This window comes from Psychrobacter sp. UBA2514, assembly GCF_002341255.1.
Lineage (GTDB): Bacteria > Pseudomonadota > Gammaproteobacteria > Pseudomonadales > Moraxellaceae > Psychrobacter > Psychrobacter pacificensis.
In genome coordinates this window covers 98,499-139,020 of record NZ_DDNS01000012.1, presented here as the reverse complement: position 1 = coordinate 139,020, position 40,522 = coordinate 98,499, and the positions used below count along the sequence as shown (strand labels likewise).

The following is a 40,522-nucleotide window of genomic DNA, read 5'->3' as shown; positions in this document are numbered from 1 at the left end:
GGTCGAATGTTCAACACGCCCTACTCACTTCATAAAAAAGAACTTTGACAAGGACATCACCATGACGACGGACAGTACTACGCAAGACAACCGCATTACTTATGATACAGACGGCACTATTTGCCTGATTGGGCTAAATCGCGCCAATAAACGCAATGCTTTTGACAGTCATATGATTACCCAGCTATCTGACGCATTGACTCGATATGAAGACGATGAGCATCTACGCTGTGCGCTTATCTTTGCGTATGGCGATCACTTCACCGCTGGGCTCGATCTGGTCGAGCTACAAGATAAGCTAAACGATGGTGTGTTTGAGTTTGATGATAATCAAATTGACCCGTGGGGCATTAGTGGACGCTTACGCACCAAACCTGTGGTGGTGGCGGTCAAAGGCACGTGCTTTACCGTGGCTATCGAGTTGATGCTCAATTGTGATGTGGTCATCGCAAGCGACAACTGTAACTTTGCTCAAATGGAAGTCCAGCGCGGCATCATGCCATTTGGCGGAGCGACGGTACGCTTTGTCGCGGCGGCAGGCTGGCAAAAAGCCATGCCATATCTACTCACGGGCAAAACGTTCGATGCGCAAACGGCTGATCGACTGAACTTGGTCAGTGAAGTGGTGGCAAATGGGACTGAGTACGAGCGCGCATTAACACTGGCGCAAGAGATCAGCAAAGCTGCGCCGCTGGGCGTTAGAGGCGCGCTATCCTCCGCGCAAGATGCGAGCCGCAATGGTGCCGCGACGGCACTGGCTAATATCCACAGCTATTTGCCGCCGCTCTTTCATTCAGAGGATGCCAAAGAGGGCGTGATGGCGATGGTTGAGAGAAGGGAAGCTGAGTTTAAGGGGCGATAGGGAATTTTTAAATGGACATTGAACAAAGAATGTAATCAATTACTTGATGCCAAAAAAGAACATTCTCTTATTTGCTGAGCCGATATCTTCAAAATCTATATTTAGATTATCGGTAATCAGCTTCTTTCTGACATTTTTGGATGCTATTATTAAATCTCGCTCAAATTTGGCACCATTAATAGCTAAGTCTTCACTATAAAAGTTCGTATATCCTGAGATAAGTATTCTAAGATATAAACTAAAATCAACATAATTACCGCATTCTCGTTTAACCTTAGTCATCGATTGAAAACTATTTATTCGTCCTATAGCCTTATGAAAAACTGGTTCAGGAATGTATCGTTGATAAGATTGTAGTCTGGAGTTATAAACTATATCAAAGCCTAGGTATGTGAAATTGTCTTTAGCACCACATATTTTGGTTTTCGGATCTCCAACTTCCTTTTCAATATCTAAACCAATATTTTTAAGGTTTTCTTGAACGTGGTCTTTTAGTTCTTTAGCTCTATCATAAGAGTTACTAAAGATTAGAAAGTCGTCTGCGTAACGTATATACGGTGTGCTGTTCTTAATCATTAAATTGTCAAACTCGTATAAATACATTGAAGAGCACAATGATGCTATAGGCATACCTTGACGAACACCTTTACCACTAAGTTTTTTTAGGTATGCTTCTATCAGTTTTTTGTGCTTTAGATCGCCATAATCTAATTTAGCATCGCAGTATACGAAACTTTTAAGAATAGCAGTTAACTCTTTATCGTCATTTAATCCAATAAACTCTTTTTCAAACTTTTTTACAGCGATTTCTCTATTTATATTGTCAAAAAATTTGACAATATCTGCTTTAATAACGTATCTATACTTGCTCCGATACTCTATAACGTCATCTAAAGCTTTGCGAATACCATGTATGGTTTTCTTGTTTGGTGTTCCTTTATCATCAATATATTCTACTTCTTTGTCGTTATAACCTTTATTCAAGGCATGATCATATTCACAAAATACTTTGTATATTTCTTCATAATGGTCTTTTAAGTATTTAATAAATAGCTTTTGAACGATTCTATCTTGTACTGAGGGAACACAGACCAAACGAGTATTGTCTAATGTCATTACATCGCGTTTAAGACAGTTAGTTTTAGGCAAAATAACAGGGGTGAGATGGTCACAGTTATACTTGAAATCTGATATTTTTTTACAAATACTATCTAAAGCTTTGTCACTAAAATCATTTAAATAATCATTAACGGTGATGTATTGAGTATGGTAGGAGTTGTCGGCTTTCGACTTGTTTTTAGCGAGTTGATTAAGAGTGGATTTAAAATTTTCTTTCACATAAGATGAGAAGTTAACCTTATCTGTCATGATTATCTCCCTTGCTTCTACTTAACAAACCTTTTGCAAAAATTCATATATCAAGTTCTATTAACAAAATAAAGAATTTATGCAAAAGGTCTATTCACTAGATAATCATGACGAAGGTCGAGTGCTCCACGCAAATTATGAGCAAGCTTTCTTAAGCGTTGAACAATGTCGCCACTTAAATATAGCGCACGTTTGGAACGGTACGTCATATAGCTGTCATATGGAATGATAAGCTCATCTACAACAACCTTACAATCAGTTAAATTGTTAACGTCATTTGGAGCCATACCCATCAGTTTTGCGATTTTCTTACGGATTATTTCACTGTTATATATTAACACATACGAGTGTGCAATCGTTATCAATACTGCCACAAATATGTATGCCTTTGTCGCAAATGGTGCTGTTGGCGATAGTGCGCCGTTTATCAGTACCGCTCTTTCAAGCCATAATAGCGGCTCAATAAGTTTATTTAACAGGAAAGCTATTTTCGATATGTTCACCATGTCATCACCATTTGATATTGTTTCATCCTCTTGAGTAGTAGGTAGCAAGGGCAAGAGTGCTCCACGCAAATTATGAGCAAGCTTTCTTAAGCGTTGAACAATGTCGCCACTTAAATATAGCGCACGTTTGAAACTGTACGTCATATAGCTGTCATATGGTGTGACAAGCTCATCAATAACCAGCTTACAATTTGTTAAATTGTTTACGTTATTTAGAGCTAAATAGATAATAGCATTAATATTTACAAATTAGCAAACACTTGTTAATGAAATCGTTATTATTCAAATCTTACCCTCAAACCTCACCTAAATCTTCCAAATCCACATACTCCTTTTTACCATGAATCTTATACATCTTACGGTCGATCTCTGGATACAGGGTAATATCGATCGGTGGTCGGCTGCCACCCATCAGGTAAGTGGCATCGGCATCGCTCTCATTGCGCATCGAATGCGCCGCGCCATGTGCAGGGAAACCGACAAAATCTCCAGCACTCAGCTCATAATGCTCATCACCATAGCGCAGCGACAGCTCACCTGACAGTACATAAATGAACTCATCCGACTCCTCGTGATAGTGATGGGTCGTCGTCTCATCTCCCGCTTCCACCCGTACGAGGTGCAAGCCAAACTTGGTCAGACCAACGATATCACTGAGCGATACCGTATGGCGGATAGCGTGCTCATTGAACTGGTGAATATGCTTAGTCTCAGGCGTGTTATCGATATCGGATTTGGTCAAGACGTATGCTTGCGTGTCCTTAGGCGGCTTTTGTTCTGGTGTCGTCATCATCGGTCTCCTTGATTGATGCTTTGAGTGCATACCACTATTAGCCAATAGTAACAGGTTTTAAAAGGGACGAGATAGGCGTGATGTTGATAATCAGATAGCGGCTTTATATATCCTGCATAAAGCGATTGTTGATGACGCCATTCCTGTTGTACCCTGAACCATTATTTTAAATGAAGGGGAATGCGGGTGTTGTATAACTTTGATGAAGTCATCGATAGACGTGGTACGGGATCGCTTAAATGGCACTATAGCGATGATACGATTCCGCTGTGGGTGGCGGATATGGATTTTAAGGCCGCACCGCCTATCTTAAACGCGATTGAGCAAGCCGTACAGCATGGCATATTGGGCTATACCAAACCTACTGAGGCGCTATATGACGCCATTATCGAGTGGCATGGCAGTCGCTATGAGTTACCACTTGCTAAAGAAAATATTTTGTTTTCCCCGGGTGTCGTGCCAAGCTTAGCGCTGATGATGAACGTCTTTACCGAGGTAGGGGATGCGGTGCTGGTCAATGATCCTGTGTACACGCCCTTTATGAGTAAGGTTGAGCAAAATGGTCGCACGCTCATCACCTCATCGTTACAAGAGAGCGAGGGTAAATATCACTTAAATTTAGCTGATATCGAAGCCAAGATTATCGATCATGATGTGAAGCTATATTTAGTCTGCAATCCGCACAATCCGGGCGGGCGCGTATGGATGAGAGAGGAGCTTGAGGCGCTACTGACGATTTGCAAAAAGCATGATGTAGCGATTGTCAGTGATGAGATTCATCAGGATTTGACCTTGCGCGAGCATACCTTTACACCGTTTTTAACGCTGGCACAAGGCTATGAGCATAAGGTGGTCAGTCTGACCTCAATGACCAAGACCTTTAATATTGCGGGGATTAAAGGCTCGCTGATTTTTTCTAAGGATGCCGCACTGATAGAAAAAATTGACGCCCAGCAGCATCTAAACGATGAGTATGAGCTCAACATGTTCGCCTATGCCGCGATGCACAGCGCCTATCGTGACGGCGGTGAATGGTTGGCACAGCTGCTTGCCTATATTGAGGACAATATTGAGTTTACCTTGCAGTTTTTCGCTGAACATCTACCCAATATCAAGGTAATGCGACCAGAAGTGTCCTATCTGATTTGGCTGGATTGCTCAGCATATAGTCAAGACGACGAGCAGCTTTATGATATTTTACGTGCGGCGAAAGTGGAGCTGAGCGCAGGCTATAAGTATGGCAGTGAGGGGCATTCAAAAATGCGTATCAATGTTGCCTGTCCGCGTATGCTGTTAGAAGCGGGCTTGGCGCGGATGGTGGTGGCGTTTGAGGGGTTGGGGAATTAAGACATTATTGAGAAAATGGGCAATGCCTTATTGCTGACCTAGTGAAACAAGCAAACTATTGATTCTATTAATCGAGATCAAACATGGATGAAAAAGTTAAAGCATCATGGGAGCGTGTACTTCACCCCACGACGCTTAAAAAAAATATCATTACAGCCTCTATATTTTCGATGGGCTTCGAGATGCTCAAGAATAGTATTGTTGAAAAGATAAAAGGCTTTTTTACTAATGGGTTCGATGAAAATGGAATGATTGTTAGCGCTGAGTATAAAGAAAAGGTGCTTGTCTTGAATAGAAGCCGACTCTATGCATCTTTAACGTGGCTACGAGATATGGGTGCCATTGATGATGAAGATTTAGAGAAATTTGAGTATATCGAAAGGTGCCGCAACACCTTAGCTCATGAAATGTTAACATTTGCTTCGTCTGGGATTGACTTTGATGTCACAGAAACTTTTGAAGAAATGGTCGGTTTATTGAGAAAGATAGAGATTTGGTGGTTTGTAAACCTAGATATGGCAATAGACCCAGATGCTTATCCTGAAGATCTAGATTTAGAGCAGGTTACTCCAGGTCCAGTATGGGGTCTTCAAATGCTTATTGACGTTGCGTTAGGTTCAGAGGATGAGGCGCAAAAATACTATAATTACTTTGTCGCAAACTCGGACAAAGTTTAAGATGTGCATTTCCTCGGAATTTTTCAACTCTCCTACAACTAGCTGCGAATGTATGTTGAATTGTACAAAATAGTATGGTCTAAATTTTCAACCACTTCCCAAAGCTCAATCGGTCATAACCATTGAGCCTTAATATCTATACAGTTACTCTATCGGAGATAGCTTACCATGCGGGCTTGAGCGCAGGTACTGTTTGGGCGCTTTCACTTTTGCGGCAAGCTCACCTGCCACGCATCAACAAAACCACCTCTAAACAAACGGTGCATCAGGACAATGCGACGCTTCCAGTTCTTTTTCTGTAGGTGCGCGCAGCAACGTAATCGGCGCTGTCTGCGCCGCTTGCCACTCAATCAAGCCGAGCTCAGCAAACTCACCCAGCCAGCCTGCCATTGCCCAATGTTGCCACTGATCATAAAAGCGATTGGCATTGATAACGATACTGTCCAAGTGATTTAGCGGCGGACGGCAGACGCTGTGCTGCTGATGGTAGACGATTTCGGCAGTCAGATAAAACGGCATGCCGCACGCGCGTGCGCGAAACGCAAAGTCAGTGTCCTCCGCGCCGTAGCCGACATAAGCGGTGTCAAAGCCCCCAAGCGCATCAAACTGCTGGCGCGTGATGGCAAAGCACAAGCTCCAAAACGCCCCGAAGTCCTCGGTCTGCGTCATCGCGGCGGGCGCGAGTGAGTCTGTGGGCGCAAAGTTGGGACGATAAGGGTTGTATACGGAGAGCGCATCTAGCGCGGCATTATTTAGCATCCCAGCTGACAGCGCTGCTGACTCGGCGGCTGACAGCGGGCGCGTCAGATATTTGGGCTGCCCCATCAGCAGCGCGTTAGGATGCGCCGTGAGCTTGCTATACAGTCCAGCGATGCTGTCCGCCGCAACCAGACAATCGACATCTAAGAATATCAGCGCATCGAAGCTCGCGTGCGTGGCGCCGATATTGCGATTGTGCCCGATATCAAAGCGCGCTTGCTTATCGTTGCCATCTTTCGTGGTCGGAATCTGTACGATGTTCAGCGCGTATTCGTTTAGGCGCTTGGGGTCGGCGTCGTCATTGACGATGATGACTTCGGCAGGTGGCGTACTGCTGTTGGCAAGGGCGGCAAGCAGATTGTATAAGTGCGTGTTACGCCCATAGCAGGTAGTGATGACGCTCACAGGCGCGGTCGGTCGCTTCGGGGAGGCTTTGTCGTGATGCATCATAGGCTTAGTTTTTCTTATTATTAAAAGATGATTATTCGGGACGCAGCGCAAGTTTGGGCAACAGCCACTCATTAAACCATGCCTTGGTATCGCTATAGTCGCCAAAGCTATGCATCAATGCGGCAGCTGAGGTGTCCGAGTCAGGCGCTGTCTGCGTAATGGCTGTCGGCGTAGGCAGCTGCCCGTTATTGTTTTGCACCGTTTTACAAAAGTCATTCCAGCTGAGCGCCCGACCTTGCGCAATCAAAGCATTGGCGGTGGCAACTTGCTCGTCATGCGGGCGCGCGTCAGGTTGTACGATAAGCGGCGTCTGCTCGTAATAGACCTGCGCGATGCTGTTCAGCCCGCACGCCATAAACAAGGCATCGCTATGAATGATAAACGGGCGCACGTCTTTGACCTGTGTGGCAATATCGACCAAGTGACGCATGTTGTCACTAATAGGACCGAGCGAGATGATAAAGGCATCGGGCAATAGCTCACGCAATGTGGGCAGGCGCGCATCAATCGCTTGGTGTCCGCCATAGCCTTTTATCACCGTGATGATGGGCGCGCCCTCACGATGCGGCGTAGCATCGTCTGCTAAATCATTGAGTAATGTCAAAAACTCGGAACGGGTTAAATCCGTACTGAGCGCTGTACCGATAAAGTCCAAATGCAGGCTTTTCTTTGGCATCCATGCAGGCGTGTCTATCGCTTCAAGCGCGCGCGGATACGGGGCAAGCATTGCCAGCGCACCTTTAAAAGCCTCTATGTGCGGCGTATCGTCCCGCACGCCAGTCAAACGCACGTACAGATAGGGCATGCTGATCGTGCGGCATAGCATGGCAATTTCCACACTGACATCAATAATCATTAGAGCAATCTGCCGCGCGTGTAGCGCCTGTATCAGCTGATGGCTACGCGTTTGAATGTCGCGATTGCCGACAGGGGAATAGTGTAAGCTCTCAGGCTGCCAGTATTGTCCCGCACGCCCTTTGAGCACATCGTCTGCGCGCTCATCTTCAGGCGCGAGGCGGACGACTTGCGCTTCACTGATATTGCTAAAGCTATAGTCCGCCGCAGACACGCTGGTAAAAACCGTGAACTGCGCGCGCACAGGCTCAGGCAGTAGCGCCGCCAGCTTGTCCGCCTGCCGACAATGCCCCGAGCCGTGATGATGGGCGTAATAGCCGATGCGCATCCCTTAACCCTCAGCGTGCTGGGGCAAGGTGTCGAGACTTGGCGTCGCTTGTGGTGGTGGCATCGAAGGTAAGCGCTTGGTCATGGCAGCACTGGGCTTTTGCGCTGTGGATAGCGATTGTTGTTCTGGTGTCAGCGTTTGATAATACAAATCCAAATAGCCATCGACCATCGTGGTATCGGCACAAAATAACTTGGCACGCGCACGGCACGCCGCCCGTGAGATGTTTTTGATGCTATCAAACGCTTTAATAAAGGCGGCTTTGTCTTCTTTAGCGACCACAATGCCCGTTTCAGACGTGACAATCTCCGCGCACGCACCCACATCAAAGCCAATCACAGGCGTGCCGCAGGCGAGACTCTCTGCCAATATCAGACCATACGGCTCATCCCACGTACTGGTAAACAGCATCGCCGTCGCTTGACTCAAGTAGCGGTTAATCTCTGCTTTGGTTTTGTGACCGACATAGTCGAGCAAATCGCTGCCCTGCTGCTTGTCTTGGAGTAATAACGGCGCGACAGATTGCTCAAAATACTGTGCATTGCTTTTGGGGCCTGCGATAATCAGGCGCTTGCCCGCCGCCAAGCAATATTGCATTGCCAAATGCGTGCCTTTTTCAGGGCAAATACGTCCGTACCACAGATACACTTCGTCATCGATAGGTGTCAGCTGCGCGTCAAAAGAGTCCACATCAATACCGTTATACACCACTTTAGATGGCACAAATTCGGCAAACAGTTTTTGCTGATAGGTACTAATCGAGGTGAATTGCGTATCGGTGCCCAGTTGTAGGGTCAATAATGCCAAGCGCAGCTGCGGAAAAATCGGCGTATGAAAAGTGGTAAAAAAGCGCTTGCCAAAGACCTGACCCATCATCATCGGAATATGATGCAAGCTGTGATTGTGTACCACATCAATCTCGCCGCGTTCGTCACGCTCGATGATATCGCGAAGCGCATGTTGATAGGTGATGTATTGGTACATCTCCTCGCGCCCCATCGCCACCGACTCATGCTCGTTTGGATAGACCATCGCCTCAAATTCTTGACGCGACAATAGCGGTACAAGGGTCGCCTCCGTCTGACTGTCAGCATGCGCGTAAAGCAGCACCTCGTGCCCCGCCGCAACCAGCTTATCACATAGCAAATGCGTAATCATCTCAAGCCCGCCTGCGTAAGGCTCAGCAATCGGGTATAAAGAATGCGCAATGATAGCAATGCGTAAGGGTCGCTTCTGCGGCGTGACAGAAGCAGTGGGTAAAGATAAAAGGGTCATAATATTTCCTATGGCGGCGCTTATTCATCATCGTTATGGCCGCCGCTGTTATGGTTGTTGTTATTGAAAATAAAGGTAAAAGTCAGGATAAAAATGTGCGCAAAATAAAAAGTAAAATAAAGGTTAAAAGTTGATGGTCTGCTTATCTTGTACGCGATCAGTCGTCTTGATAAAGGGCATTTTTTGAATGTTTAGTGGCTTTACATATTCTGTATTTAATAAGGGAAAAGGTGCTGATGGTTCTGATAAAGAACGCAGGTACTCGGCCTCGCTGGCAGTGCTGTAATTGGCTAAGGCAAGTCTTGCGGCAATGAGTTTTAAACCAAAGACGGTGAGCGCACAGACAAATAGTATCGGGGAATAAGCCGCAGACAGCGGTGATACCAACAGGGCAGTGAGTGCATTTAATATCAATAGTAATTTGGGTAAGGCACGGCGATTGGCGTGCTTTAGCGCTGATTGCGTGGCATCAGGAGCGATTTTTGGGGTACACACAAAGGGCTTTTGCCGTCCCCACAATACAGGCAACCAGCACAGCGCACCCACTTCCCAAAAGTTTAAATGCATCAGCCATGTACGTAAGCGTTTAGGAATAGAATGTCGATAGCCGCGCTGCATTTGCTGGGTGAGTGGCGCTTGGTCGTGCAAATACGCCCATAAACGGCGCAGTAAAAATACGCCGTAACCTGCATAGATGACAGCCAAAATCGGTAACGCCCATGTGCTGTCGTGCCCCACTATCAAGGTGAGCGCCATCAGCATCACGGTGATAAGCTGAAGCAAGATTAAAATCCCTGTGCCGTTGACCCATGCACTGAGCTGCGACAAGTGCGCGCGCTGATAGCGGCGCTGCTCAGCTTTGCTGTGTTTGGTTGTCGCCATACTCGCGGCATACGTCGGATGCAGACGACGTAACAATGGCGCGGCAAGATAGCGACAAAAAATCTGCATATTGCCATATACCCAGCGCTGACGCTGTGCCAATAAATCACACAAGGTTGCGGGCAGCAGTCCCGTTGCAATCACTGTAGGAATAAAGGCGCTACGCATATCATGCTGATGCATGAGCACCCCCATCTGCGCGTCTTCGGTGATTGATGCGCCCGACCAGCCGCCCAGCTGCTGCAAATCACGACGGCGAATGACCGCATAGGTGCCTGTCGATAAGGCGCGTATACGATTGCGCGGCTGATATAGGTGATGGTTAAAGTAATGATTCAGCTCGCTGTGAATGTCCTCAAGATGGGCGCTGCGATAAAACTGCGGAAACTGTAATAGTGTGTGCTCAGGATAGTCGTTAATGGCTTGTACCATCGCCTCACGGGCATGCGGCAATGCTTCATAATCGCTATCCACCACCACGATATGACTACAGCGTCTGTCCATCCACGCCAGCGCCAAGTTAAGTGCACCCGCTTTGTAGCCTGCAATCTCATCAATATGATAAAAGCGCACGTTGAGCGCGGCATCTAGCGATTCACAAAAGGCGGCCAGTGGTTGATAAAGAGATTTATCCGTATGGTTATTATCAATAATTAAGATTTCATCCACTGCCTGTTTGACAGCCAATAACGACTTAATGGTTGCAATCACAATCTCAGGTGGCTCCGCTCGTGTCATTAGCTGGAAGCTAAAGGCAATCGTGGCAGTAGTCGACTGAGATGATACGGGCGCAAAAACTGTATCTTGCACACCGTGCATCATACGAGACGCAGACGTTAAAGGAGTCATAATCTTTTATTCTTATCGTTATCGAGCTGTGGACGTTGGAAACAGGGGCAGCAAATAGCGCTTTGGTTTTAATGAAATATTTAATTGGCGCTTGAGAGAACAAATTCATAGTAATACAAAGCTTGGTAACATATTGATTATTAAGTGTTAGTTTCTGCACTATCTCGTAATGTTACGTAAGTTTTTCAGTCATTAACTTAAGAAATTTAGTGAAGCATCGAAAATATAGAGATACACACCTATAAAATAAGGTTTTATAAAAGGTTTATAGCGATAGGCGTCAAAAATCTGTCTTAGTCATGTCCTTATGTTGAGTGCGTCAACGCTTGAAAAAAATAGTTAAGAATAAACCGCATATCAACCGCCATTCATGGCGCTAAACTTGTTAAAATAGGGCACCAATTTTTTATTGATGGATACTCACCTTATGACGACCGCATCATCGACGCCAACTATCAAGCAAGACCGCATTTTAATCCTCGATTTTGGCTCGCAATACAGTCAGTTAATCGCCCGCCGTGTGCGCGATTCTGGGGTATTTTGTGAGATGTTCCCTTATGACATCGACACTCAGCGTATCATCGATTTTGGCGCAAAAGGCGTCATCTTATCGGGTGGCCCTGAGAGTGTGCATGCGGACAATAGCCCGCGTATCAATGACGCGGTGTTTGAGCTCGGTGTACCAGTACTTGGCATTTGCTATGGTATGCAGGCGATGGCAGATCGCTTCGGCGGGCAAGTTCATGCCAGTGATATTCATGAGTTTGGTGCGGCGACCATCGAAGTAAATGGTCACTCGCAGCTGACTGACGGTATCGAAGACAGCAAGACTGACGGCGCGGCTGCCAAGCTAAACGTTTGGATGAGTCATGGTGATAAAGTCATCAAAGCGCCTGAAGGCTTTGACATCGTTGCTAGTACGCCAAGCTGCCCGATTGCGATTATGGCTAATGATGACAAGAAATACTACGGTCTACAGTTCCACCCAGAAGTGACGCACACCCTACAAGGTCAAGCGCTGCTAGGTCGTTTTGTCCATCAGATTTGCGATTGTGCTGGTGAGTGGACGCCAGACAATATCGCTGATATGCGTATTGCACAGCTCAAAGAGCAAATCGGTGACAAGCAAGTATTGCTCGGACTATCGGGCGGCGTGGACAGCTCAGTCGTTGCAGCACTACTGCACAAAGCCATTGGCGATCAGCTGACTTGTGTGTTTGTGGATAATGGTCTCTTGCGTCTGCATGAAGGCGATCAGGTCATGCAAGTTTTTGCAGAAAACATGGGCGTCAAAGTCGTCCGCGTCGATGCCGAAGAGCGCTTCTTAACCGCGCTGGCTGGCGAGAGCGACCCAGAGAAAAAGCGTAAAATCATTGGTAAAACCTTCATCGACGTATTCGCTGATAGTGCGCGTCAAGTGAGCGAGCAGAGCGATGGTAAAGTTGTTGAGTTCTTAGCACAGGGTACGATTTACCCAGACGTGATCGAATCTGCTAAGTCACATCAAGGTAAAGCACACGTCATTAAGAGCCATCATAACGTTGGCGGTTTGCCAGATGACTTGGCGTTTGAATTGGTTGAGCCGTTACGCGATCTATTTAAAGATGAAGTGCGTAAACTTGGTATCACCCTTGGTCTACCAGAGAAGATGATTTACCGTCATCCATTCCCAGGGCCAGGTCTAGGCGTACGAATCCTTGGCGAAGTGAAAAAAGAATACGCTGATGTCTTGCGTTTGGCAGATGCTATCTTTATGCAGGAGCTGGAGCGCTCTGGCTGGTATGACAAAACCGCGCAAGCCTTTGCGGTATTCCAACCAATCAAATCAGTTGGCGTGGTCGGTGATGGCCGCCGCTATGCGTGGGTGATTGCGCTACGTGCCGTTGAGACGGTGGACTTTATGACCGCGCGCTTTGCCCATCTACCGTATGATTTGATTGAGACAGTATCGAATCGCATCATGAATGAAATCGCTGAGGTCTCACGCGTGACGTATGATGTATCGAGCAAGCCGCCGGCGACGATTGAGTGGGAATAATCTCTACTCAGTATTTAGCTGAAATAAAAAACACTCAACTTGGTTGGGTGTTTTTTGTCTAAATTCCTGTATCAGGTGGTATAGGGTTATTTTCTTCGTACGAAAGATAGTCAAAATCGATACGTTGATATTGGCGTAAAGTACCTACAGAAATTTTAAATTCAGTGCCTACTTTAGGAACAGAGACGTCCATTCCTGCATCTTTTAATATATCGGCATATTCATTAAGTGCATCAGTAGCAGAAGCAATAGACTGATCATTAGAAGCTATACCTAACAAATTAACTGAATAAGTTTCTTCATCCTTAATATCTCGATTTGGATAAATATCAACATATATACCAGTTAGATATTCATTAGCTCGCTTAGCAATCTTTTTTCTTTTACCTTTTTTATCAGAAGACGCGATTAGCTGATCGAATTTAGTAGGTAATGCTGGTCTTTTATAACGACCAGCTAGCCAATCAATATACTGATTTAGGTTCCCTTCTAAAAAGTTAATTGAAGAATCAGGTTTAAATTCTTCAAGAAGTGACTTTTTTATTTGAATTTTTTCGTGAGCTTTTAGCTCTAAAATAACCTTCTCATCAGAGCTGTTTGAGTTGGCTTCTATATGCAATATTCTAGGATGACGATTATGGCTATACTGTTTATTAAACGCTTCAGCTGATAAAGGCCGGACAATAGAGAGCTCGATGTATTCTTCTTGCGAGGAGGCAACGTCGCATGATTGCGAGGCAACAACCAACAAGTTGTTAGCAGATATAGTGAACGTACTATCTATATCACCTATTAGCTTTGCAACTGTTTCAGGTTTGACAAAGCTGCCTTGTCGCCATCCTAATGCTTCGAGTATACGCTGCATTTAAACCTCTAAATTAAACCTAATTCAGGCGTCAGTGATTGATGAGCAAGACGTCGACCTGCAAAAATTATTTTTTCTCTATCAAGCTTTTCGTCTGTTAACATTTGCATCACGCTAGTAGAACCTAGGATAGGGGTAAACAGCTTTTCTTTATCAGTAGGAAGCTTGTTATAACTCCAGTCTTCTGCGATAACGCTTAACTCAAACACTCTTTGTCTATCTTTTTCTTTACTAATCCCTTGCTTCTCCCAGTTGTACAGTGTTTTTCTTGAGACACCAACAAGCTTAGCAAGCTCTTCATCACTCAAATCAAAATACTCTTTTATTGTCGAAAGCTGAGACTGGCGAGTATTGTACTTAACATTAATACTTGATCCGCTTGCTTGGCTCATTTTGTCAATTATATAACGACTGTTATCGTAACTGGTTGATTTCTTAAAAGCATAGGCTGGAGTAGTGGCAAGAATAGAAGCGCCTATAAAAGCGGTAGTAATGTTCTTATTTATCCAGCTATTTGCTCCATAACTGTTTTGTCTCATTTCCATGCCTCCTTGGCTTGTTCTGTTGTTACATTCCAAAATGCTTTTCGACTGATTTTATGCATGTGTGATAGCTTACTAAGTATTAATCCTTTATTAAAATCTAGTGGACCGGACTCTTCTTCCTGAGCATTCCATACATGGTCGATATCCAATAGTAGTCTTTTGACAGGCTTATCAGAAGATTTTTCTATTGCAATGGGTAAATTCTCTGCATCAGGCCAAACTAAAACTTTATCCTCACCGTATATCGAACGAATAAAAATAGCCCCTTCTGTGGTTCTCCATAAAGTTTCATTAGTCTGTCTTAGTAAGCTCCCTGACAGTTTTAAATCATCGTTGTTGTATAGTCTAGGCTGAACAAAATCTTCTATTGAGCCTTTGCCTTCAATGTTAAAAATGGTATCGCTATAACGTAAGCCAAGACCTAAACAGAGGCTTGGGTTAATAACATCTATAATAGTTTGTAATAAGAAATCACAGTTCTCTTCAAATCCATTAAAGCGTTCATATTCACTAGTCATAAACAATAAACGATTCTGGTTAACCGAAGCTGCGGTATGACTATTTTTAGAGATAAACTCCCAGTTGGCTTGAGCCTCTAAGCTTATACCGTTAGGCGACACCGTAATTTCTTGGGTCTCAGTGTTCCTTAGAATTGGTAGCTTATTTCTCAAAGCATCTTGAATCTTAGGTATGTATTCCTTTATACCTAGTATAGGAGAAAATCTAAATTCTGCTAATACAAAGACCAAAGGTTGATTTGATAACTTTTTATAGTCACACATGTTGAACTCTCAGTAAGCTGATAAGTCTATTTAAAGTTATTATATAATACACACTATGTGTAATTAGTTGTGTAATTTTTGGAAAACAATTGAGAATTCCAAAAAAAAGCAGCACCCCGAAAGAGCACTGCCATCATCTAAAAACTCATTTCTCTAAACCAATAACCTAACCCCGCACATTCACCACATAACGCCCAACCACCTTACTCGAAATAAAGCGATCTAAGTATTCAGGCGTTTGCTCAAGGGTAATTTCTTCAGCATAACCCTCAAGGTCAGGCAATTTCATATCGGTTGAAACGCGCTGCCAAATCGCTTTTTTGTCCTCAAGGGGGATAAGTACCGAGTCGACACCCAATAATGACACTGCTCTGGTGATAAATGGCATGACCGTCATCGAAAACTCCGCACCGCCCGCTAGGCCGCAACTGGTCACTGCGCCGCCCGCTTTGGTTTGCTTGAGCAAATTAGCTAGATAATCGCCACCGAGTGTATCAATGGCATTGGCCCACAGCTCACGGCCGATAGGTTTGCTACCGATTTCATTGATCGTATCGCGATGACGGACTTCGCTTGCGCCAAGATTTTTTAGATAATCGCTTTGTTCAGGCTTACCTGAGAAGGCGATAACCTCGTAGCCCAATTGACTTAATATAGCGATACTGATACTACCGACGCCGCCCGTTGCGCCCGTGACGGCGACTGGTCCGTCTTCAGGTTTTGCGCCCATTTTCTCAAGCTTTTGCACGCTTAAGGCTGCGGTTAGGCCGCCAGTACCATAAATCATTGCTTCTTTTAATGTTAATGATTTTGGACATTCTATCGCCCAATCAGCGGGTATCGAGATTATCTGGCCAAGCCCGCCTGCGGTGTCCATGCCGAGATCATAGCCGAATACCAACACTTCTTGCCCTGCGCTAAACGTGCCTGATTTGTCACTGACGACGACACCTGCCGCGTCAATACCAGGGGTATGCGGATAGTTTCTGGTGATTCTTTTATTGCCCGTGGCTGACATGGCATCTTTGTAGTTCAATGATGAATAATGCACTTCGATGAGCAAGTCATTCTCTGGTAAGTCACTGACTTTGCGCTCGTGAATGCTTTTTTTGAATTCACCGTCGTTAGTTTCTTCAACGACTAAGGCTTTAAACGTTTTCTCGTTTGACATAGTGATATCCCTATTACGTTTTATTGTTTATGTTCATGAGTCATGGCTTAACTATCGCATGCTTCATTATCTCATGACTGCAAAGCCATTAAAGCAAAAAAATCCCACTGTACTTTAGGATAAATACAAACGGGCTTCTTGTTATTTTATGCTACCTCTGATGATAATAGTCGTTGAAAGGTTAGTGTGTAAATTATAGTTTTGACAATACTTTAAAGTTACTAAGGTTTTAATAGTACCTTACCTTTTTTGCCAGATTGCACATCACCTGAGACGGCTTTGGTAATCTCATCAAGCCCATAAACCGCTTCAATTGGTAATTTTAGATTGCCGTTGGTCGCGCGCTCTAGTAGTTCATCAATCAGACGCTGTTTGTTGTCCAGATCCATTTCTTGGCTAGTTTTGCTGCCCCAGAAGCCTTTGACGATAGCTTGCTTAAAGATCAGGCTGCCAGCGTCTAGTTGCATTGGTTTACCTGACATAATACCAAACGAGACCAACGTGCCGTTGCTACCGAGTAGCGATAGCAGCTCATTGCTTGATTCGCCACCGACGGAGTCCACAGCAGCGGTGATCTTGTCCTCACCGATGATAGCGCGGACTTGGTCTTGCCAGTCATCATCAGTAGTGACGACATTGTTTTTGATATCTAGCGCGGTCAGCTCTTCTAACGAGTCTTTGCTACGCACGAGATTAATGGTGTTCACACCGCGTGCCGCTGCCAGCATGGCTAGTGTTTTACCAACAGCACCATTAGCCGCATTATGGATGATCCATTGTCCACTATCTACTTCTAGGAATTCAAGAAGCATCAAGGCGGATAATGGCATAGCAATCAGCTGCGCGGCCAGTTCGTCTTCGATGCTATCAGGGATGACAAACACCATAGTGGCAGGGGCGACAAAATACTCTGCCCACGTTTCGTGCACACTGGCACAGGCCACGCGCTGACCGATGCTTAAGTCTGTGACCTCATCACCGACCGCATCAATAATTCCTAACGCTTCACTACCGCCAACCGCTGGCATTTCTGGCTTGTAGCCGTATTGCCCGCTGACCGTTAGCATGTCGTGGTTATGAATGGGGGAAAGGATGGTTTTGATACGTACTTCGTTGGCAGCAGGCTGCGGCATAGGACGCTCGCCCACGCTCAGTACGTCGGAAGGTTTGCCAAAGTGATCATAAGTAGCAACGCGCATAAATTATCCTTAATCAATTATTTGTTATTATGTGTGTGGGTCCCAGACCAGCACGTTATGGTGTAGCTATCGTACTGTGTGATCTGGTTTAAATATAATCAGTATGGATCATACTATAGATAACAATAGACTGGTCGTCTAGTAAATAGATGATAACGTTATGTATGGTTTTGTTTCAGGTGGATTAAATGCTCAGTCATTGTCTTGACAGCATAGATATGGATTGCTGCATTTGATAAAGATGAGCAGTCGCCATACTGATCATGTACAGACATAGTGCTTGAGCCGTCAATGACACGGCGCTATATGGAAAGAGATTGACTATATAGAATAGAGGCTTAATAAAATAGCGGCTTAATAAAACTCAATGCGACTAAGGATGTGCTCCTGCACCATATAAGCACAAAAATACGCGCTGGGCCACGCCACGATAAAGACCAATCCCCACGAGTGCATCAGCTCGGTAAAAAAACCGTCAATATAGCCCACCTTTATAAGCAATAATACGGTTGAGATGATGAGTGACATCATCATCGCCATAAGACCAGTAAAGATCAGGCGATAGTATTTGCGGCGGGTGCGTATTCTGATGGTGGGGAAGTTGGCCATAGTTTCGATTATCCTACAAGTGATAGCAGTGCTCATGATACTCCGTGATGACGGACTGGTAAAATCGTTATTATCAATCGTCAGGTTTGCTATAGATTCATAACCATCTTTTTATCTTGAGAAAAACAATATCTCTAGATAATGCGCTCTTCTAGAGAGCAACTTTTGCTACGATAATCTATGATAAGTAAGACTAAACGATAAATAGGAAAATAGCGCTATTGGATACGCAGTTTACCATGACGCAGGGTTTTTATAAGCAGCGCCTGACAGATAGCGGTTTGCAAGTGGTGATACCTGAAGAAAACGAAAGGGTAGAGGTGCACCGAATTATCTATGAGGAGCTGTGCCAAGGGCAGTTATTGGATAGCTCAAGAGAATATTATCAAAGGGTCATTGAGCAATTAGCTGATGCAGGCTGCGAGGGGGTGATTTTGGGCTGTACTGAGATTGGCATGCTGATTAAGCAAGCGGACAGCCCCATCCCTGTGTTTGATACCACCGCTATCCATGCGCGAGCGGCGGTAAGGTTTTTAGTGGATAAGGCAGTCGGCTAAATACTGCAAAGATAGCATAAAACCTGCTGCGACCGTTTAGCCTTTATCGTAAGTTGGTTAATGGCTACCATGAACCTTTTCATGCACTTTGATGATACGGCGCAGCGGTAACCGTCTCCATGGTGTCGTTGGCAAGGCAAACAGCAGCATGGTTTTGGCGATAGACCCTTTGGTAAGGTCACGCGATTTACTGGAGGGCGTACTCGTGTCGCTCAAGGTGCATCCTTCTATGCCACTTTGATTGGGCTTTGATGAGTGTCAGTTGGGTTTAATTAAGAATAGATAGTGAGCTTAGGGTTGTAGTTATAACCACTACTGCTATAAAACGCTCCTATTATAAATAACAATGCCTAAGCTATCTGGGCTAGAAAGGTAAACAAGAGCTAACGATAGTCTTGTATATGAACATAGAAGATAAGGTTTTGACTAGAAAGTTATAAATTAAAAAGTCTAGGCACAAGTTTAGCGCTAAAATCAAAGTCAGATTTTGTTTCCACCTTAATTCTAAACAAGGATGCCTCCATGCTATTTAAACGCTTAGGCCTTGCCGCACTATTTAGTCTCTCTATCGTAGGCTGTACCACAGCGCCCAATACGCTTGCCGTTAACACCACCCAAAAAATCATTCAATATGAGCGCAATAAGTCTGATCTGGATGTCAAATCATTTACGCTAACTTCTGGCGACAAGTTAGTTTATGCCGAAAACGCCAACCTAACAGGCGAGCCCTTACTCCTTATTCACGGTTTTGGCGGTAATAAGGACAACTTCACCCGTATCGCTGACGAGTTAGAGGACTATCATCTGATCATTCCTGATCTACTGGGCTTTGGCGAGTCGAGCAAACCTATGAGCGCAGACTATCGCTCACAGGCACAGGCCACGCGCTTACATGAGCTGTTGCAAGCTAAAGGATTAGCAAGCAATATTCACATCGGCGGTAACTCGATGGGCGGCGCGATCAGTGTCGCTTATGCCGCAAAGTACCCAAAAGACGTCAAGAGTCTGTGGCTTGTCGATAGCGCAGGGTTTTGGTCAGCAGGCGTGCCAAAATCGCTTGAGGGCGCAACCCTTGAGAACAACCCATTGCTGATCAATAGCAAAGAGGACTTCTATAAGATGTACGATTTTGTCATGTATAAGCCGCCTTATTTGCCAAAGTCAGTCAAAGCGGTATTCGCACAAGAGCGTATCAATAATAAGGAGTTGGACACCAAAATCCTTGAGCAAATCGTCACTGATAATGTCGAGGAGCGCGCTCAAATCATTGCGGATTATAAGATACCAACGCTCGTGGTTTGGGGTGAGAAGGATCAAGTCATCAAACCTGAAACGGTCAATGTGATCAAAGACATCATCCCGCAAGCGCAAGTCATTATGATGGAAGATATCGGTCACGTACCGATGATCGAGGCAGTAGAGCAAACGGCGGAGGATTATAAAGGGTTTCGGGAGGGGATTAAATAGTAGCTATTCCCGCTTTACGCTACTATCTTAGCTGCCACTGTGGCGGTGACTAATAGGCAGTCGTGCTCCTGTTGCCTCGATATCGCGACTGCCTAAGTCCCCGCAACACAGTGTGCAGCCAAGTATATCCGCTGCAATCGGGGCTAAACCGCTCTCCAAGTTCACCTAAAATTGCAGTGCAATTTTTTAACGGTGCTCAGGCTAAACTGCTTCCCATGTCAACCTCTACTACTTTTACAGAATTTGACTACAAAACCGTAGTCAATATGTTTGACTACGGTTTTGTAGTTGACATTAAAGTTAACTGGTTTTTATTCTTTACGACTGATAGAAGGCAATTTATTGATTGTCTTTTCAACAACTCCGGTTAAAGGAGCATTATCACCGTGCTTTTTATCTAGTGTGCTTGAGGCATTCGTGGCTATAGTATCAATAGCAGCAGCTAAAAGTTTCTCTAATAAAGGTTCTTTGTTTTCACTGTCAAGATCTTCTATCTGCTGCTTAAAGCTTTGGTAAGATTTAGCTAATGCTTCTTTGTGTGCGTATTCTTGTTTTAACCTTTCCGCCTCACTTCTTCTTTTAGAAGCAAATATTGCAAGCCAAATTATTGGAAGTATTATAGGTAGTCGTTGAAGTAGAAAAACGCCAACATCTTTTATGACTGCAATGTCACGTGTAGCGTCTGATGAATTAACAAGAATTAAATTTTGGTTAGTAAAATAAAAAGCTAACATTAAAAGCATTATTATAGATATAACGAATAAACCTGTGTATATTCTTATAGGTACAATAAACGAAGTACTTAAGTCATGATAAGCGCTAGCAAGCCCCACACTCGTGGCTCCAGGAATTATACCTTCAATCTGTGTTTTCAATGCATCATACTGGCTCTGCTGGTTGACTTTCATCAAGTCTAGTTCATTTTTCCTCTCTTGAATTTCGTATTTGAGACCGTTTTTTACTTCTCCATAATCATCTTTCTGACCAAAAACCTCGTCATAAAAGGCTTGTAGCTCCTCCATTTCTGTAGCTAAGTCATTTTTTATTTTTTTAACTGTAATATCTGATTCTCTTATATTCTCTTGAAAAGAATCTATTGTGCTTTTTATAGAGTCTTCATCTGTAAAAAGACTATTGAAGTAAGTGTTAATTCTACTAGCTTGCTCTTCTACTTTATTTTCAAAGCTATTAATATTAGACTCTATAGATTCACTGTCTTCAGTTCCAGTTAGAAGCTTTGTTTTCAATACTGCTATCTCTTCTGAAGCTTCATTTATATTTTTGTAAAGCTGCACGACTTCATCATTTTTAGTTTTTAAACTATGCATTAGTTCTTTATATTTATCATTATAGCTTTCTAAGCGACTATCTATAAATTTTATATAAGTATCAAAAGCAGACTTTGATGCTTGGATATGAGAGGAGCTTTTTTGAGAGAAGGGGCTCGTTTTAAGTAGGATTTGATCTGCATACTGATTAGCTGTTACAAGCTGATTTTCTAATTGTTCATTAAGAGCTAACTCTATAGTCTGCTTGTAACTGTTAAATATATTTATAAGTTCGGTGAGTATGTTTAATGGAATAAGGTCACTGTCAATATTTTTTATAAATACGTCTAAGTATTTTATAACTTTTAGTAATCGAGCGACCTCACGTACAGTATTACTTTCTTGCTCGTCTAGCGAAGGTTCTACTCCATCAATTAGTTGATATATCTCACCCCAACTATTAAGAAAGTTTTCATATACCTCGCTTCTACTACTCATACAAAAACCCTTATTCTATAAGCTAGTTTAAAGTAGTATTATACATAAGTTAACTTTCAAAAAATGAGAAAAGTATTTAGATTGAACAGGCATATTTGTTCTTTAGTCTTCTTGTCCAAGGTTGTAAACTACGCCTAGCGCGTCAGAAATCAGCTAATTTACAACTAATGATTATTATTCCAGTCATAATTACAAGACAAAAAATCGGTGCGCGGGGCGCACCCTACTCAAGATTGCAGTTTATTATTTAAATGTACAACCGCTTAAAACAAAGTCTCTGATTCAAAGAAGCAGAGGAAGCAAGGCTTGCCTTTGACCCACATGGATTGTTCAATATATATCCAGCGTGCATCAATACCGGCGATTTGAGTTTTCATCGTCACTTTGTCAAAGGCGCGGACACGTTTGCGATATTGAATACTCGTACCAGCCACAATCAGATTCCAACGTTGCTTGAACAATTGACGACCAAGCCCCGTACGTACAGCAAAGTTCATTCGACTCAGATTATATAGTGTCAGTATGCGCCCATTATTCATCTCAAAATAATCATCGATATCCGTCAGCTAGCAGCGAAACTCAACTTCACTGACCTCATTTAAGGCTAGCCTCTGACCCTTTTTGACTTGCGAAACAGCTTGTATAAGTGAGACGGTATGACGAATAAAGGGGTACATGGTCTGCTCTCAAAGCTTAAGGTAATGGAGGATAAGGTAGTCAGAGACTTATCGTAGAGTATTTTAGTCCTTAGCCATCGGCGGCCAACGATGATCCTTATTGGACGCTATCCACTCTTGCACCCATGGCTCAGGTGACATGACTAAATTAGGCTCACCTAACGCCTTTAACACTTTGGCGGTTTCAATGACTTTGCCGCCTTTGGTGACGCCCGTGCGTAATAGCACCGAGGAGCAAGGTTTGCCTTTAACCCACATTGAATGCTCAAGATAGAGCCAGCGCTCATCTATACCGACGAGCTGCGTCTTGATGGTCACTTTATCAAACAGGCGGATACGATTACGGTATTGAATGGTGCAGCCTGCCACTACCATACCCCAACGGTTCTTTAGCAGCTGCTTGGCAAGCCCCGTGCGAATGATAAAATCTGTACGGCCAATATCATAGACGGTCAATACACGGCCATTATTCATCTCAAACATCGGATCGATATCGGTAATACTACAGCGCACAGTGACTTCGCTGACCTGATCAAACGCTAACGGTTGAGCTTTTTTATTAGTGATAAACGCATCAACGATCGACTTAGTGTAACGCAAGTAAGGATACATAATAGAGTCTCAAAAGTTTAAGGATAGGTCAGTTGCGCAGTTATTTTGACTTGACGGTAGCGTCCACACCGATGGAGTGAAAGTAGGCGCTGACGGTTTCGGGTAGCCAATTGATATCGAATCTGGATTTTTTATCACGGCCCTGAGCTTGTTTGCTATCCGAGCGATAGCGAATGTAGCCGACGTGCCCGCCGTGCTTGGTATCGATAATAGTGACGCAGTCGGAGACATCGTTCGCGGTGGCGGTAAAGCCCAAAAACGGATCGTCTTTGGCGCTAATCAACAATAAGGGTTTTTTGACATCGTGCAAGTAGGGCAGGGCTGAGGCGCTATGATAGTAGTCGTTGTTAGAGCGGTAGCCATGACGCGGCGCGGTAAAGATATCGTCAAAGTCGCTGATACGATTGACCGCTTTGATAGAGTCGATCTCCTCTTTGCTGATGTCGTTGGCAAGGGCTTTTTTAATAATCGGATTAAGCAAATAAGGCGTATAAATCCGATGACTCAAAAAGCTGTGCATACTCAGCGCCGCTGATGACATATCGACAGGGGCGGAGATGACAGCCGCGCCTTTACAGAGCGCTTTCTCGCCGTATTCGCCCATGTATTTAGCTAAGGCATTACCACCCAGTGAGACGCCGACCGCATACATATTGGCGTATTTTTCGCTTAGGTTTTGCAGCATGTAGTGCACTTCGCCCGTATCACCCGCGTTATAAAACACCCGTCCACTAGCTGGAATACCACCACAGCTGCGGAAATGGGCGACGACAAAGTGCCACCCTTGCGCGTGCATCTGATAAGCCAAAGCGCGGGCATAATGGCTATCGCTACTGCCTTCCATACCGTGGAACAAAACGATTAATGGCGTTTGTTCAAGTTCACCATTTTCTAAGTTTTCTGAATGTTCTATAGGATGCGCATCATAGAAATCATAGGCAATATCACTCTCGTCCAAGGAATCTTTGCGCACCACTCGTCTGTACTCGGGTGCTTTTGGCGCAAAAAACTTTGGCAGGATGCTTTGCAAGTGCGGATTAGTCAGCCAAAAAGGCGGTTTAAATGCGTTATAGGTAAAGGTCGTCATAGTAGGGTTTCTAAAGTTGTAAAATAAAAGTATAAATAGAAAATATGAGTGTGATTTAAATAGCTGGTTCCACGTGAAACAAAACAGCTCTATAAGACTGAGTCTATACATTGTTAATTTAACGAATTTATTATCATACTAAGCTCGCAGCAAGCTTCCAATAGATTTTGGTGAACGGCTCAGTGAACAGATGATTACTGTATTATTTAATTAAGCTCAGTTTACTTCTTTAGAACATACTAATCTGTGGGCTCTATCACTCTACCTGCCATCGCTAGTTCAGTTTTTAAGGTCTCAATATCAACCTCAGCAATAGTGACAGTTAAGGTGACTTGTTTGCTATAGGCGACATCTTCGATAGTGCCCTCTAAGCTCTCGACCACATAGCGACACTGAGCTTCAGTCGCGAAGTCCGCTAGTATTTGCACTTGCGTCATCGGCACGAAAGGTTGCAATATCATCTGATCGACTGCTGCTTGTGCAGAGCCTGCATAGGCACGAGTGAGACCGCCTGCGCCAAGCTTAATACCGCCAAAGTAACGCACGACGACGATGATCACGTTGCCGATGGACTTATGTTGCAAGACATTTAATATTGGTCGCCCTGCGGTACCACTCGGCTCGCCATCGTCATCAAAGCCTGCGCTGGTGGTGTTGTCAGGGTCGCCGATGATATAGGCCCAGCACCAATGGCGCGCATCAGGATATTGCTCGCGCAGCTGTTCCACGTGAAACATCGCTTGCTCACGCGAGCTGACAGGATAGGCATGAGCGATAAACTCAGATTTTTTGATCTCAAGCCGCGCGGTCACGGGGTTTTTTAAGGTTTGATAGCTCATATTGCATCGATGGTACACTTAGGGTTAGATGGGATATGTTAAACTGACACCACTATAACAAAACCCTATATGACTAAAGGTAGTAAAAAGTATGCGTCTCGATAAATTTATCAGTAAAGCCACTGAGCTGTCACGCAAAGAGTCCAAAAAAATCCTCCACGCCTCTGAGATCACCGTCAATGATGAGGTGGTCAAAGACCCTGGCCTACATGTCGATATTATCAATGATGAAGTGCTGTGGGCAGGCGAGCCGCTCTCGGTGGCGACGGGTAATCGTTATATCTTGCTGCATAAGCCTGAAGGCTTTGAGTGTACGTTAAAGGCCAAAGAGTATCCTATCGTCACCGAATTGATTGCCGTACCAGAGCTAGGCAGTTTACGTATCGCAGGTCGCTTAGATGTCGATACCACAGGCGCACTGCTGCTTAGCGATGATGGCGGCTGGCTACACCGTGTCACAAGTCCCAAGCACGAGCACGCCAAAGTCTATGAGCTAACGCTTGCTGATCCTATGAACGAGGAGGAGCAAGCCCGCGCAATCAAAAAGGTGGGCGAAGGTATCTTGTTAGAGGGCGATTATGAGCCGACCAAACCGGCTACCCTTGAGTTTATCGATGAGACCCATGCGCGTCTAACCTTGGAGCAAGGCAAATACCATCAGGTCAAACGCATGATGGGCTACTTTGGTAATAAAGTCGTTGCGCTGCACCGCGCCAGTATCGGTCATATCAATCTAGACGGCTTAGAGAAAGGCGACAGTCGTTTCTTAACGCCAGAAGAAGTCGCCAAGTTCTAGCCACTGACCTCTTTAGTATGCGCATCCATACTACTGTTTAAGTTATTATTTTAAATTCATCAGCAGCCACGACACCGTGTGCTGCTTTTTGTTGTCAGCTATTTATGTTTGTGATTCTCTTTTACTATTTCTGCGGTCTGCTTGTGTTGCCTATCTCTTAAAGTTGGGTAGCCATTTTGCAAAATTGCGCCGCTAATCATTTGTGTAAACCTTCCTTGTGATACAGTCTGTCTGATATCTCAATCTATTTTTTTACATAATATTATGATGAGCAATCAAGATAGATATTATCAAGTACAGAATTTATGAGTTATTAACGAGGACTGCTTTTGTGAAACTATCTGCCTTTAATTCGGTAAGCCTGATTAGCCTTGTACTACTCGCAACCACGGCTTGTGCTCAGTCAAACTCAGCGGATGCGGCGAGCACCCAATTGAACCAAAACAATCAAAGCATGCAGACGAGCAAAGCGGTAAGTGCAACTGTTGATAAACGCTTGCGCCAAGTGCTAACCCAAGCCGGTATCAAAACGCAGATTACCTCCATTGCGCCGTCCAAATTACCCAATATGTATCAGGTAAACTTGGCTGAACAGCCGCCGCTGCACATCACAAAAGACGGTCGTTATGTCATCCAAGGTGAGTTAAAAAAGAATTCAAGCAAGCGGGTAGTGACCAAAACACCAGTACGCAGCACGAGTGCGCAGGTAGGCAAGCCTGTCAGTGCAGCAGTCAAATCGGTGCTGCTCAAAAATACGCGTGCGCTCAAAAACATGAGTGCAAAAACGCCGTTCTTTTATACCGCAGTACCCGGCGTGATTTGGGGCGCAACGCTAGAAGGGGTGCCTTTCTTATTATCGGACGATGCGCAGTACATCACTGACGGTGAGATATCAGTGATCGAAAACGGTCAGTTTATCGGGCTCGATGAGAGTTTTGAGCGGCGCAAAAACCAATCGGTGTTTGCGATATTGGATGAAAGCCAACTGATTATTTATCCAGCCACCACAACTGAGAAGGCGGTGATTTATGTGGCTGATGACGTCAACTGCCCGTATTGCCGCCGATTTCATCAGCAAATACCCATGCTCAATGCCAAAGGAGTGACGGTCAACGTCATCGGCTATCCGATATACGAGCAGTCCCCTGAGCAAATGCGCGGTATCTGGTGCCAAGGTAGCGAAAACAGTCGCCGTCAGGCATTTGATAAGGCGATGCTACAAGGAGAGATGACACCTGCATCAGCGAGCTGTAACGTCGATCACGTGACGCCCAATCGCGAAAAAGCCGCTGGACTGGCGGTGATAGCAACGCCTGCCATTTACCGTGAGGACGGTGTACTATATCAAGCAAGCTTCGAGAGTCCTGAGTTTTTAGAATTTTTGGGTATCGAATAATCACATTGGTGTCGTTCACATTTTAGTGAATAAAGATTTTAAATCACGTCACAAAAAACCGCTTTATGAGCTGATTCATAAAGCGGTTTTTATCGTTTGACTTATCAAAATTTTGAATATCAAAAGCGATCTCAACTTGTTTATGGCAAGACAATATCGACGATCTTCCACTCAATCAAGCCTTGGCGCTGCATCTCTATCGTGAGTGGATAGCCTTTGACTTGACCGCTGATAGCAAAGCAATTGATACCGCAGTAGCTCAATGTTGGCTTGTCGCTATCGTTGCCTTGTGCCGCCTGCTGCTCGAGCTCCGCCGCTTGTTTTTTCATGACTTGCTGGATTTGGCTCTTGACCACCGCATCGACATCGCCGTGCTGAACAATCAAGCTTTGAATGAGGTTTCTGAGATCGACCTGATCGCTTGCGATGGCCCATGCCGCCGCCAGCTCTTTGGTTGCTGTATTGGCTTGACCCTGAGTGTTAATGACCTTTTCGATATTTTGCGGCGTGATGGCACCATCGACGGCCTTTGTGATAAAGCCATCGGCTGCTTGGGTTAATGCGTCTCCGCCCAACTCAGCAATCAGTGGGTACTTTGTCATGGTCGTGGCAAACTGGTCAGTCAGCTGATGTTGGATGCTTGGACGCACTTGCTCGTAATCAATGGTCGCTGCGATAGCGGCACCGTCTTTGGCATCGTAGGCATTTTTGAGCTGATAAGCACTGTAATAAGGGGAGCCTGCATAGATTGCTACGGCAATCACGATTAATAAAACAATCAGCTTTTTCATAAGACGGGGAACCTTGTCGCAAACGTCATGGGTATAAATGACCGTAGATATGGCGATAAATACTAGCACGACTCGTCATTATTCAGGTATGAAAAGCTTTGTAATAATCTTAATAAATCGTGTATACCGCCGACTCAAGACCTCAACTATGAATTTCATGACTTAAGCGCTTGATAAATCAGCAGACCATCTCCATAAATAGCGCAAACTTTTTATAATTGATTTGGCTAAGTAGCCCCCACCGTATTTTTCGTTACATGCACATATTATCATCCTGTGACATTGTGGTTTGCCATGTTTCACATGAAACGTTGCTGTGTGATTGTGTATGAGATGAAGGCCGTTAATGGTAAAAGCTGATCAAGGCTAACGAACTGACGAGCTGGTGGTGCTACGAAGACGATAGGAGAAACCATGAGTAAACGCGATTTTTATGAAGTATTAGGTGTCAGCAAGACCGCTGACAGCAAGGAGATTAAGCGAGCCTACCGCAAGCTTGCCATGAAATATCATCCAGATCGCAACTCTGATGACCCTGATTCTGAAGACAAATTCAAAGAAGCCTCAATGGCTTATGAAGTACTGAGCGATGAAGAAAAGCGCTCAGCGTATGACCGCATGGGTCATGCTGCCTTTGAAAATGGCATGGGTGGCGGTGCAGGCGGCGGCAACTTCCAAGACATCTTTGGCGATATTTTTGGTAACTTTGGCGATATCTTCGGTCAATCACGTGGCGGTGGTGGTGGACGCACGCGTCGCGGCTCTGACTTGCGCTATGTGATCGAGCTGACATTAGAAGAAGCAGTACGCGGCTGCAAAAAAGAAATCAGCTTCACCGCGCCAGCGCCATGTGATACCTGTGATGGTAAAGGTGCCAAAGATGCCTCTGATGTCGTGACCTGTCAGATGTGTCATGGTCAGGGTCAAGTGCGCATGCAGCAAGGTTTCTTTGCCGTGCAGCAGACTTGCCCACAGTGTGGCGGCTCTGGTAAGCAAATCAAAAACCCTTGCCCTGACTGTCATGGTAATGGCGTCAAAGACAAATCACGCACGCTAGAAGTATCTATCCCAGCGGGCGTCGATGATGGTGATCGCGTCCGTCTGGCAGGTGAAGGCGAAGCTGGCGCCGCAGGCGTACAGAACGGCGACTTGTATGTCGAAGTACGTGTCAAACCGCACAACGTCTTTACTCGTCAAGGCGCGGACCTCTATATGGATGTACCAGTCAGTATCACGGATGCCGCACTTGGTAAAGAAGTTGAAATCCCAACCTTGGATGGTAAAGTAAAAATCAAAGTGGCAGAAGGGACGCAGAGTGGCAAACTGCTACGTGTACGCGGCAAAGGCGTGACGCCAGTACGCACCACGATGAAAGGCGACTTGATCTGCCGTGTGGTCATCGAAACCCCTGTCAATCTGACTCGTGAGCAAAAAGATCTATTGCGTCAGTTCCAAGATACGTTAGATGATGACAGTAAGCATCAGCAGTCGCCACATAAAAAATCATTCTTTAAAAAGATTGGCGATTTGTTTGACTGATTATTTAACTAAGACAGACTGTTTCTAGATAGCCATACTGAGAGTAAGCCCAAAGGTTTCACATGAAACCTTTGGGCTTTTTCTTATGCTGATAAAAAACCACTCAGTTAACGATATTTGTTAAACTGACGATAAATGATATCCAAAAATAACCCACCAAATATAAAGTATGTAAGGTAGCGATATGAGTCAAGAAACAACAGAACAAACCATCAAAGTTGGTGTGATCGGTGCAGGTGGTCGTATGGGTCGTATGCTTATCGAAGCGGTACAAAATAATCCTAAGACCATCCTGAATGCAGCGATTGAGCGCCAAGGATCGAGTCTCGTCGGCGCGGATGCAGGCGAGGTGGCAGCTATCGGACGTTTAGAGGTGCAAATCGTTGACGTGCTAGAGGCTGTAATTAATGACATCGATGTGCTGATTGACTTTAGCTTGCCTGATGCGACTGAAAAAAACATGCAAGTTTGTGCCGAGCATAATGTCGCGATGGTCATTGGCACGACAGGATTTAATGAGGCGCAAGAGCAGGTATTGGCAAAAGCCAGTGAAAAAATCGCTATCGTCTACGCAGGTAACTATTCAACCGGCATTAACCTGTCATTGAAACTACTTGGTATGGCAGCCAAAGCATTTGGCAATGAGGCTGACGTAGAGATCATCGAAGCGCATCACAAACACAAAATCGATGCACCATCTGGCACGGCATATATGATGGCAGAAGCCGTCGCAGAGGCGCGCGGACAGAATCTAAAAGACGTTGCCATCTACGGACGTGAAGGACAAACGGGTGAGCGTGAGTCGGGCACAATTGGTATTCATGCCGTACGCGGTGGAGAGATCGTCGGCGACCATACGGTGATGTTTATCGCTGATGGTGAGGTGGTTGAGATTACTCACCGCGCACGAGAGCGCATGACCTTTGCCGCAGGTGCTGTACGTGCCGCAACTTGGGTGACTGAGCAAGCCATTGGGCAATATGATATGCAAGATGTGCTGGGTCTAAATGATTAGAGCGCATTGACGATGACTTAAAAAAGGTGAGGAGATGCAGGTGAGTCGTATACGTATAAAGCACGAATTGGCTAGTACCATTCTTAAGGTGAATATTACCAAAAATATAAGCTTGCCCGCGTTTGCCCTAAGTCTGGCTGTCCTACCAATCACCGTACAAGCCAGTAACGTCCAAACCTATGTGATTGACACTTATGGCGGCGTGTCGCTACTGCCAGTGGTAAGGCAACAACTCAATAGTAGCGCTGATGGCGGCACCGTCAGCATCTACCAAGGTAAGCTAGTACTAATAACAACACCCCACAATTATCAAATGATACAGCAGCTACTCACGCAGATTGACCGTCAGCCACAAGCGCTCACAGTCGCTGTGCGTGTTGGCAATAGCAGCAGTGTTCAGGATAATATTCGTCAGGGTCAGGTTATTATTACCAAGCGCAATATTCAGGGATCGGGTGTTTGGAATCAAAGTAACGGCCAGAAGCAAAGCAGCAGTTTATATCAAGTACAGACGCTTTCTGGTAGTGCCGCTAGTATCAGTACCGGCACGCTCTATTCATTGACGCAGAACTATCGTGCCACTATTCAACCAAATTATCACTATCCCATTGACCGTCAGCCAAGCGCGCAAATTGTCATTCAGCAGCAGGTACTACTGCCAACGACGCAAGGCATTGCTGTCACACCGCGTCTACTACCGAATGGTCAAGTCGAAGTGAGGTTGTCACAAGTTGAAGAGCGACTGGCGCGATCCAACTCATCCTACAATAGGTACGGCACGAGCAGTAATAGCATTCAAAGTCAAAGTCTGAACAATACAATCATTGTGCCGCGCGGACAATGGGTGACGATCGGTGAGATTTCACAACGCTCAACCAGCAGCGGCAGTCGAACGACCAATAGCATTAATAGTGTACCGATAGCTTTATTGGTTCAATAGCTCATTATGCAAATGGCTAAATACAAAAAAGCGCGGTGTTATTAATAGCACCGCGCTTCTCTATAGATGATAGGTTCAAACCCTAGTCAATATAAACCACTTCAAGCGGCGGAAATCCATTGAACTCAACTGATGAATACGAGTTGGTATAAGCACCCGTGGTGAGCCAATAGATTTTGTCACCAATCTCAAGCTCCTCTGGTAACTGATAACCTGCTTCTTCGTACATGATATCGGTTGAGTCACAAGTTGGCCCTGCCAATACGACTGTCCCTTCACTGGTAGACGTTTCCATCTTGGGAGTATAAACAGGATATTTGATGGCTTCGCCGAGCGTCTCGATTAAGCCTTGGAATAAACCAACATCCGTATAGACCCAGCGCGCCAAATCTGTGTCTGATTTGCGAGAGATCAGTACCACATCACTCACCAAGACACCTGAACCACCAACGAGTGAACGACCTGGTTCTAAAATAATCTCAGGCATCTCATCTGCATCGTAGTCATCAGTCAAATAGCTGGTAATCTCTTCTGCATAGACCTTAATAGGATTGACTTCGCTGATGTAGTTGGTTGGGAAGCCGCCACCTAGATTGATCATTTGTAGCTTGATGCCTTCTTCGTTCTTCATCCAGTCAAACATATATTTAACTTTGGCTAATGCATCATCCCATGCCGCAACGTCTTTTTGCTGGCTACCCACATGGAACGAGATACCATAAGGTACCAAGCCAAGCTCACGCGCCTGAATAAGCAAATCAATGGCCATATTAGGGTGACAGCCAAACTTACGTGACAATGGCCATTCTGCTGTCTCTGATCCTTGTACCAATATGCGCACAAATACTTTAGAACCAGGGGCATGTTTAGCAATATTTTTAAGGTCTGCTTCTGAATCAGTCGCGTACAGATCGATACCTTTTTCAAAGGCATATTTGACATGGGCGGCTTTTTTGATGGTGTTGCCATAAGAAATGCGTGATGGCTCAACACCGCAATCCAGCACACGATCCAGCTCATAGATGGAGGCACAGTCAAAGTTAGAACCAAGCTTTGCCAGCAGATTGATAACTTCAACCGCAGGACTGGCTTTCATCGCATAATGCAGTTTGGCATTCGGGAACAGGCTGACCATCTCATGATACTTAGTCTCGATACGACTTAGATCCACCACTAAAAACGGGGTCTCACGACCCTCAGCAGCTTTGGTAAATTTCTGCCAGCTGGCAGGGTCAAAATATTGGTCAATTTTGATCATGGTCATAGTAGTAAACCTTTGGTGAGAACAGTATCTGCTAAAAAATTGGCACCATCTAGTGGATATCAGAGAGTAACATCCACTATAGGCATCATTATGTAAAGGAGAAAGAGATTAAGAACTGATGGGTTGTGACTGCTGCTCAGCGGACTGGGCGCCTTGCTTTTCGCGTATCTTGAGGACTTTACGAACTTTATCACGGGCACGTGTCTGTTTCAAACGAGACAGATAATCGACGAATATCACGCCGTTGAGATGATCCATTTCGTGTTGGATACAGACGGCAAGCAAGCCTTCTACCACCTCATCAATGACGTCGCCGTTTTCGTCTAATGCTTCGATACGTACTTTCTTAGGGCGCTCGACTTTGTCGTAGACATCTGGGACCGAAAGACAGCCTTCTTCGTACGGTTGTTTTTCTTCTACCAATGGCGTGACCTTTGGGTTGATAAATACTCTTGGGGCACTTTTGTCTTCAGACAAATCCATCACGATGAGCTGAATATGACGATCGACTTGGCTTGCAGCAAGGCCAATGCCCTGAGCATCATACATTGTCTCAATCATGTCTGAGATTAAGGTTTTGATTTCAGCAGTCACTTCCTTGACTGGCTTGGCAATCGTGCGCAAGCGGGGATCTGGGTAACTTAAGATAGGGAGTAGTGCCATAACGCTCACCTCAATGATAGGGACAAAATAGGGTTGATATTATAAGATAAATGGGGACAAAAGTAATGCTTATCAATACTTTCCCGTCTATATCAGGTCTCATGCATTCACAAATTAAAGATTTTTATAGGTATCTGGACACAAAAAAGCCTCACTTAACGCAAGGCTTTTTTGTAGATATTCTATCTAGTCGGTAATTATGCACGGCGTTTGTTTACAATCATTTCATACAAAAATAGCAAAATGATCGCACCGATAACTGAGAAGATAAGACCAGTAAAACCGCCATCTGCGTTGATACCAATTAAGCTCGCTAAGAAGCCACCTAACATGGCACCGACGATACCCAATACGATCGTCATGATCCAGCCCATAGGGTCACTACCTGGCTTAATAGCACGTGCCAATAAACCTGCAACCAAACCGACGATAATCATCCAAATAAAGCTCATGTTATTCTCCTAAATTATGAATATTTATAATATGTTGCTAATTTAATAACTCCATTGTAAAGATTCCTCAAACGCAAGAGTAAGCAAAAAATGTTACCTGTGTAGGGCCTATGTGAGGAAAAAGTCAGATTTGCTATTACGTAGGTGCAATAGGTAAACGGAAGGTTACAAAGGTAGCCATGGTGCTAACAGAATGGCGTATCAATCATTTAGCCACGACAGAAGAATTTGATAAGGATAGGGAATTAAATAAAAAAAGCGTAGCCCGTCTATGAGACAGCCACGCTTTTGTTTAATACTAATTTTTTAGATACTAATTTTAGGGTTTAGGGTTTAGGGTTTAGGGTTTAGGGTTTAGGGTTTAGGGTTTAGGGTTAAATCAATCGTTTATTTATCACGCAATGCCGCTAATAGACGCTGATGAATCCCCTCAAAACCACCGTTGGACATCACGACTATTGCATCACCTGCTTGAGCATGACTACTGATATGTTCAATAATAGTATCGACACTAGACATTACGTGCTGGTTAATGATGGAGTCACTTGTAGCCGTGGCTTGTTCGATGACTTCTCTCAAACCCCATTCCAGTCCCGCTGGCTCATACCACAATGTATAGTCAGCGAGGGCAGCTGACTCAGCCAAGCTGTCTTGGTGAATACCCATTTTCATGGTATTACTGCGCGGCTCAATAATCGCCCAAATACGTCTGCCAGCCAGTTTCTTTTTGGCACCGTCTAATGTTGTGGTAATCGCAGTAGGGTGATGGGCAAAGTCATCAAAGACTAAGACATCGTTTACATCACCGATCAACTCCATCCGCCGTTTGATACCAGCAAAAGCCGATAATGCGGCGCAAGCGGTAGAGATGCTGACACCGACATCATAAGCGGCCGCGACGGCAACCAAGGCATTATTGACGTTATGAATACCACTCATGCCCCAGTCGATGACAGCTACTTCTTTATCAGCAGCAAAACTGACTTGAAATTGACTGCCATCTTCGCGAATGAGTTCCGCTTGCCAGTCGCTATTGTTTTTAAGCGTACGGTCGTTTTTACTGGTATTAGATGCGGTCGTATCGATGACAGCAGTACGCCAGATAGGGGTCCAAACGCCTTTTGCTAACGTATCTTCTAAGCTAATAATTGCTGCAGGCATGATAATTTTTCCAGTGCTTGGAATCATACGTACCATATGATGAAACTGCGTTTGGATCGCATTCAAATCAGCAAAAATATCGGCGTGATCAAATTCTAGGTTGTTCAAGATAGCGGTGCGCGGACGATAATGAACGAATTTTGAACGTTTATCAAAAAACGCAGAATCGTACTCATCAGCTTCAATGACAAAATAACCAGAAGGGACTGTCGTATCATCGTCAGTTTTTTCTGCTCCTAGATAGCTGCTGTGTGCAAATACCTGCTGTAAGTGCTCATCAGTGGTATTGACCAGTGGCACACCGCCAATTAAAAACCCTGTATCGATACCAGCGTAATGCAATATCCAAGCAAGCATGGTTGTCGTTGTTGTCTTACCATGAGTACCAGCAACCGCTATCACGTGGCGCGATTGCAGCACTTGCTCTGACAAAAACTGCGGACCTGACGTGTAGCGCAGACCCGTATCTAGCATATATTCAATCACATCCATGCCACGCTTCATCGTATTACCAACAACGACCAAGTCTGGCGCTGGTTGCAAATGCTTTACGAGATAGCCTTCTTCAATAGTGACGCCCGCATTTTCAAGTTGGGTAGACATAGGAGGATATACGTTGGTATCTGAGCCAGTAACGGTATGCCCAAGTTCACGCGCTAATAATGCTAGCGAGCCCATAAAAGTACCACAAATACCAAGAATATGAATATGCATAGACGTTCCGTAAGAGCTTGAATAAGTGAAATAGAGAGAGTAAAAATAAAGTTTTGAGTGCTGAGCTGTTATCAATCGTGACTAACGTTTTAATCAGTCATTGCCATGGCAGTAGTCTGGCAGACAAGCGATCATTGTAAAGTAAATGCTGGTCGATGACCAACAAAAAACGCCTAACAAGTAGGCGTTATCTAGCTGATAAATGCTGTCTTATTTGGCAGCATACCAAGCACTTGCTGTCTATTTACGTGACAACGTATAGTCATTATTTAGGTTTTTTTGCTCATCTATCAAAATCAGATGATTGTCTTGAATATAATAAGACTCAATATGTTTGTCTTCATATACAATGGTAATTTTGTCTTTATCTTGACGATAGACGCCAGACTCAAGTAACGGTGCGCGCTGTTGTTCAGCATCGTGATGGGTGCTGGATTTTAGTACAGAGCCATCAGAAAATAGGTTCAAAGTGACATCGATACTATCGCAGTCTTCACAAGGCACCATACCACCATAATCACCCATTAGCGTGGCTTGTAGCGCACTACTGTTCGATTCTGAGTGTATAGTAGAAGGGTGCATATGCCCCTCATTACTGGATTGAGCAGCAGCAATAAGTGATTGCCCTTCTGTAGATTCATTCAAACTGTCATCAGGATTTGACTCAGACATACTATCGCTTTCTATCTCTTCTGATGTGCTCTGCGGAGCAGACTCTGCTGATGCGTCGACAAATGAAGCTTTAGTCCTCATGTCTTGATCAGAATTCGAGGAGGCACTATCACAGCCTATCAATAGCACACAGAGTGGTACCGCTAATAAGGACGGTCCCCAGCGTCTAATGACAGTAGATGTGGTAAAGCAAATAGGTGCAAGATATATCATGGTCATACCAAAAACAGTTTTTGAATAGCGTTTTTAAAAATCACCTATGCCACTGGCAACCGTTATCAAGATAATCTTGTTGCCAAAAAAGAGAGACAAGGGGTCGTATAAACGTTGCGATAATATAGATATTGGAATTTGAGAGCGTATCTGATCTTTGAAATATAGACAATTTATCGCTCAAAAGCGATGGCGCTCTCATAACTGCTCACTAAAACTACCCACTGAAAAAACAGGCTGTCTAAAGGTATCAAAGGGTTACAGATATATCTGTGGACTTTTTGTTGTGTTCAATATGCTTGGTATAGCAAAGTAGGCTCTATCGGTTTGTCTAACGTAGGTAATAAAGGAGGTTTAACAGTCGCAGATAATAAAGCAGACATTGCATAGCAGAGTATGAATGTCTGTTTAGAAAGAAGTGATAACGGTAAAATATAAAGTGATTTTAATGAACTATCGAGCGATAGACTGATTGGTGATAGGTCGCACGATACGCCACAACATCACCCCATGCGCTACAAGAAGTACGCTAAATAGGATCAACGACAGCTCAGGGATACTAAGTCCGACAAACGTCCAATCGATAGAAGCACACTCACCAGAACCTGCAAATACTTCTTTGAGCACTTGCAACATAGGCAAGGTATCTAGCCAATAGTCCAAGCCTGGGCCGCATGACGGTACTTGATCGGCAGGTAGGTGCTGTAGCCAAACATGGCGTATAGCCACAGCAGTAGACCAGCCAATACCTGCCAAACTACCAAGCCATAATAGCAACTTCACCACTTTGGATTTTGGATTAAATAATGCTGATATCAGCGCAAAACCGCCCATGACTATTAGACCAATACGCTGAAAAATACAGAGCGGGCAAGGCGAAAGCCCTAGATGGCGCTGTAAATAAAACAGTGCAAAGCTCATGCCTATTATGGCCATCAATACTAAAAATATTTGTAAGTTACGATAAGTGGTCAGCTGTCGCATGGTGCGTTACTCTTATGGTTTCATCTATACAGAGGTTAGGATGCAATCAGGTTTAGCGATACTGCTGTAAAAAGTCCATAAAGTCTTCTGTCTCAGACTTCTCAATCTCAGCCTGCTGCAAGATAGACTTTTCTGCCAATACTTCGTATTTCGCTTGGGTGTTTGGACTGAGAGTCTGCTGCAATAATGACTCGCGATGCTGCTGCGCTAATGTAAAACCAAGCTGCCATAGACTACCTAAGCGTTTGCTATCAGAGTTTACTTGGGCGGAGATCGTCGACTCAGAATGTCCGGCTTTGCCTTGCATCAATGCCACTGCAGCACGGTAGTCATTGCCACCATAATGAGCATCTAGCAATGCAGCAAGTGGCTGCATACGCTCTAGATGCATCAGCATCCAGCCCTCAAGCGATTGCTCTTGACCGTTATTGATGATGTGCAGACCTTCACGGCGACCTTCGTTGACCACACGCTCTAGATTAATAGCGAGTGCTTCTTCTTCTTCAGGCAGCAAATCAGGTGAATCGCTGAATAGACAGTAGAGCGCCATCACTTCTAAAAAGCAAGCACTAGAGAGACGAATACCAACATCGCTATAAGGATCGAGATCAATCGCACGAAACTCAACATAAGCAATACCGCGACGCTCAAGCGCTTCGGTTGGTGTCTCACCACTCATCGCAATTTGCTTAGGACGGATAGGGCTATAGTATTCATTTTCTATCTGAAGGATATGATTATTGATCTGAACTGGGTTGCCATCTTCATCTTCCAGACCAAGCTTGGCAAAGCTCTCATGCGGTGTTTGGATCGCGCGGCGTAGTCCAGCGACATACTCTGGCAAATAGTTATAACGAATATCTAGCTGCTCTTGCACGCTATTGGTATAGCCAAGTTTGCCCATACGCAGGCTGGTGGCAGTCGGTTTATAGTAGGTTGAGTCATTTAGACGCTCTAGATCATGCTCACGCCCAGCAACAAAACAAGGACATACGCTTGGACTTGCACCCAATAAATACAACACAATGCTGGTCAGTCGCTTAAAGTTGCGAATAAGCCCTAGGTATTTCTCGTTTTTGAATTCTGTTAGCGTCTGCTCTTGTGCCGTTGGGGTTTGCGCTTGCCACGTTTCAAAGAGCGTGTCACCAAAAGATAGATTGTAATGTAACCCTGCGATGGTCTGCATACGGCGACCATAACGGATACCAAGACCACTGCGATAAAGGGTTTTTAGCTTACCTGTATTAGAGCTACCATAATCAGCCAGTGGAATATCTTCATCTTTAGAAGACAACATACAAGGCATAGATAGCGGCCACATCAGCTCGCCGTCAGGCATGCCTTGATACACCAATACATGCAATTGACGCAGCATATTGAGTGTCTCTTTTGGCGAAGCTTTTGGTTCGGTGATAAGCTCAAGCAGACTTTCTGAATAATCGGTTGTAATAAAAGGATGAGTCAATTTTGATCCGAGTTTGGCTGGATGCGGCGTCTGTGCCAAAAAACCATCAGGCCTCACGCGCAGTCCTTCTTTTTCGATACCGCGGAGCATACCCGTTAAATGCTGGCTGCCAAACCAATTGGGAATGTCAAAATTAGCAAAGCTACTCGCAAAATTACTCATAATAGTCATCTATTGTTATTCATTATGGCAGATCAAAACACGATGGGCGTTTGTCCATAAAAGAGGTAAATGTTGGGTCAATAATTCCGTCAGTTTAGCTCAAAGCCGTATTGAAAACCACGAACAATTACAAATACGATAAGCTTTGAGCAGGACGTTTGGGCTAGATTTTTCTCAGTATTTTTGATGAAATTGGTCAGCACGGATACTTTGCGGATTCATCAATATTGGCAAAAAAGCATCTATCTCAAAGATAGATGCTTTGATCGCGATGCTGCAAGTCATCCAATACGGCTTTGGCGCATGATCACAGGAATGTTGAGACGCAATAAAGGCATAGTATCGTTGGGTCATAGAGCCAAATCGCGAAAACCTAAATTGAGAATGACGAGCCACAGCCGCAAGTGGTGGTGGCATTGGGGTTGGTCACGACAAAACGTGCGCCTTCTAACCCTTCAGTGTAGTCAACGGTAGAGCCTTGCAAATATTGATAGCTTAGCGAGTCAACAACCAAGGTCACATCACCATTATCAAAATTGGCATCGTCTTCATTTAAGTCGTTGGCAAAGTTAAAGCCATAAGAAAAACCTGAACAGCCGCCGCCCGTCACATAGACGCGTAGCATCAGTTCACTATCACCTTCTTCTTCGCGCAGACGGCGTACTTTTTGTGCCGCACTGTCGGTTAGGCTTAATACCGTAGGATCTACTGGCTGATTTGAGCTTGGATTAAATTGGTTGGCTGATTCGTTCATATCTACCTCAGTTGCTAGGATCAAATGCGGTCGTCGTCCTGTTTGGGTTTGCAACAAAATGATTGCAAATAAAGATACGCACGGCGTTTGATTTAATTGGGCGCTGTCGTTATGGCAAAGCTATTGGTGCATTATAAGCTGTTTGTGCGATATCAATACGGTGTTTGTGCCACCAAAGCACTTTATTGATGATAAGCACTTATCTTTAGCAGTATATCATAATGGGAGTAGCGATTCGCTTGTCAAGAGTCATCGTCCTTACCAAAACTGATGAATCAAAACTTTTATAGCTATCAAGGTTATACTCATTATGTGTGCGAGAGTATATGGCTGCCAAAGGTCTTATTATAGGGCGTATTGAACATTCGACCATGGC

At 44.6% G+C, this 40,522-nt stretch carries 39 protein-coding genes; 11 read left to right on the top strand and 28 right to left on the bottom strand.

The genetic code is table 11. From position 1 onward, the window contains the following. Positions 1–61 precede the first annotated feature (61 nt). Positions 62–862 (top strand): crotonase/enoyl-CoA hydratase family protein, encoded by an 801-nt coding sequence (locus B3V51_RS04715; protein ID WP_186475338.1) that lies wholly within the window; start codon positions 62–64, stop codon positions 860–862. Between the two features lie 39 nt (positions 863–901). On the opposite strand, the gene B3V51_RS04710 is transcribed toward B3V51_RS04715, so the two are convergent. The 3 genes from B3V51_RS04710 to B3V51_RS04700 all read right to left on the bottom strand — a co-directional run bounded on the left by B3V51_RS04710 (position 902) and on the right by B3V51_RS04700 (position 3,526). Beyond that, a complete protein-coding gene (locus B3V51_RS04710; protein WP_186475337.1) occupies positions 902–2,230 on the bottom strand; it encodes a reverse transcriptase domain-containing protein in 1,329 nt (442 codons plus the stop codon). Positions 2,231–2,307: 77 nt separating this feature from the next. After that, positions 2,308–2,880 (bottom strand): hypothetical protein, encoded by a 573-nt coding sequence (locus tag B3V51_RS04705; protein ID WP_186475336.1) that lies wholly within the window; start codon positions 2,878–2,880, stop codon positions 2,308–2,310. A 151-nt stretch (positions 2,881–3,031) separates the two neighbouring features. Further along, positions 3,032–3,526: a cupin domain-containing protein gene (locus tag B3V51_RS04700; RefSeq protein ID WP_212564051.1), complete on the bottom strand. Its 495-nt coding sequence runs from the start codon at positions 3,524–3,526 to the stop codon at positions 3,032–3,034. A gap of 183 nt (positions 3,527–3,709) precedes the next feature. Between B3V51_RS04700 and B3V51_RS04695 the strand changes: the two genes are divergently transcribed. Together B3V51_RS04695 and B3V51_RS04690 are read left to right on the top strand one after the other, a co-directional pair. Beyond that, positions 3,710–4,876: a MalY/PatB family protein gene (locus B3V51_RS04695; RefSeq protein ID WP_093070223.1), complete on the top strand. Its 1,167-nt coding sequence runs from the start codon at positions 3,710–3,712 to the stop codon at positions 4,874–4,876. 83 nt (positions 4,877–4,959) lie between these two features. Beyond that, positions 4,960–5,553 (top strand): hypothetical protein, encoded by a 594-nt coding sequence (locus B3V51_RS04690; RefSeq protein WP_093070221.1) that lies wholly within the window; start codon positions 4,960–4,962, stop codon positions 5,551–5,553. A 249-nt stretch (positions 5,554–5,802) separates the two neighbouring features. Here B3V51_RS04690 and B3V51_RS04685 read toward each other — a convergent pair whose 3' ends face one another. The 4 genes from B3V51_RS04685 to B3V51_RS04670 form a co-directional block, all read right to left on the bottom strand. Further along, positions 5,803–6,762 (bottom strand): glycosyltransferase family 2 protein, encoded by a 960-nt coding sequence (locus tag B3V51_RS04685; protein ID WP_186475334.1) that lies wholly within the window; start codon positions 6,760–6,762, stop codon positions 5,803–5,805. Positions 6,763–6,793: 31 nt separating this feature from the next. Further along, positions 6,794–7,945, bottom strand: coding sequence for a hypothetical protein (locus tag B3V51_RS04680; protein ID WP_284718880.1), 1,152 nt, complete (start codon positions 7,943–7,945; stop codon positions 6,794–6,796). Between the two features lie 3 nt (positions 7,946–7,948). Beyond that, positions 7,949–9,220, bottom strand: a complete 1,272-nt coding sequence (locus B3V51_RS04675; RefSeq protein WP_212564049.1) for a glycosyltransferase — start codon at positions 9,218–9,220, stop codon at positions 7,949–7,951. A 123-nt stretch (positions 9,221–9,343) separates the two neighbouring features. Further along, positions 9,344–10,951: a glycosyltransferase family 2 protein gene (locus B3V51_RS04670; RefSeq protein ID WP_093070213.1), complete on the bottom strand. Its 1,608-nt coding sequence runs from the start codon at positions 10,949–10,951 to the stop codon at positions 9,344–9,346. A 427-nt stretch (positions 10,952–11,378) separates the two neighbouring features. Between B3V51_RS04670 and guaA the strand changes: the two genes are divergently transcribed. Then, positions 11,379–12,989, top strand: a complete 1,611-nt coding sequence (guaA, locus tag B3V51_RS04665; protein WP_093070211.1) for a glutamine-hydrolyzing GMP synthase — start codon at positions 11,379–11,381, stop codon at positions 12,987–12,989. A 58-nt stretch (positions 12,990–13,047) separates the two neighbouring features. On the opposite strand, the gene B3V51_RS04660 is transcribed toward guaA, so the two are convergent. The 6 genes from B3V51_RS04660 to B3V51_RS04635 form a co-directional block, all read right to left on the bottom strand. Next, positions 13,048–13,854 (bottom strand): hypothetical protein, encoded by an 807-nt coding sequence (locus B3V51_RS04660; RefSeq protein WP_186475330.1) that lies wholly within the window; start codon positions 13,852–13,854, stop codon positions 13,048–13,050. 8 nt (positions 13,855–13,862) lie between these two features. Further along, entirely contained in the window at positions 13,863–14,393 is a 531-nt protein-coding gene (locus B3V51_RS04655) for a hypothetical protein (RefSeq protein WP_093070207.1), read from the bottom strand. Continuing rightward, positions 14,390–15,181, bottom strand: coding sequence for a TIGR04255 family protein (locus tag B3V51_RS04650; RefSeq protein WP_093070204.1), 792 nt, complete (start codon positions 15,179–15,181; stop codon positions 14,390–14,392). The genes B3V51_RS04655 and B3V51_RS04650 overlap by 4 nt, the downstream gene beginning before the upstream one ends. 166 nt (positions 15,182–15,347) lie before the next feature. After that, positions 15,348–16,352: a YhdH/YhfP family quinone oxidoreductase gene (locus B3V51_RS04645; RefSeq protein ID WP_093070203.1), complete on the bottom strand. Its 1,005-nt coding sequence runs from the start codon at positions 16,350–16,352 to the stop codon at positions 15,348–15,350. Between the two features lie 221 nt (positions 16,353–16,573). After that, positions 16,574–17,551 carry a zinc-binding dehydrogenase gene (locus tag B3V51_RS04640; protein WP_093070201.1) on the bottom strand — a complete coding sequence of 326 codons (978 nt, stop codon included), beginning with the start codon at positions 17,549–17,551 and terminating at the stop codon, positions 16,574–16,576. A gap of 354 nt (positions 17,552–17,905) precedes the next feature. Beyond that, positions 17,906–18,196: a DUF2798 domain-containing protein gene (locus B3V51_RS04635; protein WP_228724654.1), complete on the bottom strand. Its 291-nt coding sequence runs from the start codon at positions 18,194–18,196 to the stop codon at positions 17,906–17,908. 164 nt (positions 18,197–18,360) lie between these two features. Here B3V51_RS04635 and B3V51_RS04630 point away from each other — a divergent pair, with 164 nt between their 5' ends. Further along, on the top strand, positions 18,361–18,717 hold the full coding sequence (locus B3V51_RS04630) for an aspartate/glutamate racemase family protein (RefSeq protein ID WP_339605606.1): 357 nt from the start codon (positions 18,361–18,363) through the stop codon (positions 18,715–18,717). Positions 18,718–18,774: 57 nt separating this feature from the next. Here the strand turns inward: B3V51_RS04630 and B3V51_RS04625 are convergent, their stop codons facing one another. Continuing rightward, complete coding sequence (locus tag B3V51_RS04625; RefSeq protein ID WP_192994479.1) at positions 18,775–18,933, bottom strand: hypothetical protein; 159 nt, start codon at positions 18,931–18,933, stop codon at positions 18,775–18,777. Between the two features lie 306 nt (positions 18,934–19,239). Here B3V51_RS04625 and B3V51_RS04620 point away from each other — a divergent pair, with 306 nt between their 5' ends. Next, the gene (locus B3V51_RS04620) at positions 19,240–20,184 is read left to right on the top strand and encodes an alpha/beta hydrolase (protein WP_286708052.1); all 945 of its coding nucleotides are present in this window, start codon (positions 19,240–19,242) and stop codon (positions 20,182–20,184) included. A 311-nt stretch (positions 20,185–20,495) separates the two neighbouring features. Here the strand turns inward: B3V51_RS04620 and B3V51_RS04615 are convergent, their stop codons facing one another. The 5 genes from B3V51_RS04615 to B3V51_RS04595 form a co-directional block, all read right to left on the bottom strand. After that, on the bottom strand, positions 20,496–21,950 hold the full coding sequence (locus B3V51_RS04615) for a coiled-coil domain-containing protein (protein WP_286708051.1): 1,455 nt from the start codon (positions 21,948–21,950) through the stop codon (positions 20,496–20,498). 263 nt (positions 21,951–22,213) lie between these two features. After that, the gene (locus B3V51_RS04610) at positions 22,214–22,507 is read right to left on the bottom strand and encodes an acyl-CoA thioesterase (protein ID WP_286708066.1); all 294 of its coding nucleotides are present in this window, start codon (positions 22,505–22,507) and stop codon (positions 22,214–22,216) included. A 183-nt stretch (positions 22,508–22,690) separates the two neighbouring features. Beyond that, positions 22,691–23,239, bottom strand: a complete 549-nt coding sequence (locus B3V51_RS04605) for an acyl-CoA thioesterase (protein WP_286708050.1) — start codon at positions 23,237–23,239, stop codon at positions 22,691–22,693. A 40-nt stretch (positions 23,240–23,279) separates the two neighbouring features. Next, complete coding sequence (locus B3V51_RS04600) at positions 23,280–24,326, bottom strand: YheT family hydrolase (protein WP_286708049.1); 1,047 nt, start codon at positions 24,324–24,326, stop codon at positions 23,280–23,282. 239 nt (positions 24,327–24,565) lie between these two features. Further along, positions 24,566–25,165: a YigZ family protein gene (locus B3V51_RS04595; RefSeq protein WP_286708048.1), complete on the bottom strand. Its 600-nt coding sequence runs from the start codon at positions 25,163–25,165 to the stop codon at positions 24,566–24,568. A gap of 91 nt (positions 25,166–25,256) precedes the next feature. On the opposite strand from B3V51_RS04595, the gene B3V51_RS04590 reads away from it, so the two are divergent. After that, positions 25,257–25,961 carry a pseudouridine synthase gene (locus B3V51_RS04590; protein WP_093071296.1) on the top strand — a complete coding sequence of 235 codons (705 nt, stop codon included), beginning with the start codon at positions 25,257–25,259 and terminating at the stop codon, positions 25,959–25,961. Between the two features lie 331 nt (positions 25,962–26,292). Beyond that, positions 26,293–27,357, top strand: coding sequence for a disulfide isomerase DsbC N-terminal domain-containing protein (locus tag B3V51_RS04585; protein ID WP_093071297.1), 1,065 nt, complete (start codon positions 26,293–26,295; stop codon positions 27,355–27,357). Between the two features lie 140 nt (positions 27,358–27,497). Here B3V51_RS04585 and B3V51_RS04580 read toward each other — a convergent pair whose 3' ends face one another. Continuing rightward, complete coding sequence (locus B3V51_RS04580; protein WP_093071298.1) at positions 27,498–28,148, bottom strand: DUF2939 domain-containing protein; 651 nt, start codon at positions 28,146–28,148, stop codon at positions 27,498–27,500. 414 nt (positions 28,149–28,562) lie between these two features. Between B3V51_RS04580 and dnaJ the strand changes: the two genes are divergently transcribed. From dnaJ to B3V51_RS04565, 3 genes are all read left to right on the top strand, one after another. Beyond that, on the top strand, positions 28,563–29,687 hold the full coding sequence (gene dnaJ / locus B3V51_RS04575; RefSeq protein ID WP_071002636.1) for a molecular chaperone DnaJ: 1,125 nt from the start codon (positions 28,563–28,565) through the stop codon (positions 29,685–29,687). Between the two features lie 184 nt (positions 29,688–29,871). Beyond that, the gene (gene dapB / locus B3V51_RS04570; protein WP_093071299.1) at positions 29,872–30,702 is read left to right on the top strand and encodes a 4-hydroxy-tetrahydrodipicolinate reductase; all 831 of its coding nucleotides are present in this window, start codon (positions 29,872–29,874) and stop codon (positions 30,700–30,702) included. A gap of 34 nt (positions 30,703–30,736) precedes the next feature. After that, positions 30,737–31,642, top strand: coding sequence for a hypothetical protein (locus tag B3V51_RS04565; protein ID WP_093071300.1), 906 nt, complete (start codon positions 30,737–30,739; stop codon positions 31,640–31,642). A gap of 82 nt (positions 31,643–31,724) precedes the next feature. Here B3V51_RS04565 and B3V51_RS04560 read toward each other — a convergent pair whose 3' ends face one another. The 8 genes from B3V51_RS04560 to erpA form a co-directional block, all read right to left on the bottom strand. Continuing rightward, positions 31,725–32,900: a type III PLP-dependent enzyme gene (locus B3V51_RS04560; RefSeq protein ID WP_186475458.1), complete on the bottom strand. Its 1,176-nt coding sequence runs from the start codon at positions 32,898–32,900 to the stop codon at positions 31,725–31,727. Between the two features lie 114 nt (positions 32,901–33,014). Continuing rightward, positions 33,015–33,569: a peptide deformylase gene (def, locus tag B3V51_RS04555; protein WP_212564047.1), complete on the bottom strand. Its 555-nt coding sequence runs from the start codon at positions 33,567–33,569 to the stop codon at positions 33,015–33,017. A gap of 197 nt (positions 33,570–33,766) precedes the next feature. Next, positions 33,767–34,021, bottom strand: coding sequence for a GlsB/YeaQ/YmgE family stress response membrane protein (locus B3V51_RS04550; RefSeq protein WP_058024727.1), 255 nt, complete (start codon positions 34,019–34,021; stop codon positions 33,767–33,769). Between the two features lie 387 nt (positions 34,022–34,408). Next, positions 34,409–35,896 (bottom strand): UDP-N-acetylmuramate:L-alanyl-gamma-D-glutamyl-meso-diaminopimelate ligase, encoded by a 1,488-nt coding sequence (gene mpl, locus B3V51_RS04545; protein ID WP_286708047.1) that lies wholly within the window; start codon positions 35,894–35,896, stop codon positions 34,409–34,411. A 240-nt stretch (positions 35,897–36,136) separates the two neighbouring features. Beyond that, the gene (locus tag B3V51_RS04540) at positions 36,137–36,781 is read right to left on the bottom strand and encodes a copper resistance protein NlpE N-terminal domain-containing protein (protein WP_093071302.1); all 645 of its coding nucleotides are present in this window, start codon (positions 36,779–36,781) and stop codon (positions 36,137–36,139) included. Between the two features lie 453 nt (positions 36,782–37,234). Beyond that, positions 37,235–37,765, bottom strand: coding sequence for a disulfide bond formation protein B (locus B3V51_RS04535; RefSeq protein WP_093071303.1), 531 nt, complete (start codon positions 37,763–37,765; stop codon positions 37,235–37,237). A gap of 52 nt (positions 37,766–37,817) precedes the next feature. Further along, positions 37,818–39,392: a glutamate--cysteine ligase gene (gshA, locus tag B3V51_RS04530; RefSeq protein ID WP_093071306.1), complete on the bottom strand. Its 1,575-nt coding sequence runs from the start codon at positions 39,390–39,392 to the stop codon at positions 37,818–37,820. 373 nt (positions 39,393–39,765) lie between these two features. Next, on the bottom strand, positions 39,766–40,146 hold the full coding sequence (gene erpA / locus B3V51_RS04525) for an iron-sulfur cluster insertion protein ErpA (protein WP_058024722.1): 381 nt from the start codon (positions 40,144–40,146) through the stop codon (positions 39,766–39,768). Positions 40,147–40,522 lie beyond the last annotated feature (376 nt).

What these genes read in the sequence shown, in the direction of transcription:
- B3V51_RS04715 (WP_186475338.1), top strand. Translation starts at nt 62, where the DNA reads ATGACGACGGACAGTACTACGCAAGACAACCGCATTACTTATGATACA.
- B3V51_RS04710 (WP_186475337.1), bottom strand. Translation starts at nt 2,230, where the DNA reads ATGACAGATAAGGTTAACTTCTCATCTTATGTGAAAGAAAATTTTAAA.
- B3V51_RS04705 (WP_186475336.1), bottom strand. Translation starts at nt 2,880, where the DNA reads ATGACGTACAGTTTCAAACGTGCGCTATATTTAAGTGGCGACATTGTT.
- B3V51_RS04700 (WP_212564051.1), bottom strand. Translation starts at nt 3,526, where the DNA reads ATGACGACACCAGAACAAAAGCCGCCTAAGGACACGCAAGCATACGTC.
- B3V51_RS04695 (WP_093070223.1), top strand. Translation starts at nt 3,710, where the DNA reads ATGCGGGTGTTGTATAACTTTGATGAAGTCATCGATAGACGTGGTACG.
- B3V51_RS04690 (WP_093070221.1), top strand. Translation starts at nt 4,960, where the DNA reads ATGGATGAAAAAGTTAAAGCATCATGGGAGCGTGTACTTCACCCCACG.
- B3V51_RS04685 (WP_186475334.1), bottom strand. Translation starts at nt 6,762, where the DNA reads ATGATGCATCACGACAAAGCCTCCCCGAAGCGACCGACCGCGCCTGTG.
- B3V51_RS04680 (WP_284718880.1), bottom strand. Translation starts at nt 7,945, where the DNA reads ATGCGCATCGGCTATTACGCCCATCATCACGGCTCGGGGCATTGTCGG.
- B3V51_RS04675 (WP_212564049.1), bottom strand. Translation starts at nt 9,220, where the DNA reads ATGACCCTTTTATCTTTACCCACTGCTTCTGTCACGCCGCAGAAGCGA.
- B3V51_RS04670 (WP_093070213.1), bottom strand. Translation starts at nt 10,951, where the DNA reads ATGACTCCTTTAACGTCTGCGTCTCGTATGATGCACGGTGTGCAAGAT.
- guaA (WP_093070211.1), top strand. Translation starts at nt 11,379, where the DNA reads ATGACGACCGCATCATCGACGCCAACTATCAAGCAAGACCGCATTTTA.
- B3V51_RS04660 (WP_186475330.1), bottom strand. Translation starts at nt 13,854, where the DNA reads ATGCAGCGTATACTCGAAGCATTAGGATGGCGACAAGGCAGCTTTGTC.
- B3V51_RS04655 (WP_093070207.1), bottom strand. Translation starts at nt 14,393, where the DNA reads ATGAGACAAAACAGTTATGGAGCAAATAGCTGGATAAATAAGAACATT.
- B3V51_RS04650 (WP_093070204.1), bottom strand. Translation starts at nt 15,181, where the DNA reads ATGTGTGACTATAAAAAGTTATCAAATCAACCTTTGGTCTTTGTATTA.
- B3V51_RS04645 (WP_093070203.1), bottom strand. Translation starts at nt 16,352, where the DNA reads ATGTCAAACGAGAAAACGTTTAAAGCCTTAGTCGTTGAAGAAACTAAC.
- B3V51_RS04640 (WP_093070201.1), bottom strand. Translation starts at nt 17,551, where the DNA reads ATGCGCGTTGCTACTTATGATCACTTTGGCAAACCTTCCGACGTACTG.
- B3V51_RS04635 (WP_228724654.1), bottom strand. Translation starts at nt 18,196, where the DNA reads ATGAGCACTGCTATCACTTGTAGGATAATCGAAACTATGGCCAACTTC.
- B3V51_RS04620 (WP_286708052.1), top strand. Translation starts at nt 19,240, where the DNA reads ATGCTATTTAAACGCTTAGGCCTTGCCGCACTATTTAGTCTCTCTATC.
- B3V51_RS04615 (WP_286708051.1), bottom strand. Translation starts at nt 21,950, where the DNA reads ATGAGTAGTAGAAGCGAGGTATATGAAAACTTTCTTAATAGTTGGGGT.
- B3V51_RS04605 (WP_286708050.1), bottom strand. Translation starts at nt 23,239, where the DNA reads ATGTATCCTTACTTGCGTTACACTAAGTCGATCGTTGATGCGTTTATC.
- B3V51_RS04600 (WP_286708049.1), bottom strand. Translation starts at nt 24,326, where the DNA reads ATGACGACCTTTACCTATAACGCATTTAAACCGCCTTTTTGGCTGACT.
- B3V51_RS04595 (WP_286708048.1), bottom strand. Translation starts at nt 25,165, where the DNA reads ATGAGCTATCAAACCTTAAAAAACCCCGTGACCGCGCGGCTTGAGATC.
- B3V51_RS04590 (WP_093071296.1), top strand. Translation starts at nt 25,257, where the DNA reads ATGCGTCTCGATAAATTTATCAGTAAAGCCACTGAGCTGTCACGCAAA.
- B3V51_RS04580 (WP_093071298.1), bottom strand. Translation starts at nt 28,148, where the DNA reads ATGAAAAAGCTGATTGTTTTATTAATCGTGATTGCCGTAGCAATCTAT.
- dnaJ (WP_071002636.1), top strand. Translation starts at nt 28,563, where the DNA reads ATGAGTAAACGCGATTTTTATGAAGTATTAGGTGTCAGCAAGACCGCT.
- dapB (WP_093071299.1), top strand. Translation starts at nt 29,872, where the DNA reads ATGAGTCAAGAAACAACAGAACAAACCATCAAAGTTGGTGTGATCGGT.
- B3V51_RS04565 (WP_093071300.1), top strand. Translation starts at nt 30,737, where the DNA reads ATGCAGGTGAGTCGTATACGTATAAAGCACGAATTGGCTAGTACCATT.
- B3V51_RS04560 (WP_186475458.1), bottom strand. Translation starts at nt 32,900, where the DNA reads ATGATCAAAATTGACCAATATTTTGACCCTGCCAGCTGGCAGAAATTT.
- def (WP_212564047.1), bottom strand. Translation starts at nt 33,569, where the DNA reads ATGGCACTACTCCCTATCTTAAGTTACCCAGATCCCCGCTTGCGCACG.
- B3V51_RS04550 (WP_058024727.1), bottom strand. Translation starts at nt 34,021, where the DNA reads ATGAGCTTTATTTGGATGATTATCGTCGGTTTGGTTGCAGGTTTATTG.
- mpl (WP_286708047.1), bottom strand. Translation starts at nt 35,896, where the DNA reads ATGCATATTCATATTCTTGGTATTTGTGGTACTTTTATGGGCTCGCTA.
- B3V51_RS04540 (WP_093071302.1), bottom strand. Translation starts at nt 36,781, where the DNA reads ATGATATATCTTGCACCTATTTGCTTTACCACATCTACTGTCATTAGA.
- B3V51_RS04535 (WP_093071303.1), bottom strand. Translation starts at nt 37,765, where the DNA reads ATGCGACAGCTGACCACTTATCGTAACTTACAAATATTTTTAGTATTG.
- gshA (WP_093071306.1), bottom strand. Translation starts at nt 39,392, where the DNA reads ATGAGTAATTTTGCGAGTAGCTTTGCTAATTTTGACATTCCCAATTGG.
- erpA (WP_058024722.1), bottom strand. Translation starts at nt 40,146, where the DNA reads ATGAACGAATCAGCCAACCAATTTAATCCAAGCTCAAATCAGCCAGTA.